This window comes from Sphingobium sufflavum (assembly GCF_021403115.1).
Lineage (GTDB): Bacteria > Pseudomonadota > Alphaproteobacteria > Sphingomonadales > Sphingomonadaceae > Sphingobium > Sphingobium sufflavum.
Genome location: NZ_JAJSSH010000002.1, coordinates 454,269 through 510,638 on the forward strand (window position 1 = coordinate 454,269; position 56,370 = coordinate 510,638).

The 56,370-nt window shown below is 64.1% G+C and carries 53 protein-coding genes, 1 tRNA gene and 1 pseudogene; 20 read left to right on the plus strand and 35 right to left on the minus strand.

Features of this window, described 5'->3' with window-relative positions; translation table 11 throughout:
* Positions 1–369: 369 nt before the first annotated feature.
* The 12 genes from LWE61_RS05375 to LWE61_RS05430 form a co-directional block, all read right to left on the minus strand.
* The gene (locus LWE61_RS05375) at positions 370–2,190 is read right to left on the minus strand and encodes a phosphoenolpyruvate carboxykinase (GTP) (protein WP_326490604.1); all 1,821 of its coding nucleotides are present in this window, start codon (positions 2,188–2,190) and stop codon (positions 370–372) included.
* Positions 2,191–2,699: 509 nt separating this feature from the next.
* Complete coding sequence (locus LWE61_RS05380) at positions 2,700–3,365, minus strand: sigma-70 family RNA polymerase sigma factor (RefSeq protein ID WP_234148995.1); 666 nt, start codon at positions 3,363–3,365, stop codon at positions 2,700–2,702.
* 144 nt (positions 3,366–3,509) lie between these two features.
* Complete coding sequence (locus LWE61_RS05385) at positions 3,510–4,658, minus strand: ThuA domain-containing protein (protein ID WP_234148996.1); 1,149 nt, start codon at positions 4,656–4,658, stop codon at positions 3,510–3,512.
* Positions 4,658–6,352 carry a GMC oxidoreductase gene (locus LWE61_RS05390; protein ID WP_234148997.1) on the minus strand — a complete coding sequence of 565 codons (1,695 nt, stop codon included), beginning with the start codon at positions 6,350–6,352 and terminating at the stop codon, positions 4,658–4,660. Before LWE61_RS05390 ends, LWE61_RS05385 begins: the two co-directional genes overlap by 1 nt.
* Positions 6,353–6,367: 15 nt before the next feature.
* The gene (locus tag LWE61_RS05395) at positions 6,368–6,994 is read right to left on the minus strand and encodes a gluconate 2-dehydrogenase subunit 3 family protein (protein ID WP_234148998.1); all 627 of its coding nucleotides are present in this window, start codon (positions 6,992–6,994) and stop codon (positions 6,368–6,370) included.
* Between the two features lie 73 nt (positions 6,995–7,067).
* On the minus strand, positions 7,068–7,928 hold the full coding sequence (locus LWE61_RS05400) for a sugar phosphate isomerase/epimerase family protein (protein ID WP_234148999.1): 861 nt from the start codon (positions 7,926–7,928) through the stop codon (positions 7,068–7,070).
* Positions 7,929–7,933: 5 nt separating this feature from the next.
* Positions 7,934–9,223 (minus strand): MFS transporter, encoded by a 1,290-nt coding sequence (locus tag LWE61_RS05405; RefSeq protein WP_234149000.1) that lies wholly within the window; start codon positions 9,221–9,223, stop codon positions 7,934–7,936.
* Between the two features lie 17 nt (positions 9,224–9,240).
* Positions 9,241–10,287 (minus strand): sugar phosphate isomerase/epimerase family protein, encoded by a 1,047-nt coding sequence (locus LWE61_RS05410; protein ID WP_234149001.1) that lies wholly within the window; start codon positions 10,285–10,287, stop codon positions 9,241–9,243.
* An 11-nt stretch (positions 10,288–10,298) separates the two neighbouring features.
* Positions 10,299–11,450, minus strand: a complete 1,152-nt coding sequence (locus LWE61_RS05415) for a Gfo/Idh/MocA family protein (RefSeq protein ID WP_234149002.1) — start codon at positions 11,448–11,450, stop codon at positions 10,299–10,301.
* A 453-nt stretch (positions 11,451–11,903) separates the two neighbouring features.
* Positions 11,904–12,509, minus strand: coding sequence for a TetR/AcrR family transcriptional regulator (locus LWE61_RS05420; protein ID WP_234149003.1), 606 nt, complete (start codon positions 12,507–12,509; stop codon positions 11,904–11,906).
* Between the two features lie 322 nt (positions 12,510–12,831).
* Positions 12,832–15,231, minus strand: a complete 2,400-nt coding sequence (locus LWE61_RS05425; protein WP_234149004.1) for a TonB-dependent receptor — start codon at positions 15,229–15,231, stop codon at positions 12,832–12,834.
* A gap of 764 nt (positions 15,232–15,995) precedes the next feature.
* Complete coding sequence (locus LWE61_RS05430; protein WP_234149005.1) at positions 15,996–16,409, minus strand: thioredoxin domain-containing protein; 414 nt, start codon at positions 16,407–16,409, stop codon at positions 15,996–15,998.
* A gap of 56 nt (positions 16,410–16,465) precedes the next feature.
* On the opposite strand from LWE61_RS05430, the gene LWE61_RS05435 reads away from it, so the two are divergent.
* Entirely contained in the window at positions 16,466–18,430 is a 1,965-nt protein-coding gene (locus tag LWE61_RS05435) for an energy transducer TonB (protein WP_234149006.1), read from the plus strand.
* 88 nt (positions 18,431–18,518) lie between these two features.
* Here LWE61_RS05435 and LWE61_RS05440 read toward each other — a convergent pair whose 3' ends face one another.
* The 5 genes from LWE61_RS05440 to LWE61_RS05460 form a co-directional block, all read right to left on the minus strand.
* The gene (locus tag LWE61_RS05440) at positions 18,519–18,845 is read right to left on the minus strand and encodes a YnfA family protein (protein ID WP_234149007.1); all 327 of its coding nucleotides are present in this window, start codon (positions 18,843–18,845) and stop codon (positions 18,519–18,521) included.
* A gap of 164 nt (positions 18,846–19,009) precedes the next feature.
* Positions 19,010–19,231, minus strand: coding sequence for an aminotransferase class V-fold PLP-dependent enzyme (locus LWE61_RS20760; RefSeq protein ID WP_407696192.1), 222 nt, complete (start codon positions 19,229–19,231; stop codon positions 19,010–19,012).
* Positions 19,232–19,257: 26 nt separating this feature from the next.
* A complete protein-coding gene (locus LWE61_RS20765; RefSeq protein WP_234149008.1) occupies positions 19,258–19,686 on the minus strand; it encodes an aminotransferase class V-fold PLP-dependent enzyme in 429 nt (142 codons plus the stop codon).
* A gap of 83 nt (positions 19,687–19,769) precedes the next feature.
* Complete coding sequence (locus tag LWE61_RS05455; protein WP_234149009.1) at positions 19,770–20,027, minus strand: hypothetical protein; 258 nt, start codon at positions 20,025–20,027, stop codon at positions 19,770–19,772.
* Positions 20,028–20,089: 62 nt separating this feature from the next.
* Positions 20,090–20,827: a DUF1223 domain-containing protein gene (locus LWE61_RS05460; RefSeq protein ID WP_234149010.1), complete on the minus strand. Its 738-nt coding sequence runs from the start codon at positions 20,825–20,827 to the stop codon at positions 20,090–20,092.
* Between the two features lie 221 nt (positions 20,828–21,048).
* Between LWE61_RS05460 and LWE61_RS05465 the strand changes: the two genes are divergently transcribed.
* Together LWE61_RS05465 and LWE61_RS05470 are read left to right on the plus strand one after the other, a co-directional pair.
* Positions 21,049–21,585 (plus strand): sigma-70 family RNA polymerase sigma factor, encoded by a 537-nt coding sequence (locus LWE61_RS05465; protein ID WP_234149011.1) that lies wholly within the window; start codon positions 21,049–21,051, stop codon positions 21,583–21,585.
* Positions 21,582–22,223 carry a DUF1109 domain-containing protein gene (locus tag LWE61_RS05470; protein WP_234149012.1) on the plus strand — a complete coding sequence of 214 codons (642 nt, stop codon included), beginning with the start codon at positions 21,582–21,584 and terminating at the stop codon, positions 22,221–22,223. Before LWE61_RS05465 ends, LWE61_RS05470 begins: the two co-directional genes overlap by 4 nt.
* Positions 22,224–22,571: 348 nt before the next feature.
* On the opposite strand, the gene nhaA is transcribed toward LWE61_RS05470, so the two are convergent.
* The 5 genes from nhaA to LWE61_RS05495 all read right to left on the minus strand — a co-directional run bounded on the left by nhaA (position 22,572) and on the right by LWE61_RS05495 (position 29,915).
* The gene (gene nhaA / locus LWE61_RS05475; RefSeq protein WP_234149013.1) at positions 22,572–23,786 is read right to left on the minus strand and encodes a Na+/H+ antiporter NhaA; all 1,215 of its coding nucleotides are present in this window, start codon (positions 23,784–23,786) and stop codon (positions 22,572–22,574) included.
* A 207-nt stretch (positions 23,787–23,993) separates the two neighbouring features.
* The gene (locus LWE61_RS05480) at positions 23,994–25,328 is read right to left on the minus strand and encodes a chloride channel protein (protein ID WP_234149014.1); all 1,335 of its coding nucleotides are present in this window, start codon (positions 25,326–25,328) and stop codon (positions 23,994–23,996) included.
* Between the two features lie 2 nt (positions 25,329–25,330).
* Entirely contained in the window at positions 25,331–26,542 is a 1,212-nt protein-coding gene (locus LWE61_RS05485) for a hypothetical protein (RefSeq protein WP_234149015.1), read from the minus strand.
* A 240-nt stretch (positions 26,543–26,782) separates the two neighbouring features.
* On the minus strand, positions 26,783–28,330 hold the full coding sequence (locus LWE61_RS05490; RefSeq protein ID WP_234149016.1) for an SLC13 family permease: 1,548 nt from the start codon (positions 28,328–28,330) through the stop codon (positions 26,783–26,785).
* Between the two features lie 16 nt (positions 28,331–28,346).
* A complete protein-coding gene (locus tag LWE61_RS05495) occupies positions 28,347–29,915 on the minus strand; it encodes a DUF389 domain-containing protein (protein ID WP_234149017.1) in 1,569 nt (522 codons plus the stop codon).
* A gap of 354 nt (positions 29,916–30,269) precedes the next feature.
* On the opposite strand from LWE61_RS05495, the gene LWE61_RS05500 reads away from it, so the two are divergent.
* The 14 genes and pseudogenes from LWE61_RS05500 (at position 30,270) to LWE61_RS05560 (ending at position 40,106) form a co-directional block, all read left to right on the plus strand.
* On the plus strand, positions 30,270–30,536 hold the full coding sequence (locus LWE61_RS05500; RefSeq protein WP_326490605.1) for a TrbI/VirB10 family protein: 267 nt from the start codon (positions 30,270–30,272) through the stop codon (positions 30,534–30,536).
* Between the two features lies 1 nt (position 30,537).
* A complete protein-coding gene (locus LWE61_RS05505; protein WP_234149018.1) occupies positions 30,538–30,756 on the plus strand; it encodes a DUF2274 domain-containing protein in 219 nt (72 codons plus the stop codon).
* Positions 30,757–30,760: 4 nt separating this feature from the next.
* Positions 30,761–30,901: pseudogene (locus LWE61_RS20905) on the plus strand (helix-turn-helix domain-containing protein); the annotation flags it as partial.
* Positions 30,902–30,978: 77 nt separating this feature from the next.
* Positions 30,979–31,233: a hypothetical protein gene (locus LWE61_RS05510; RefSeq protein ID WP_234149019.1), complete on the plus strand. Its 255-nt coding sequence runs from the start codon at positions 30,979–30,981 to the stop codon at positions 31,231–31,233.
* Between the two features lie 108 nt (positions 31,234–31,341).
* A complete protein-coding gene (locus LWE61_RS05515; protein ID WP_234149020.1) occupies positions 31,342–32,046 on the plus strand; it encodes a site-specific integrase in 705 nt (234 codons plus the stop codon).
* A 256-nt stretch (positions 32,047–32,302) separates the two neighbouring features.
* Positions 32,303–33,490 (plus strand): integrase arm-type DNA-binding domain-containing protein, encoded by a 1,188-nt coding sequence (locus LWE61_RS05520; RefSeq protein ID WP_234149021.1) that lies wholly within the window; start codon positions 32,303–32,305, stop codon positions 33,488–33,490.
* 228 nt (positions 33,491–33,718) lie between these two features.
* Complete coding sequence (locus LWE61_RS05525) at positions 33,719–33,991, plus strand: helix-turn-helix transcriptional regulator (protein ID WP_234149022.1); 273 nt, start codon at positions 33,719–33,721, stop codon at positions 33,989–33,991.
* Positions 33,984–34,304, plus strand: a complete 321-nt coding sequence (locus tag LWE61_RS05530) for a hypothetical protein (protein ID WP_234149023.1) — start codon at positions 33,984–33,986, stop codon at positions 34,302–34,304. Before LWE61_RS05525 ends, LWE61_RS05530 begins: the two co-directional genes overlap by 8 nt.
* A gap of 22 nt (positions 34,305–34,326) precedes the next feature.
* Complete coding sequence (locus tag LWE61_RS05535; RefSeq protein ID WP_234149024.1) at positions 34,327–36,696, plus strand: bifunctional DNA primase/polymerase; 2,370 nt, start codon at positions 34,327–34,329, stop codon at positions 36,694–36,696.
* Between the two features lie 335 nt (positions 36,697–37,031).
* On the plus strand, positions 37,032–37,484 hold the full coding sequence (locus LWE61_RS05540) for a hypothetical protein (RefSeq protein WP_234149025.1): 453 nt from the start codon (positions 37,032–37,034) through the stop codon (positions 37,482–37,484).
* The gene (locus LWE61_RS05545) at positions 37,471–38,856 is read left to right on the plus strand and encodes a phage terminase large subunit (RefSeq protein ID WP_234149026.1); all 1,386 of its coding nucleotides are present in this window, start codon (positions 37,471–37,473) and stop codon (positions 38,854–38,856) included. The genes LWE61_RS05540 and LWE61_RS05545 overlap by 14 nt, the downstream gene beginning before the upstream one ends.
* A gap of 12 nt (positions 38,857–38,868) precedes the next feature.
* Positions 38,869–39,681: a hypothetical protein gene (locus LWE61_RS05550; protein ID WP_234149027.1), complete on the plus strand. Its 813-nt coding sequence runs from the start codon at positions 38,869–38,871 to the stop codon at positions 39,679–39,681.
* A 3-nt stretch (positions 39,682–39,684) separates the two neighbouring features.
* Positions 39,685–39,915, plus strand: a complete 231-nt coding sequence (locus LWE61_RS05555; protein WP_234149028.1) for a hypothetical protein — start codon at positions 39,685–39,687, stop codon at positions 39,913–39,915.
* Positions 39,912–40,106, plus strand: a complete 195-nt coding sequence (locus LWE61_RS05560; RefSeq protein ID WP_234149029.1) for a hypothetical protein — start codon at positions 39,912–39,914, stop codon at positions 40,104–40,106. The genes LWE61_RS05555 and LWE61_RS05560 overlap by 4 nt, the downstream gene beginning before the upstream one ends.
* Positions 40,107–40,278: 172 nt before the next feature.
* Here LWE61_RS05560 and LWE61_RS05565 read toward each other — a convergent pair whose 3' ends face one another.
* The 3 genes from LWE61_RS05565 to LWE61_RS05575 form a co-directional block, all read right to left on the minus strand.
* Positions 40,279–40,476, minus strand: coding sequence for a hypothetical protein (locus LWE61_RS05565; RefSeq protein WP_234149030.1), 198 nt, complete (start codon positions 40,474–40,476; stop codon positions 40,279–40,281).
* Positions 40,473–40,751, minus strand: coding sequence for a hypothetical protein (locus LWE61_RS05570; RefSeq protein WP_234149031.1), 279 nt, complete (start codon positions 40,749–40,751; stop codon positions 40,473–40,475). Before LWE61_RS05570 ends, LWE61_RS05565 begins: the two co-directional genes overlap by 4 nt.
* A 269-nt stretch (positions 40,752–41,020) precedes the next feature.
* Positions 41,021–42,106, minus strand: coding sequence for a restriction endonuclease, SacI family (locus LWE61_RS05575; protein WP_234149032.1), 1,086 nt, complete (start codon positions 42,104–42,106; stop codon positions 41,021–41,023).
* Positions 42,107–42,119: 13 nt separating this feature from the next.
* Between LWE61_RS05575 and LWE61_RS05580 the strand changes: the two genes are divergently transcribed.
* Both LWE61_RS05580 and LWE61_RS05585 read left to right on the plus strand, forming a co-directional pair.
* Entirely contained in the window at positions 42,120–43,271 is a 1,152-nt protein-coding gene (locus tag LWE61_RS05580; protein ID WP_234149033.1) for a DNA cytosine methyltransferase, read from the plus strand.
* Between the two features lie 9 nt (positions 43,272–43,280).
* Complete coding sequence (locus LWE61_RS05585; RefSeq protein WP_234149034.1) at positions 43,281–43,844, plus strand: GIY-YIG nuclease family protein; 564 nt, start codon at positions 43,281–43,283, stop codon at positions 43,842–43,844.
* A gap of 73 nt (positions 43,845–43,917) precedes the next feature.
* On the opposite strand, the gene LWE61_RS05590 is transcribed toward LWE61_RS05585, so the two are convergent.
* From LWE61_RS05590 to LWE61_RS05615, 6 genes are all read right to left on the minus strand, one after another.
* A tRNA-Lys gene (locus LWE61_RS05590) sits at positions 43,918–43,993 on the minus strand.
* 166 nt (positions 43,994–44,159) lie between these two features.
* A complete protein-coding gene (rodA, locus tag LWE61_RS05595) occupies positions 44,160–45,269 on the minus strand; it encodes a rod shape-determining protein RodA (protein ID WP_234149035.1) in 1,110 nt (369 codons plus the stop codon).
* Entirely contained in the window at positions 45,266–47,494 is a 2,229-nt protein-coding gene (mrdA, locus tag LWE61_RS05600; RefSeq protein ID WP_234149036.1) for a penicillin-binding protein 2, read from the minus strand. The genes rodA and mrdA overlap by 4 nt, the downstream gene beginning before the upstream one ends.
* Entirely contained in the window at positions 47,410–47,928 is a 519-nt protein-coding gene (gene mreD / locus LWE61_RS05605) for a rod shape-determining protein MreD (protein ID WP_234149037.1), read from the minus strand. Before mreD ends, mrdA begins: the two co-directional genes overlap by 85 nt.
* Positions 47,925–48,896, minus strand: coding sequence for a rod shape-determining protein MreC (gene mreC / locus LWE61_RS05610; protein ID WP_234149038.1), 972 nt, complete (start codon positions 48,894–48,896; stop codon positions 47,925–47,927). Before mreC ends, mreD begins: the two co-directional genes overlap by 4 nt.
* 22 nt (positions 48,897–48,918) lie before the next feature.
* Positions 48,919–49,962 (minus strand): rod shape-determining protein, encoded by a 1,044-nt coding sequence (locus tag LWE61_RS05615; protein ID WP_234149039.1) that lies wholly within the window; start codon positions 49,960–49,962, stop codon positions 48,919–48,921.
* Positions 49,963–50,107: 145 nt separating this feature from the next.
* Between LWE61_RS05615 and mutL the strand changes: the two genes are divergently transcribed.
* Positions 50,108–51,970, plus strand: coding sequence for a DNA mismatch repair endonuclease MutL (gene mutL / locus LWE61_RS05620; RefSeq protein WP_234149040.1), 1,863 nt, complete (start codon positions 50,108–50,110; stop codon positions 51,968–51,970).
* Between the two features lie 276 nt (positions 51,971–52,246).
* Here mutL and LWE61_RS05625 read toward each other — a convergent pair whose 3' ends face one another.
* The 4 genes from LWE61_RS05625 to LWE61_RS05640 form a co-directional block, all read right to left on the minus strand.
* On the minus strand, positions 52,247–52,726 hold the full coding sequence (locus LWE61_RS05625; RefSeq protein ID WP_234149041.1) for a hypothetical protein: 480 nt from the start codon (positions 52,724–52,726) through the stop codon (positions 52,247–52,249).
* An 8-nt stretch (positions 52,727–52,734) separates the two neighbouring features.
* Positions 52,735–53,556, minus strand: coding sequence for a hypothetical protein (locus tag LWE61_RS05630; RefSeq protein WP_234149042.1), 822 nt, complete (start codon positions 53,554–53,556; stop codon positions 52,735–52,737).
* 240 nt (positions 53,557–53,796) lie between these two features.
* Positions 53,797–54,894 (minus strand): redox-regulated ATPase YchF, encoded by a 1,098-nt coding sequence (ychF, locus tag LWE61_RS05635; RefSeq protein WP_234149043.1) that lies wholly within the window; start codon positions 54,892–54,894, stop codon positions 53,797–53,799.
* A gap of 117 nt (positions 54,895–55,011) precedes the next feature.
* Positions 55,012–56,124, minus strand: coding sequence for an MlaA family lipoprotein (locus LWE61_RS05640; RefSeq protein WP_234149044.1), 1,113 nt, complete (start codon positions 56,122–56,124; stop codon positions 55,012–55,014).
* Between the last annotated feature and the right edge of the window lie 246 nt (positions 56,125–56,370).

Consider the following 56,370-nt stretch of genomic DNA (forward strand, 5'->3'; position numbering starts at 1 on the left):
TGCGGAAGTCGATGGTTGCCGCCATAATGATCTAAGCTGATAAGTAGGTGCTTTATGGTACATACTAAGTTCTGGCTTACGATCTTAATCATTGGTGTGATCGCATCAACAATAGCCGCAGTTGGACAATGGCGTGCTGCTAAAAATTCTGGTCGTCGGGAACTTTTGTGCGGAGCTGGCGCATCATTCGCGTCTGCTCTGATCTTTGCTTCTCATCTCATAACTCTCAGTTAGCAGCAGTTGACCGTAATTGTTTCAGACAAGCCGACGGTCCCCTTACCATCAAAATCCGCCACCCACAGACAAAACCGCCCGCCGGGCGCAAGTGGCACGGCGGGCGGTTCCTATCTCAAAATCCGGGCGGGCGGATCAGACCGTAAGGCGCTCTTCCAGCCTGGCCTGCTGTTCGGCCAGTTCCGCCGGGATCGTGCCGAGGGCGGCGAGGTCGCGGGCGTTGCCGGCGGCTTCTTCCTTCCACAGTTCGACATCGACGCCCAGCAGTTCGGTGAGCGCCGCCTCGTCCAGGTCCAGTCCGCCAAGGTCCAGTGCGCCGGGGGCGGGCAGGCGGCCGATCGGGCTGTCGATGGCGTCGGTCTGGCCGGTGGACCGCTCCACCACCCACTTCAGCACGCGGGCGTTGTCGCCGAAACCGGGCCACAGGAACTTGCCATTGGCATCCTTGCGGAACCAGTTGACCAGAAAGATCTTGGGCAGGTTCGCGCCGCCATTCGGGGCCTTGCGCGCCGTCTCGATCCAGTGCGCGAAATATTGGCACATGTCATAGCCGCAGAAGGGCAGCATGGCGAAGGGATCGCGACGCAGCGCGCCGACCTTGCCCTCTGCCGCCGCCGTGCCTTCTGACGCGATGTTGGCGGCAAGGTAGACGCCATGGTTCCAGTCATAGGCTTCGGTGACGAGCGGCACAGCCGTCGCGCGGCGACCGCCGAACAGGATGGCGGTGATCGGCACGCCGGCCGGATCGTCCCACTCCGCCGCGATGGACGGGCACTGGCTGGCGGGCACGGCGAAGCGCGCATTGGGGTGCGCGGCGGGCGTGCCATTGGCAGGGTCGAACGGCTTGCCCTGCCAGTCGGTCAGCCCCTCCGGCGCGGTCTTGGTCAGCCCCTCCCACCACACGTCGCCGTCGGCGGTGAGCGCCGTGTTGGTGAAGATGGCGTTGGCGTGCAGCGTGTCGACCGCGTTGCGGTTGGTGGACGGGCCGGTGCCCGGCGCCACGCCAAAGAAGCCCGCTTCCGGGTTGACGGCATAGAGGCGGCCATCCTGCCCGACGCGCATCCACGCGATGTCGTCGCCGATCGTCTCGACCGTCCAGCCGGGCAGCGCACATTCCAGCATCGCCATGTTGGTCTTGCCGCAGGCGGAGGGGAAGGCGGCGGCGATATTGTGCGATGCGCCGTCGGGACCGGTGATCTTGAGGATCAGCATATGCTCGGCCAGCCAGCCGTCGTCGCGCGCCATCACGCTGGCGATGCGCAGCGCCAGACATTTCTTGCCGAGCAGCGCATTGCCGCCATAGCCGGAGCCATAGGACCAGATTTCGCGCGTTTCGGGATAGTGGACGATCCACTTCTCGTCATTGCATGGCCATGCCACATCGGCGACGCCTTCGGTCAGCGGCATGCCCACCGAATGGATGCAGGGCACGAAGAAGCCGTCATTGCCCAGCATGTCGAGCGCGGGCTTGCCCATGCGCGCCATGATCCGCATCGACAGGACGACATAGGGGCTGTCGGTCAGCTCCACGCCGATCACGCTGTTGGGCGAACCCAGCGGACCCATGCAAAAGGGCACGACATACATGGTGCGGCCGGTCATGCTGCCCGCGAACAGGCGGTTCATATCGGCGCGGGTTTCTGCAGGGTCGCGCCAGTTGTTGGTCGCGCCCGCATCCTCAGCCTTTTCGGAGCAGATGAAGGTGCGGCTCTCGACGCGGGCCACATCGCGCGGGTCGGAACGGGCGTAGAAACTGTTGGGACGCTTGTCCGCGGCCAGCCGGACCAGCGTGCCGGCATCGACCAGTTGCTGCGACAGGCGGTGCCATTCGGCTTCCGATCCATCGCACCACTGGATGTCACGCGGCGTGGTGAGGGTGGCAATATCGTCTACCCAGGCGAGCAAAGCTGCGTGTCGTGTCGGATGTGCCGTTTCGGATGGGTGCATATCTGCCATGGGAACGGTCCTTCGATCTGTCTTTTAGCATGGCGCTGTGCGCGCCCGACCGCCCGCGGATCGCAGGGGACAGGAGCACCTAGGCCGATTGCGCGCTTCTGGCGTGAGCCAAGCCGCTTTTCAATGGCGCTAAGAGTCTTTCTTGCAACTTTTGCAATCGTTACGGCGTGTTGCGTCGGTATTTGGGACAGGTTGGACATGGGTTCATCATGACTTTCCGCCCGCGACTCCGTCGCAATTCCAAGAAATACAATGTTCTGGAGAGGGTCGAAAGACCATTGGCGGGAATGGCGGCACCTTGAGGGTCAGCGGCTCTCCAAAAGGTTACGCGCAGGTCATGGTAGCGCCCAACAGGTAAAGTGATGGGTGATAAACCGAATCACCTGTATCTGGTCAATCAGATAGGTATGACCAATATCGTACAGCTATTGGTCCAATATTCGCGATACGAAAAAGACTTCGCCTGATGAAGGCGAAGTCTTTTCAGATAGCTATAGTCTGGTGGCTGGTCAGGCGGCGATGGCCGTCAGCTCCTGATGACCGATCCGGGCCATGGCAGCGCGGCTGGCCTGAATCCGGTCGAGATAGGCAAAGATGCTGACCACCGGATCGCCGTCGTCGGCAAAATCGCTGCGCGCGGTGTCGAGCTGGCCGCTGTCCATGATCGCCTCCAGCGCCATGCGGGCGCGGGCCACGCGGCTCTTGACCGTGCCGACAGCGACGCCGGTGATCTCGGCGGTTTCCTCATAGGAGATGCCGCCCGCGCCGACGAGGATCAGCGCCTCGCGCTGGGGGGCGGGAAGCTGTTGCAGGGCGCGCATTAGGTCGCGCATCTCCACCGTCTTGTCCTGACTGGCGGGGGCGGCAAGGATGCGGTCGGCGGTCAGCTCGTCCCATTCGCCGACGAAGCGCAGGCGGCGGGTCTGGCTGAAATAATGGTTGCGCAGGATGGTGAAGGCCCATGCCTTGAAATTCGTGCCCGCCTCGAATCGTTCGCGCGCGGCCCATGCCTTCAGCATGGTGTCCTGCACGAGGTCGTCGGCGGTGTCCCGGTTGCCGCACAGGCTGCGGGCGAAGGCGCGCAGTTGCGGGATGACCGAAGCCAGCTTTGCCTTGAACTCCTTGTCCGACAGGATGGCGGGCTGAAGTGCGGGCGGGTTGCTGTCGTCGCTCATGCTGGTCCCCTTGCTGTAGCGTTTGGGGATAGAACATGTCGGGACGGTATCGGTTCCCCGGACGCAGGGTTTACAATGGAAAAGCCCTTCGCCGGGGGATGTCGGCGAAGGGCTTTCTGTCCACGCGATTCTGCAAGGGACGGATTATCGCGCGGCGGGCGCCGGGCAGGGCTGGCGCTTGTCCGCCGCCCATGTGATCGCCGATTCCAGCAGCGCCAGATGTTGCGGCTGGGCGTAGGATTCGGCGCGGTGGCCGATGGCGGAGTAGAAGATGCGGCCCTTGCCCGCGCATTTGGTCCACGCCAGCGGATGGTCGCCCATCGTCAGCGCGGTGCCGGGCTTGTAGCTCTTTTCGTCCAGCGTCAGGAGGACCGTGGCGCCCGATGTGCGGGGGTTATCGCTGAACGAATACCATTCGTCGGTCATCGTCCATTCGGCGGGCAATCCCTTTGCGACGGGATGGGTGGGGGCCTCCACGACGACGCGGGCGTCCTGGAACTGCGGAGCCATCGGATGGCCCTTGAACTGCGCGCCCAGCACGTCATGGGCGTACCAGTCCCAGAAATAGCTGCTGTCCCCGCCCGCGCCATGGATGGCGACGAAGCCGCCGCCGCGCTCGACGAAGTCGCGCACAGCCTTGCGCTGGCTGACCGTCAGCACGTCGCCGCTGTTGTTGTTCCAGATGACGGCATCGAACCGGCGCAGGTTCTGCGCGGTGATCGCCCCGCCCTTGTCCGTGGCGGCGATGGCCCAGCCCTTGCGCTTTGCCATGGCGATGAAGGCGTCGTGCGCGGCGGGGATCGCCTCCTTGTGATAGAAGCCGTTGACCTTCTCGAACAGCAGGATGCGGGGTTTGCCCTGTGTGATGAGGGGCAGCGGCGTCGCGTCATTGTCGTAGCGGGTGCAGCGGGCCACCTTGTCCGCCTCCGTCACCGGCAGCGCGCGCAGTTGCGGGTCGAGCGCGGCAACGGCGTCCGGTGTCAGGCCGGTGAAGGCCGACGCCTGACGCAGGGTCATCAGCGCCGCAAAGGTCGGCGCCTGCGTGCCCGCGAACTGCGGCGGCAGCTTGGCGAGCCGTCCGTTCGCCGCCTTGTCCACGATGGCGCGGGCGGCGGGGCTGAGCAATATGTCGACCAGCGGGCTTTCGACGGAGAAGGGCGCGTCGCGCAGGGCGCAGTCCACCGGCTTGGCCGCCGCCCTGGGAGCGGCGAGGGCGGGTGAGGCCACCGCCAGCGCCAGCACCGCCGGCACCAGCGTTCGCAGTGCACGGGTCATCAGGGGGGCAACCCGCATCACAACTGGCCCTCCTTCAGCAGCTTGGCCGCATGGTCCGCCGCGCGAGCGGAGAGGGCCATATAGGTGAGCGACGGGTTCTGGCAGCCGCTCGACGCCATGGCCGACCCGTCGGTGATGAACAGGTTGGGCACATCGTGCGTCTGGTTCCACTTGTTGAGCACGGACGTCTTGGGATCCTTGCCCATGCGCGCGGTGCCCATTTCGTGGATGCCGAGACCGGGCACGCCGGGTTCGGCGCTCACGTTCATCACCATGCCGCCGACGGCCTGCACCATCGCCTTGCCATCCTCGATGATGCGAGCGGCCATCTTATATTCGTTGTCGCCCAGCGCACAGTCGATATGCGGCGTCGCGATGCCCCATTTGTCCTTCTGATTGGCGTTCAGCGTCACGCGGTTGTTGGGATTGGGCAGCATCTCGCCAAAGCCGGAGATGTACACCATCCACGGGCCGAGCTTGCGCGCACGATCCTTCAGCTCCGCGCCGACGCCGGGCAGGCCCAGCGCGGTGGAGCGCCAGCCCATGCGGGATACGCCGCCCTGATACCCGAAGCCCCGCACGAAGTCGTTGCCCTCGCCCGCGGGGTTCAGGTTGCGATAGCGCGGGATGTAGAGGCCGGTCGGCCGCCGTCCATGATAATAGGTGTCCGGTCCCTTGGGCAGCAGGCCGACGACCGACAGGGCATAGAGATGGTCCATCAGGTTGCGACCGACCATGTCGGAACTGTTGGCCAGGCCGTTGGGCATCGCGTCGGTCGCGCTGTTGAGCAGCAGCTGCGTGGTGCCGATGGTGGACGCGCAGGAGAAGATGATCTTCGCCTCATAGGTGCGGCCGACCTTGCTGTTGGCGTCGATGATCCGCACGCCGGTCGCCCGGCCCGTCTTGGGGTCGTGGACGATGCTGTGCACGATGGCGTCGGTCACGATGGTCAGGTTGCCGGTGCGCTCGGCGGCGGGCAGGGAGGAGCTGAGGCTGGAGTGATAAGCGCCATAGCTGCACCCGCGCTCGCAGAAGGAGCGGTTCTGGCAGCTGTTGCGGCCCAGTTCCTCATGATGCGGCTGCGCCTTGGACAGGTTGGCGACGCGACCGGGGATCACCTTGCGGCCGGGGAACTTGCCCTCCACCGCGCTCTTGAACTGAAGCTCCGCATCGTTGAGGCCGAACGGCGGCAGGAATTCGCCGTCGGGCAACTGGGGCAGGCCCTCCTTCGACCCGGCCACGCCGATGAACTTCTCGATATGGTCGTACCAGGGGGCGATGTCTTCGTACCGGATCGGCCAGTCGGCGCCATGGCCGTCGCGCGCGTTCGCCTCGAAATCCATGGCGGACAGGCGATAGGACTGGCGGCCCCACATGATCGAGCGGCCACCCAGATGATTGCCGCGAATCCAGGAGAAAGGCTTGTCCGCCGGGGTGGTGTAGGGGCTTTCCGAGTCCTTCACCCAATATTGCTGCGTGGCGGAGGTCATGGCGTAGCACTGGCTCTGGATCGGATAGTCGCGCGCCAGCTCCTCCTCCGGCACCATGCCTGCATTGGGCAGCTCCCACGGCTGCATCCAGTCGGTGTAGGACGCGCCATGCTCCAGCTTGCGGCCGCGCTCGATGACGAGCGTCTTGAGGCCACGCTCGCACAGTTCCTTTGCGGCAATGCCGCCGCTCATCCCTGAGCCGATTACGATTGCATCAAACATTGCTGGTTCCTCGGATCAGAAGGCGCCGCCGGCGGCGGGACGGGTGTCGGGCGTGACGGGGATGGAGGGCTTCCATTCGCCGGGGGCGTGTTCATAGCTCAGCTCCTGCGTCAGGGCTGGCTCGGACAGATAATAGAGTGTGACGAGCAACTGCTTGAGCTTGCTGTAACTGGGGTTGGCGGTCGGCGGCCCGGACATCAGCGCCGACAGGGCGTTTTTCGTTGCCCCGGTCACCGGCACGACCTTCGATGCGGCGGCGTCATAGGGTGTCAGGAAGGCCAGCCGCGCCTCCGGCGACAGGGCGGCAAAGCCCTTGCCCTGTTGGGTGCGCGCCTGCTGGTCGATGTCCAGCAGCGCCCCCTTCAACAAGGTGCGGGTGGCGGGCGATGCCCAGTTGAGGAGCAGCGCGTCGAACGTGGCCGGAACGCCCGCGTCCACCGCTCCGGCGGTCTTGGTGCGCGGTACGATGGTGTCCGCCACCGCGCTCAGCACGGTGAAGTTGGGGGCGTCGAGGAACCGCTTCGGACCCGCCGCGACCTTGGCAAGGGCGGAGCCGCTGAGCCCGGCGGTGGCGGTCGCGCCGACCAGCAGCAGCGCCTGGCTCAGCAGCGACCGGCGATCAAGATGCAATAGTTCTGACATGGGCATCAATCCTTGGAGGGGATCGCTGGATGCGATCCGTTCGGGGATGGGGTGGATGGGTAAGACAGGGCGGTCATGCGGCTGCGTCCCAGCAGTCGCGGATATAGGCATGGCCCTCGGTGTAGACTTCCTCCGGACTGGTGAAGAAATCGCGCCAGACGCGGGTGGCGGCGGCCAGTTCGGGCAGGCCGCGTCCGAACGCCTCGATGGTCATCCAGCCGTCATAGCCCAGCGCCCGGAGCGCCGCGATCGTCTCCCGGATCTGCGCATGGCCGCGCCCCGGCGTGCCGCGATCATTCTCCGAGATATGGACATGGCCGAGCCAGCCCGACGCATGCAGGGCGCGCAGCGCGGCGATCGGATCCTTCTCCTCGATATTCGCGTGGAACGTGTCGTAGAGGATGCCGAAGCCCGGCTGGCCGACGCGGTCGCCATAGGCAATCGCCTGCTCACAGGTGTTGAGCAGATAGGCCTCGAAACGGTTGAGCGGCTCCAGCCCGCAGGTCAGGCCCGCCGCCAGCGCGATGGGCACGATCTGGCGATGGACTTCGGCGCAACGCTCCAGCTCCGTCTCGGTCGGGTTCGCGCCGCTGAACACGCCCAGCGGCTGGAACCATGGCCCCGCCAATATCTGGCCGCCGACCGCGTGGGAGCAGTCGATCACGCGCTGGAGATGCTCGACCGCCCCGGCGCGGTGCGCGGCGTCGGGCGAGATGGGGGAATGGGCTTCGTCGGGGATCAGCGCGACGATGGTCCGCTCCAGCCCGATGTCGTCCAGAACGCCGCCCAGCCAGCGATAATGAGCCGGGTCGCTGGTGTCGAACACGGGCACTTCGATCCCGTCGAAACCGGTGTCCTTCAGCGCGCGCAGCACGGGGATATGGTCGGCCGTCAGATGGCCGGTCCATAGCAGCATGTTCATGCCGATCTTCATGCGGTTCAGCCCTTGCGCTTGCGTTCGACCAGCCAGACGCCGCCGAAGATGAAGAAGAGGATGATCGGGATCACCGCAATCGCCTGGAACGACTGTTCAGCGGCGAAGGACAGGACCGATTTCAGTTCGGGACCGGGCTGGAGCGCGGCAAAGGCTGCCTCGCCGCCGGCCTTCTCCAGCTTGGCCGCGTCATAGATCTTGCCCATTTGCGGCAGGACGAAATAGATCGCCATCGCACCGGCAAAGCCGACGATGCCGATAGACCATGGCCCGCCGCGCGGATAGCGCCGCGCCGATGCGGCCAGCATGGTGGGCCACATGAAGCACACGCCGAACGCCCAGAGCGTCGCCGCGACCAGCGCGGTGACCGGCGAGGAGGCGAGGCTGAGACCATAGAGGCCGATGCCCGCCGGGATGGTGCAGAACCACAGCAACCCCATGTCGGAGAAGCGATGCTCCAGCGCGCCCGCGAAATGGCGCATGACGAACATGATGGCGGAGACATAGACGAGGACGAGGATGCCCGGCATGCCCGCCGTCTGGGTCAGCGCCACATCGACCCACGAACCGGGGGCCAGTTCCGCCGAGGTCGTCAGGAACATGATGATCGGGAAGATCCAGAAGCCGGGCCGCTTGAACGGTTCCGCGATCATCTCGCCAAAGGGCACGCCCAGCGTGGCGCTTTCCGTCTTGGGAAAGGTCTGCGTCATGGCCCACAGGCCGAAGATCGCGCCCGGCACCGCGATCAGCGCGACCAGCACCTGCCAGCCGAGATGCAGTTGCTCGAAGAACAGGATGCTGGTGAGTCCGCCGACGACGATGCCCATCGGCCACCATGCGTGGAGGAGGTTGAGCCGCCCCGTCTTGTCATTGGGATAGAGGGCGGTGGTGACGGGATTGATCGACGCCTCCGTCGCGCCCCAGCCCAGCCCGCAGACCACCATGCCGATGGTCAGCAGGCGGTACACCGCGTCGATCCCGGTCACGGAGGGGGAGAGCAGGATCAGCACGGGGCCGACGATGAAGCAGGCGGAGGCGAACAGTATCGCCCGCTTGGCCCCGATGATGTCGAGCAGGGGGCTGACAATCAGCAGACTGATCGCAAAGCCCAGGAAGCTGTTGCCCAGCGCGGCCGCGATCATCTCGCCCGAATGGAGGGGCACGGTGGAATCGAGCAGCGCCGCCTTGATCGCCCCCGACGCGCCGGTGCGGATCGAGAAGGACAGGGCGGCGGTGAACAGCGCCAGCACGCAGATCCAGAAGATCGCGCGCCGATTATGGGTTTCGTTTTGCATTGCCTCTCCCTCCGCGCTCAATCGAGGCCCAGCACGGACCGAAGCAGCGCCGTGTCCGCGCCCGTCCCGGCAAAATCGTCGAAGGCTTTCTCCGCCCGGCGGATCATGTGCCGCGCGATGAAGGGCGCACCCTCGGCCGCGCCCTGTTCGGGATGCTTGAGGGCGCACTCCCATTCGAGAACCGCCCAGCCGTCATAGCCATATTGGGTCAGCTTGGAGAAGATCGCGCCAAAGTCGATCTGGCCATCGCCCAGCGAGCGGAAACGGCCCGGCCGGTCCACCCATCCCGAATAGGAGCCATAGACGCCCGCACGGCCATTGGGGCGGAACTCCGCATCCTTGACGTGGAACGCCTTGATCCGTTCATGATAGATGTCGATGAACGCCAGATAGTCGAGCTGTTGCAACAGGAAATGCGACGGGTCGTAGAGGATGTTGGCGCGCGGATGGCCGTCCACCGCATCCAGAAACCGTTCGAAGGTCACGCCGTCGTGCAGGTCTTCGCCCGGATGCAGTTCGTAGCAGGCGTTGACGCCATTATCCTCGAACACGTCGAGGATCGGCTTCCACCGGCGGCCCAGTTCGGCAAAGCCCTCCTCGACCAGCCCCGCGGGCCGCTGCGGCCAGGGATAGACCATGTGCCACAGCAGCGCGCCGGAGAAAGTGGCGTGCGCGGTGAGGCCGAAGCGGCGGCTGGCGCGGGCGGCCAGCTTCACCTGCTCCACGGCCCATGCCTGTCGCGCGGCGGGGTTGCCATGCAGTTCGGCGGGCGCAAAGCCGTCGAAGGCCGCATCATAGGCGGGGTGGGCGGCGACAAGCTGGCCCTGCAAATGGGTCGACAATTCGGTGATCGCGATGCCGTTCGCGGCGCAGATGCCCTGCACCTCGTCCACATAATCCTGGCTCTCGGCCGCGCGTTTCAGGTCGAACAGGCGCGCATCCCATGTCGGGATCTGAACGCCCTTATAGCCAAGGCTGGCCGCCCAGCGGGTGATGCTGTCCAGGGAGTTGAACGGCGCCTCGTCGCTGGCGAACTGGGCGAGGAAGATGGCGGGGCCCTTCATGGGAAACTCCTTCAGGCGATCTGGCTAAGGTCGATCCAGGCAGCGTTCTGGCTGCTGGATTGCAGGCTGGCGCGGATGAAGCGCATGCCGGACAGGGCATCCTCCATCGTCGCGTAACCGGGTTCGTCACCCGCTTGCGCCTCGCCTCGGATGGCGGCGCCGAACGCGGCGTAGATGTTGGCGAAGGCTTCCAGATAGCCCTCCGGGTGGCCGCCGGGCGTGCGCTGGATCGCCAATATGTCGCTGGCCAGATAGGCGCGGTTGGCGCCCGCGTGCCAGATTTCGGTCGGCCGGTCGCGATAGCCGACGCGCAGGCTGTTCGGCTCCTCCTGCCGCCAGTGCAGCCCGGCTTCCGCGCAATAGACGGAGATGGCGAGGTCGTTGATGTCACCGACGCAAATCTGGCTGGCGGTCAGCGTGCCCTTGCCACCGCCCGCGAGGCGGAACATGGCCGCGCCGTCATCGTCGATGCGCCGTCCGTCCAGCATGGTCAGTTCCGCGCTGATCGACGCGATGCGCTCGCCCGTGATGAACTCGACCAGATTGGCGGCATGGGTGCCGATGTCGCCGAACGCGCCCGCATCGCCTGACTGGGCGGGGTCGACGCGCCATGCGGCCTGCTTGTTATTTTCCAGGTCGGCGGCGCGCGACAGCCAGTCCTGCGTATATTTCACCATCACCCGGCGGACGGGACCATAGTCGCCCGCGGCGATCAGGCGGCGGGCCTGCTTCACCAGCGGATAACCGGTGTAGGTGTGGGTGACCGCGATGCGGCGACCGGTGCGCGCGGCGGCTTCCGCGATGGCGTGGGCGTTGGCCAGGCTGTCGGCCAGCGGCTTGTCGATGATGACGTCGAATCCGGCCTCCAGCGCGGCGATGGCGGGCGGTGCATGCTGGTGGTTGGGTGTGACGATGGCCACCGCCTCGATCCGCTCGTCGGCGGGCAGGGCGCTTTCCCGCTCCAGCATTTCAGCCCAGCTGCCATAGATGCGGTCGGCGGGCAGGCCGAGCGCCTCACCGGATTCGCGCGCCCGCTCCGGGGTGGAGGACAGTGCGCCGGCAACCAGTCGCCAATTGCCGGCAATCGCCGCAGCCGTACGATGGACGCCGCCGATGAAGGCGCCCTTGCCGCCGCCGATCATGCCATAGCGTATGGGTTTCATTGCAATATCGGTCCTTGGTTTCGCACAAAAGGAGAAGGGAGAGGGGCCGGGAAACGGCGAGCCATGCAGCGGATGGACACAGGCCGGGTATCACGGCCGGGATATGAGGCTGAGCGGTAGCGTTACCAGTTCAGCGCGGACCCACGCATCGGGAGCGGCTTTGGGTCGCGGAACAATCTCGTCTCAGCATAGACCTTCCTCTCCTACATGCCCGTGCGCCCTTTTCTCGTGGAGGGGTTGTGAGCCGGTTTGCCGTTCATTTATTTGTATGAGTAAAATATTTCAAGGGCAGGGTCAATGCGCCAAAAAGCGGAAAATCGAACCTTTGCCGTCAACTATTCCTCTCTCTTTTCATTAGTTCATAAAATCAACTTTCTAAATGGCGAAATCGCGGGATGGGTTGCGGATGGTCGATGCCGCGGCCGTCTCGCCAAGCGGAGTTTCCCTGCGCCATCAGGATGGGGGTGGCAGAATCTTGCTGATCGCGCTGTCCCATTCGGCCACCAGGTCGAAGATGCGGCTTTCCCGGAGCCATTGCATTTCCAGCCCGCCGATCAGGGCCAATATCTGGCGCGCGGTCGACAGCGGGTCGGGCACGAGGTCCGACACCATGTCCCGAAACACGTTGAGGACAGCCATCTCGCGCGTGCGAAAGAAGGTGAAGGCGGGATGGTCCGGCACCACCGCCTCTGTCCGCAATATCGCATAGAGACGGATGATTTCCGGTTGTTCGGCGTTGCGCGCCATGATGGCGCGCAGGGTCGTCAGGCAACTGTCCCGCGTGGAGGGGACACGACGGTCCTCCGGCGCCAGCAAGGGGAGGATGGCCTGCTGGTCGAGCCGGTCGCGCATGTCGAGCAGGGCGATCAGCAAGCCCTGCTTGGACCCGAAATGGTGCAGGATGCCCGCCGTCGTCAGCCCGCATCGCCGCGCCAGCTCGTTGATGCTGAAGCCATGATAGCCCTTTTCGCTCAGCGCGCGGATGGCCTCCGTCAATATGGCCTCGCGCCGCAGATCCTTGTTCATGCGGGAGCGGGGGGCGGTCTCGACGTCTAGCAAGCGGTTTCGCCTCCCGGCAATATAGGGGTTGGCGCTGGGCCGGATGATCTGGGCGTCATGATAGGGGTGAGGGGGGCGTCGCCGTCAAGGGCGAAGCGGGCTGTACCTCTGACCGGCGGATAGGAATGTTCGGCAGGCAGGGAGATTCGGGACATAAGAAAATGGCCGGTCGGGATTACCGACCGGCCAGTGTGACGCTAGCTCAGGGAGACCAAGTTAGCGTTATAGACTATTCGGACCGGTCCGTTCGCCGCCAATGGCGCGCAAGCGGGGGCCGGGAGATGGGAGCGTTCCCCGATGCGAAAACGCTCCCGTGCCCGATTTACCGCGAACCGAAGGCGTAGCGGAGGCTGACGCCGAACTCGCGCGGGGCGGTGTAGGTGATGCCGCGATAGTTGGACGTGCCGGTCACGCCGGTCGCACCGATGTTGTAACCGGTGGTGTTGGCGCTGGCGTTGCGGCTCAGGACGCGCTTCGTCTCGGTGATGTTCTTGCCGTAGAAGCTGAGTTCCCATGCCCCGCTGGGGTCGCGGACACCGGCATAGAGGTTGAGAAGAGCGTAGTTCTTCACATCGTCGATGCTGTTGGCCGGGTCGTTCTGCGAATTGCCATAGAGGTTCAGCAGGCCGCGCAGATAGCCATCCGCCTTGTCGCTCAGCGGAACGCTATATTCCGAGGAGACGGTGGCGGACACCAGCGGGGCGAAGCTGGAGCGATAGCTCACGCGGCAGCCGGCAACCACATCGCCATTGGGCAGGCGCCCGTTGGTGACGGTGGGCACGGTCGCATTGGCGTCGGGGATGCCGTCGACATTGGCGTCGTTGCACGGGATCAGGCCGTTTTGCACCTTGCCCAGCGCATAGCTGCCCGAAGCGTTGATGCTCCAGTGCGGGGTCACACGGAACGATGTCTCCACCTCGACGCCATCCACCTTGACCGGCACCGCGCCGACGAAGTTGAACACGTCGGCAAAGGCCGCGCCACGGCTGGTGTTGACGTAGAACACGCCGCTGCCGCCGACACGATAGGGATAATTCTCGAAGTCCTGATGGAAGGCGGAGACGTTGAACGTCACGCGCTTGTTCAGCCAGTTGGACTTCACGCCGATTTCATAGGATTTTGATTCTTCCGGGGCGAGGCGGATGAAGCTCTGCTCCAGCGCGGTGCGCGTGGGGTTGAAGTCACCCACCACGTTGATGCCCGGACGCCAGGACGAACCGAAGCTCGCATAGACCATCAGATTGTCGCTGAAACGATATTTCGCGTTCGCCGAGTAGATCCAGGCGTTGAAATTATCATTCTCGTTGGCGGCCGCGACGGTTGCGCCGCTGACGACCAGCGAACCGATCGCCTTGTAGTTGATGTAGCGTACGCCGCCGGAAATTTCAGCCGCGTCGCCCAGATGCAGGGTGACGTTGCCGAACAGCGAACGCTCGATGCTGCGACCACGGCGGGAAATTGGCGTGGTGACGGCGGTGCTGCCGGTGGTGGGCGACGGCAGGCCGAAGAACACCAGCGTCTGACGGGTCAGGTCGCTGGGCGACTCCAGCCGGTTGACGAACGCGCCGCCGACATAGTCCAGAACACCGAACAGCGGCGTTTCGGACGACAGGCGCAGTTCATGCGATTCCTGATGCGCTTCGGTGTAGGTGTTGCTGCCGGTCGTGCTGGGCGCGGCGGTCGTGCCGAAAGCAGGACCGAAGAAGTCGCCGCCGTCGAGCATGTTGCTTACGCGCAGCGTCTGGTCGCTCTTGGACCCGACATAGTTCAGCTTCTGGCCCGCGAAATGATATTCGCCGGCCCAGTTGTAGATGTTGAACAGCTGGCGAATGGCGGTCGGCGTTTCCGCCACGGCGCGGCGGTCGGCGGCGGTGATCGGCGTGGTGGTGCCGAGCGGTGCGGTGATGACGCCGGTCGATTCCACCTGATCGAACTGGCGCGAGCGGCTGATCATATGCTGGTAGGTCGCGCTGAACGACAGGTTGTCGGTCGCCTGGAGCAGGGCGGACACGCGCAGGCCGCCGGTGCGGGAATAGGGCTTGGTCGTCGGGTTGTTGACGCTGCGGACCCGGTTGCCCTCATTCTCTTCCAGGATGCCGGCGACGCGGATGGCGAACACATCCTTGATGACCGGCAGGTTGAACGCGCCGTTGACGTTGCCGCCCTGGAGGGTGGTGGCGGTGCCCTGTGCATAGCCGCCAATCTCGTGCAGGTTGGGGCGACGGCTGGTGATGGTGATCGAGCCGGACGGCGATGCGCGACCGCGCAGCGTGCCCTGCGGCCCGCGCAACACTTCGATCTGGCCGACGTCATACATGTTCTGGAACAGGAAGCCCGACGAGATCGGGGCGTCGTTCATGTAGAATTCGATGGTGCCGTTGTTGCCGCTCGACTTCACGTCATAGTTGACGCCGCGCATGGACGACGAGGTGCCGATACCGTCGGCGTTCGACGACAGGGTCAGGCCGGGCACGACGGACGTGATGTCCTCGAACTTGCGGATGTTGAGCTTGGCGATGCTCTCGGACGTCACGGCGTTCACGACGAGCGGAACGTCCTGCGATGTTTCGTCCTTGCGGCGAGCCTGCACGATGATGTCGGCTTCGGCATTGGCGACGGTGCTGTTGTCGGAAGCGGTCTGCGCCTGAACGCTGGCGCCCGACAGGATGAGCGCGGCAAAGCTGACGCCCTTGAGGAAATTCCCTGACTGCAATGTTTTCATTGTGATGACTCCCCTTGAGTTTGAACGATGTTCCGGGTGCCCCAGCCGAACGCGGCTTATGTTCTTCACGCGGTTCCAGGGAATGGCCTCCCGGTCGCCGCATGATCTGCCGATGGTCGTGATGGGGAATGGGCTGTTGGCGACGGTCGTCCGTAAATTAACCGCCTATGCCCGCGCAGATCAGTGCCAGCCTCTCCCATTGAGCCGATCTCATTCCCGTCGGCTTGTTAGGGAAATAGTAGGAGTTTAAATGGTGAGTCAAGTGGCCCATAAAATTGGTCAGGCCATATGATGTATTTATGTGACGGTTTGGCAAGAGTGGGATTCGGATGAAACTTTGCTCTGTATCATGAAATATAAGGATATTTTTTTGGATTCCGGTGCGCCTCCGCAATATGGCCGACCGAGTGATATTTGAAGGCGGAGCCGAGTGGCAATTTTACTTACTGATGGGTTGGTTGGTAAATTGTCGGATCAACGGGTAAATACGCCCTCATCCGCGATCATGCGGTGGCCTGTCAGATTATGTGCAGTCGGGCAGGGAGGGTTGGCGACCGCCCATGATCGGGGCGATATCCCATGGGATCGGTCGTCGCGGCGTTTGGCCGCGCCAGCGTGGCGTGCTTTTGTCTCTGGATTTGGCGGGATGGCCCCTGCGCGGTGGGCGATGTGGCGCGCACCTCATGCCCAGATCGGCGGCACCGGCGGCGCATCGCCTAGTCCGCTACCGATCAGTTAGTGGCAGAGGATGGGGGTAAGTCGGTTTAGCGGCACAGGGCGCGAAAGCGGGACACGTCCGGCGGCATCAAGGGCGCGCGCCATTCGGCACAACGTTTTCCGCGCCCGTCGAGCATCACCGCATAGGGTAGTCCCGCGGCATCGCCCGCCATCTCCTCCAGCAACTGTTGCGCGCGGTCCTGCTCGACCAGTTCGACATTGGCCGGGTGCACAGACACCAGCCGCCGGGCCGCACCGTCGGTCCAGGCGATGACCAGCCGGTCGGGTGCCGCCGCCGCCGCCAGCTTGGGCAGGTTGCGCAGTTCGACCAGGCAGGGCGCGCACCAGCTTGCGCCAAAGAGGATGATGGTGCGATTATCCGCCGATGACTGGGGCGTTACTGCAAATGCTCCATATCCACTCAATATCGCGCCGAAAAGCGCCAGTGGAATCATGGACAAGCGTGGCATGTCTTCATAATAGTCCGTGCAACGGGAATGGACAGGGGAATAGAGGCATGGCCGCAGCATTGATCTTCCTGCTGGCAGCGGCAGTTCCCGGCGCGGTGGCGGCGTCACCGGAAACACTACCTTCCCAACAACTGTTCGATCAGGCCAGTGCTGCCGCCGAAAAGGGGGATTGCCGGACGGCGGCCAGCCTGTTCGACGCGCTGGAAAAACGCAAGGTGCTGAAGCCCGATTCAATCCCGGAGGCGGTCGTTTCCGTGCGCAGGGGTGGCTGCCTTGTCCGCGTCCGTCGCATCGCGGAGGGAGAGCGGGCGATCCAGAAGGGCCTGCCCGTGCTGGAGAAAGCCGGGCCCGACTATGTCAACGACGTGGTGAACGCGACCGAGGCGCTGGGCGATGTGGCCATCCGCTATCATGACCATGACCGGGGGATCGCGCAGTATCAGCGCGTCCTGGGCATGGTCAAAGGTCTCTCCCGCCTGCGCGTGCTGGCGGAACTGGCGAAGGCGACGGCGTTCGACGGGGGCACGACCTCCCTCGCCTATTCGGAGGAGGGTATCGCCCTGATCTCCGCCCTGCCGCCGAAGGACCAGAATAAGGACAGCCTTGCCGTCTTCCATTCCCTCCACGCGCGCACCCTGCTCAATCAGGGTAAGACGCAGGAAGGCTATGCGGAACTGAAGCAGGCGCTCAAGCTGAGCGGCGGCCTGACCGCCCGCACGACGACGAACGAAGTGTCGATGCGGTCGGACCTTGGCATGGCGGCGGCGCTGGTCGGGCGCAAGGAGGATGCGCGGCTGTACCTCGCCTATACCGGGGCCGGTCGGATCGCGGGCGGCGCCCGTTTCACGCGCGGCATGTCGATGGACCCGCCCCTGTGCGGGGAGGAAACCGGCCTGCGTCCCGACGATGTCGCCGTGGTGGAATTCAGCATCAACGAGGATGGATCGGTCGCGGGTGCGAATACGGTCTATTCGCGCGGCAATCGCGCGGTTGCGACCGCCTTTGCCCGTGCGGTGGACGATTGGTACTGGTCGCCCGACAGCATCAAGGCGATCCCGCTCTTCTATCGCACCGGCATGCGGGTGGAGATGCGGTGCAGCACGGCGGGCGGGGATGCGCCGTCCATCCTGTCGCCGGCGAATGCGCGTTTCTGGACATGGGCTAGCAGTCGCCTGCCTGCCCTGCGTACCGAGGAGTCGGGGCAGAAGAAGGTGGAGGCGGTGCGTCTGGCGCTGGCGCAGGATCGGTTTGCGGCGGGGTCGGCCGAGCGGGCGGCGGCGCTGGGCGTTGTGGCGGCGTTGAGCGTCTCTTCTTCTGAGGCGCGCAGTGAGGATACCGTGCGCGCGATGGCCGCCGCGACGGAGGCAAAGGCCCCGCCGGAGGTGGTCAACTGGCTGCGGATCAATTCGGTTCTGAGCGGGGAAACGGGGAAGGATCGCAAGGCGCGCCTGGCGTTGCAGGCCATGGCCGCTGAACCATCCTTTGCCGCCGATCCCTTGTCTTCGGCGACCGCGCTCCTCCTCGCATCCGCCAAATATCGCGGTAGCCGCCTGCCGGAAGCGCCCGCCATGCTCCAGCAGGTGGCGGACGATGGCCGCCTGCCCGACCGTCACCCCCTGCGTCAGGCCGCGCGCATAACGCTGGCCAACCTCGCGGCGGCGGCGGGCGATGGTGCGGCGGCGCAGCGGTTCTTCGCCAGCACGGGCCTGACCGAGCAGCAATGCGCGCTGATCGGCGTGCGACCAGCCTTGCGGAGCAGCGGCGCGGACAGCAACGACTATCCGATGGAAGCTATGCGGATGGGGTTCGAGGGGTGGGTCAACCTGGAATTCGACGTGACCGCCGATGGCCGCACCGCGACCGCGCGCCCCATCGTCGCCTATCCGCCGCTGATCTTCGTCGATGCCGCCGCAGGTATGGCGAAAGGCTTCCGCTACGAGGCGAGCTATCGCCCCGGTGGCGGCGCGGCCTGCACGGCGAACCGGGAGACGGTCAGCTTCATCCTGCCCTGACGGTTTTGTCCCCGGTGGCTGGCGGTGTGAGGGGTTGCCCCTCCTCGGCGATGAGGCATGTGCCGGATTTCGGCGCGGATGGCCTGCGTCAGCCGATGATGCGCGGTTGAAACATAATCAGCCCCATGCCCGCCAGCGCCACCGCTACTCCGGCGATGTCCCATGCTGTCGGGCGAATCCCGTCGACCGCCCACAGCCACAGGATGGCGGCGCCGATATAGACGCCCCCATAGGCGGCATAGACACGGCCCGCCGCAGTTCCATGCAGGGTGAGAAGCCATGCGAACAGCGCGAGCGATACGGCAGCCGGGACGAGCAGCCAGACCGACCGGCCCTCCCGCAGCCAGAGATAGGGCAGGTAGCAACCGATGATCTCGGCCAGTGCGGTTGCCACATAGAGCAGGAAGCTTTTCATCGGCCCGCCATAGCAGATGCCGGGTCGGGCGTGCCAGTGGAGGGGTGGATGGCGGAGAGGTCGGACGGCAGGGTCCGACCAACCCGGATCGAACCCTGCCCTTCTGATTCTGTATTGTCGCATTTTCCGGGCCGGCAGATGACGCCATCTGCTCCGAAAATGCGTTACAGCGCCCTGACCACCCGGATCAGCGCATCCACATCCTCCATGACATTATAAAGGCCGAAGGACGGGCGCACCGTCGCCTCCACGCCCATGCGCCGCAGGATCGGCTGGGCGCAATGATGCCCGGCCCGCACGGCGATGCCTTCCCGTGCCAGGGCCTGACCGATGGCGGGGACGGTGCATTTGTCCATAACGAAGGACACGACGCCCGCCCGCTCCATGGGATCGCCGATGATGCGGACACCGGCTATCTGGCGAAGCGGATGCTCCGTATAGCTGATGAGCTGATGAGCATATGCTCATGCGCGCAGATCGCGGGGCGTCCGATTGCCTCCACATAGTCGAGCGCGGCGCCAAGGCCCACGGCGTCGGCGATGTTACCGGTGCCCGCCTCGAACTTCATGGGCGCACCATGGTAACGGATATGCTCGAAGGTCACGTCCTCGATCATGTTGCCGCCGCCCTGCCATGGCTCCATCGCGTCCAGCACCGACTGCCGACCATAGAGCACGCCGATGCCGGTGGGGCCGTAGATCTTGTGCCCGGAGAAGACGAAGAAGTCGGGGTCCAGCGCCCGCATGTCCACCGGCATGTGCGACACGCTCTGTGCGCCGTCCAAGAGGACGAGGGCACCGGCCGCATGGGCGAGTTCGATCATCAGCTTGACGGGCGTCACCGTGCGGATCGGGAACCGACATGGGCGTACGTCCTGATGGAATGAGAAGGGAATGGGCGCGGCATGGCGCCGCGCCCATCGGCTCAGTGACTGGGCTTCATCATGCCGTCGCCCTTCATCATGTCGGGGTGCATCTTCGACATCTTCATGCAGCCGGCATTCTTCATCATCTTTTCGTGTGGCATCGCCTGGCACTTCTTCATCATCTTCATATCGGCCGTCGACATTTTCATCATCTTGTCGGACTTCATGCCGCCTTGCATCATGGCGTCCTGCGCGAGGGCAGGTGTGGCGGCAGTGATCGATAAAGCCGAGATGGCGACGAGGGTGAGGATACGCATGATGTTCTCCTTGATGGCATCGTTTGAAGGGGTAGCGGGCCGCGATGCCACGGCCGGAAATGTCAAAGTTTGCGCGCCGCGATGATCGGCCCGCCAACCCCGCGCTGGACGAGGATGGCAGATGACAATCCCCGCTCGTTCGCCTGAGGGAGGGCGTAGGATGTCGATGGCCCAGTCCATTCGCCGAGCTTGACCAACTCGCGCACAATGTCGCGATGCGGGAGGGTGTGACCGCCATTCTCGCCAGCGCGGATCGGAACATTGCGCGATCGGGGATCATAGCGAACCAGCCAAACCGTCGAGGGCTTACCTGCCATTGCGCTGCCCAGCCGAAGGGAGGTGCCATCGAGCATGATCGCCGGGCCGCCGCGCGGGGGGCCCGCCTTCGCAATCGTCATGTCGAACGCGCGCTTGTCGCTGCCGACCACGGCGTGGCTGCCGTTGACGATCACCTCGGGCGTTGCGACCTGTCCCTGGCCGGCGGCGGCATAGTCCTGCTGCCGTTCGGTGAAACGAGGGGAGCCGAATATATCCTTCCATCCGAGCCGGTCCCAATAGGTGACGGCAAATGAGAGCGCGAGGATGCCGGGACGGTCGGCTATCGCGTTCACATAAGCGTTAGCCGGCGGGCATGACGAGCATCCCTGGCTCTGGAACAGTTCGACAACGATCGGATTTTGAGCGGAATCGGCCACAGTGCGGTCGTTCTGTGCCGTCCGCGCCTGCGCGATGCCACAGCCAGCCAACAGCGCGGCGGCTGAGGCCGTGAAAAACGCCAGTGCTGATCGTTGGCTGGGCATGGGGGTCTGCCTCTCGCTTGGGACCCGGCAGAACCGCCAGGCTGACAATCCCCATACGTTGGCGCCCACAGGTTGGTTACAGGCCCAGAAATATAAAATCCGTGTGGGTGCCACGACGGCTATTGAACGGTTGTGGATCGAGTTGCTCGCCGACGTCGGAAAAACGACTGCGGTTTGTAACGATCTCGCTGTTTCACGCGAATGGACTTGCAGGAGCGTGCATGCGGGTAACCGAAGACCAGCTCAAGAAATGGATGTTGGAGGGGCTCGACGGTGATGCGTCGTCGCACGCCAGGCTGTTGCGCGAGCTCGTCCCGATATTGCGGGGATTTTACAAACGAACCATGACCGACGGCCACGCCATCGAAGACCTTGTGCAGGAAACGCTGATCGCCGTGCATACGCGCCGTATGAGCTTCGATCGGACCCGGCTGTTCAAGGCGTGGCTCTTTGCCGTCGCGCGCTACAAGATGATCGATCACTTCCGACGGGAGCGGCAGACCTGCCCCATTGATGATCTGGAAGACCTACTGGCCTCGGAATCTTTCGAGGATGCCGCAAACGCGCGCATGGATGTCGACCGGCTCCTGGCAGACCTACCCGACAAGCAGTCCTTGCTGATCCGCAAGACTCGCATGGAAGGACAGAGCGTCGCTGAGGTTGCCGGGGAGACAGGGTTCGGAGAATCCGATGTGAAGGTTTCGGTCCACCTTGGCCTGAAAGCGCTGGCCGCGCGTATCCTGGGGGAACGGCGATGAACTTCGATACGCTCATCGATTCCCTGGCCAGCGACTTGAAGCCCGTCCCGCGTCATGCGGTCGGACGACGATTGTTGTTGGGCATGGCCGGCGGTGGGGCCGTCACGCTCCTGCTGATTTCCATCATCCTGGGGGTCCGCAGCGATCTCGGACTTGCCATGCGCGGTTTCGCCTTCTGGATGAAGTGGGCCTATACGATCTCGCTCGGCATCGGTGCAGTCGCACTTGTGGCGCGTCTCGCAAGACCCGAACCCATAAGGCTGATCGGCTTCTGGCCGGTCACGATTCCGTTCGCTTTACTGGCGGCTCTCGCCGTCACTGAATTGGCGCATGTCCCGTCCAGCGACTGGTTTGCAATGTGGCTGGGCGCTAGCTGGAAGAAGTGCCCATGGCTGGTGCTGATGCTGTCGGCCCCGATCTTCGCTGGATTGCTGTGGTCTTTCAGGCGTCTTGCTCCGACGCGTTTACGGGTGGCTGGCGCCGCTGCAGGACTGTCGGCGGGCGCCTGGGCCGCTACCCTCTATTGCCTGCACTGCCCTGAGGTGTCCGCGCTGTTCGTGTTGACCTGGTATACGCTGGGAATACTCCTTGCGGCAGGAGCAGGGGCATGGATCGGCCCGCGGCTGCTTCGCTGGTGACGCGTCTCGCCAATTATTTTCCATTTCAACCGTCCCGCAGATCGCGGCGGGGAAAAAAGCGGACGGACCGCTGCTGAGAACCCAGTGAATGTCGTGAAAAGGTCGGCGGCGGTCGGGCAGGGGTTGGGACAAACCCGACATTCCCGCGCTGGCCGGCAGGCGTCAGCTAATACCTAAACCTGCCAATCCGAGACGGGCGTGAGAAAAGCTTCCTTGCTTTCCGACCCGAGTTAACAGCCTGCAGCCTCGTGCGGGTGACGATCCTATCCCAGCGAGAAACCGTCGGCCCAATATACCAGAGCAAGGAGTGAGGCGGCAAATGCAAGCCAGCTGATGATATCTCCGTAATCAATGGGCTTTTTCAATCGCTGCCTTTAGGTCCAGATTATCCCGGTTAGGCGTGGTAAAGAGTATGACGTATCCCGCAGCAGCCGAAATGATCGAGGCCAGCAGAACGCCCAACTTAGCGGCATCATTCTGGTGCGAGCCCTCTCCGAATGCTAGGCCGCCAATGAAAAGGCTCATCGTGAACCCGATGCCGCACAAGAGTGCGACCCCGTAAATCTGCCGCCATCCAGCGTCTCGCGGCCGCTCCGCCCAGCCTGCACGGACGAGCAGCCAGACGGCGGTAAAAATCCCGATCTGCTTACCAAGGAAAAGGCCGAGCGAAACACCGAGTGGTACGGATGCAAGGGCGTCGGTCGGTGCGAAGCCTGCCAGTGACACACCGGCATTAGCAAAGCCAAAGATGGGTACGATAAGGAAAGCGACCCACGGGTGCAGGCCATGCTCCAGTCTGTAGAGAGGTGAATTCTGATCGTCAGGCTTTCCCGGTGTTCGGGTAAGTGGCACGGTCATGGCAACCGCGACGCCGGCCAGCGTCGCGTGGATGCCCGACTGGAGAACACACAGCCAGATTGCACTACCGATAATCAGGTAGGGCCAGAGCGACCGCACGCCAAAACGATTGCACAGAACCAGGATGCCGAGCCCCATCCCGGCGCCTGCGAGTGGGACGAGATTGAGATCGGCGGTATAGAAAAACGCGATGATCAGGACGGCGATCAGATCATCGATGATCGCGACCGCCGTTAAGAAGATTTTGAGCGACGATGGTACACGGCTCCCTAGCAGCGCCAGCACACCAAGGGCAAAGGCGATATCCGTAGCGGCGGGTATCGCCCATCCGCGAAGGCCGGCTGCATCGTTTCGGTTGACCAGCACATAGATCAATGCCGGAGCCACGACGCCCGCCGCTGCTGCAGCACCGGGGAGCACCCGATCGGACCATCGGGAAAGCTGCCCGTCCAACACCTCCCGCTTTATCTCCAACCCTACGACAAGGAAAAACAAGGCCATCAGACCATCATTGATCCAGTGCAGCAGACTGAGGCCGCCCAAATGGTAGTGGAGCGCCTCAACATATATCTGCGACAAGGCAGAGTTTGCCACGATCATCGCAAAGACGGCTGAGACGATCAGGATCATGCCCCCCGCCGCTTCGGTCGCAAGAAAGGCGCGCATCATAGAAAAGGGGCGCATGGCGATATCGGGAGCGTTCATAAACTGCTGGTACCCGAGCCGGGCAGATGCTTCCACCCCTGCAGCCGTATCGCCGCTCGGCTCGCCGACGAATGGACCATATAGGTCCGACCGTTTCCTTGCATCATTGCTACTGACAGAGGGTATGACCCCGGGAGGTGTTCATGGCAGCGCTCGACGTCTGGTGGCACGGGCGTGAACCGAGGATGCGCCATATCTGTAGCCATCCTAATTTTCCTCACGTGCCCGAGACGGGTTCGGTTGAGGGTTGTCATTAACGATAAAGCGCTTCGAGAGCCCGTGGTACAGCCGCTCCTTGCAAACGAGCTGTGCTGCGAAATCTGCGATCAGTGCTGACGCCAGTAACGGCATCATCAGGCCCCGGCTTGCGGTGGTTTCCGAAATGATGATGACGGCGGTGAGCGGCGCTCTTACGACCCCCGTGAAATAAGCAACCATGCCGAGCAGGACGATGGCCCCGGACGGGTATTCAGGAAATACGCTGCGCAGCATATCGCCTATTCCTGCGCCTACGGAGAGGGAAGGTGCGAAAATGCCGCCAGGCAAACCCGAAACCGCTGTTGCCAAGGTCGTCACGAATTTGGTGGCCCCGAACCAGATCGGGACGTCGGATCCCGCGATGACCGCGTTGGCTGTCTGATAGCCTGTTCCCCATGTCAAACCCGTCGAAACGCCGAGCGCCGCGACGGCCAGCCCGCACAGGGCGGCAAAGCGGACGGGTCGTGCCCGCACCCAGGCCATTGGGGTATAGGCACTCGTGCCAGCAGCCAGCATGAGCCTCGAGAACAGGCCCCCAGCAAGGCCGCCAAGCAGCCCTGCAACCGGCGCGGCGTGAAGGGCCGCACTAAAGCTCAGGGTCTGCCGCATCACGCCAAAATAGACATAGTCACCGGCGAGACCGAGGCTCACCATGCCCGCGATCAGCACTGCCGCCATGACGAGCAGTGTCATGCGCTGCTCATAGGCGGCAGCCAATTCCTCAATCGCGAAGGCAACCCCCGCCAGCGGCGTATTGAATGCGGCCGCCACGCCCGCAGCGCCCCCGGCTATATAAACAGAGGCACTCAGCGGTATCGCCATGAGCCGATGAGCATATCCCATAATCGAGGCGGCGATCTGCACTGTTGGCCCCTCGCGCCCGACCGACGCGCCAAACAGCAGAGCGCCGATGGTGAGGAAGAATTTCGTGGTCACAGTTCGTGCCGAAACAAGCGCCTTCATACCTGCCTCGGGCTCGCGCGATGCGGCTATCACTTGTGGAATGCCAGAACCGCTCGCAAGTGGGGCCAGGCGGCGTGTCAGCCAGACGATACCTGCAAAGCCGGCAGGCGTAGCGAGTAATGGCAACCACCACCAGCGGTGTGCGCCGGACAGGAACACCTCACCGGCCCAGTCGGACAGGCGCGCAAATAGTAAAGCAAGAAGGCCGACAAGGATCGCACCGCCCAGTATCGCGATACGCCGCCGCCAGATGAGAGCTTCGGGGCCGTGGCGGCGCAGCAATGTGCGAATGTGACGGAGAGTGGGGAGACTGCGGCGCATGATCATCCTTCTGCGGGCGCGCCCACAAGGGCGGCAACAATGCAAATGAGACCGACTATTATGAACCCGGCTCGCTGGAGGGGGCTGGCGACACCGGTCTTGCGCGCAACGACGAAAGCGAGGACGCATTGCAGGGCATAAAAAAGTGCGAAGGCCCGTGAAGAGATGGCTACCACCTGAAAGGGGTCGGTCAGCCAGACGACGGCAACAGCCAGAGCGCCAGCAAGGGCAAAGGCGGCCTGAAGGGAAAGCTTGCCGCGTGTGACCTCGTTCATCAGCCCCCCTGAGCCGATGGAATCGGCGACAGCTGCGCTGAGCTGGCTAGACAAGGCTCCCACCAGCACGAATATCCCCAGCGCCGGTGCGACCAGCGTCATGATATCGAGGATTCCGGCGACCCCTTCCGTTTGTGCCGCACGGCCGAGGAATGGAGTCAGCAAGGCCAAAAAGGCCAGATATATAGCCGACGCGATCCATTGAGCGTGACGCATGGTGCGAATCCGGAGCTCTTGACTGTAGCTCTCTCCCAGATAGCGGGAGGTCTCGAAGCCCTGCACAGTAATGACTAGGCCCAGCAGCAGCGGAATGCTTCCCCAGCTTATGCTCGCAGGCGGCAAGGGATAGGCAGCTGCATTGGTGAGCCACCAGCAGGCAAGCCCTGCCAGGAGACCGGCAATGATCCCGATCTTCAGAGATACCGTACCGTGGGCCAGATGCTCCACGCGGCGCAGGCCCTTGCCAAAAGCGAGCGCGATGATTCCGAGGAGGATCAGCGTGACGATCGCGTTGGAGGCAAGGCTGTGCCAGGCCGGATCGGTGGCTAAAGGTTTCAGGAGAAATTCCGCAAGGAGCTTGAGATAATAGGCCACGGAAATGGCGTAGGCGAGTGCCAGAACCCCTTGCGTGATGCGCGCAAGCCACGAGACCGGGTCGTTTACCGCTGCTCGGCCGAGATAATTCTCCACGTGAATGATATTGAAGCGGATCACTGCGCCCGCCGCATAAGCGATCACCAGCAACGCCGCTTCGGCGATGATAGCGGCGCGCCCAAATTCGCGCGCGAGTATGGGGCCGCAAATCAGGAACCCGCTGCCGATAATGGAGGCTAGCGGCGTGACAGTTGCCCGCCAGGCCTCGGAGCGCGCAAACCGTCCGAACGTCAGGAAAGCGGTGACGGCTAGGGCACAGGCAAGTGCTACCAAGGTTATCAGCATGGGTTTCGTCCTGTTCCGTTACAGGCCAGTGACACCGATGCTCGGTGTTTGCCTATCTGTAAGAAGCGCGCCATCATCAGCGATAGAGGAGCGTCAGTGTGACGGCTGTGGTCGCAATGACCAGTACAACCAGCATGCCCCCCATCCGCGCATAGTCGGTGAAACGATAGCCGCCAGGCCCCATCACAAGCAGGTTATTCTGATGACCTATAGGGGTGAGAAAATCCGAGGATGCACCGATCAGGACGGCGAGGAGCGCCGCGTCAGGAGAAACGCCAGCAGCCGCGCGACATCGATAGCAAGCGGCCCCATAATCACGGCCGTCGCCACGTTGTTGAGGAATATCGACAGCAGCATGGTGACAGCGCAGAGCGCCGCGAGGACTATGCCTAGCGGCAATCCTTGAAGCGCTTGGCCCAGCCATTGTGCCACTATCGCCGCCGCCCCGCTTTCGTCGAAGCTTTGGCCCACCGGGATCATGGCTGCGAGCAGTACGACCACTGTCCAGTCGATCGAACGATAGATTTCGTCTGCAGGAAGGAGGCGCAGAGCTGCCAAGGCTGCGGCGGAACCCAGAAATGCGATGGCCGGGGATAGTCCCGCCAGCACGATTGACGCGATGGATGTGCCGAAAATAGCCAGGATCATTAAAGCTCGGCTATGGGCAACCGGCATCGGATCGAGCCGATCAATCTCAAGAAGGCGTGCGCGAGCAATGAAGCGGGCCAGATCAGGTGTAGCGTCGCGCAGATAGAGCTGGTCGCCCGCCCGAACGCGCATCCTGACAAGGGGCTGCCTCTCCCGCGCAACACGCGGACCAACCGCAACCACTTCGAGGCGGTCCTCGCTTTGTGTTCGCACCTCGTCATAGCCAAGCCCGATCAAGATCGAGCCATGCGCGACCGCGACCCGGGCCGTGACCGCGTCCGCCGAAGCAGCCAGATGGGCGGCGGTCTCCAGACCAGTCTTTTCCGCTATCGTCCATTGGTTAGCGCGTGAGAGCACCAGCAAGCGATCACCAGTCCTGATGCTATCGAAGACCTGTCGCCCTTCCCTGAAACGGGCAAGCAGCCTGGCTTTTGCGCTGCGCAATCCCTGAAGGAGATCGTCGCCATCGCACGTCTGTGGCACGTCCAGTTCGAATACCCGCCAGGGCGGCCGCTTCTGCTGTTCAGCGCTCTGTCTGACGGGAAGAAATCGCCAACCGAACGCAGCCAAATAGACCAGCCCTAGCAGCGCGACAGCAACGCCGACCGGCGTCATGGTGAAGAAGCCAAAGGGCTCCCCGAGTTCGGTTTCGCGGACGGAGGACAGGATGAGATTGGCTGGCGTGCCAATGAGCGTGGTCATCCCACCAAGGATCGTCGCAAATGCCAGTGGCATCAGCGTCGCTGTTGGCGGACGCCGTGAGTCGCGCGCGATCTCCGTTGCGATCGGCATGGTGATGACCAGAGCCGCAATATTGTTCATGAAGGCCGACAGGAGCATGGCGACGGCAAGAAGTGTCGTCAGTCGGAACAGGAAGCCGGCGCGCTCGGGGATGAGCCATTTCGCAATGACCGAGGCAATTCCTGACAATTCCACCGCACGTCCGACGACAAGGATTGCCGCCACGGCAAGGACCGCGGGATCGGCAAACCCAAGAAACGCTCTGGCTGGCGTGACGAGTCCGAGGGCGATACAAGCAAAAAGGGCAATGAGCGCCACGAGGTCGTGCCGAACCTTCTCGCTGACGAACAGGATCAAGGCCCCGCCAAGAATGATGCCGCTGAGCGCCGCCGGACTCATGCTAAGTCCCGACTGCTCATCGAGTGCTTATCTCCGCAGATGGTGAGAGGCGGAAGGACTGACCGGCGGCGGGTGCCGTTACAGCCTCCATGCCGACGCCGCGCAGGATTGCGGCAATACCAAGTGCGCGGCGCTGGGTCAGATTTGGCTTTTCGGGTGGAATTGCGGGCAAACCCGGAACCTCAAGCGTGCGCACATTCCAGCGTCGCGCTGCCCAGGCTGATGTGAGAACCGCCTCGCGTGCCGCGCTATCCAGCGTGTCTCTATTATCTCCGAAACTGACGAGCGGTAGCGGGGCTTGGGGGGGTATAAGGGTGACGTCCCAGTCGCCCACATCCTGATGCGTCCGCTGTTCAAGCGCGCGATAGGTGGACAGTGTTGCGCCGGGCAGAGGAGCAGCGGCCGCGCTCGCGCGGCGATGATCCCGGTCAATCGTGACGGCATCAGGCGAAATACCGGCAGTGAGGGCCAGCATCCTGGAAAGCGCCGCGATGCGGGCGGTCTCGGCGGCGGCGGCGTCACCGGCCTGTCGCAACTCTTCGCGCTGCGCGTCCAGCGGACCTGCGCCCGCTTCAAGAAGCACTTGGTCAAGCTGCAGCCTGATGGGTTCCCCAAGCTTTTGCTCCAGCTCTGCTTGAAGGGACGTCGAACGCTGCATGCGTCGGCGCGGGGTGATCACGACTGAACGTACTGCAACAGGCGAGGCATCGAAATCGACATCGAGCTGCGTCACTCGGGAGTCGGCCCCGAAGCGCTCGGACAGCAGCGAACGAACCTTGGTGACGGTGACCGCTTCTGTCGCGATGCGCTTCAATGAAAAACCAAGCGGAATGGCCATTGCCACGAAAACGAACAGCAGGATGATTGTCTGAGTCCAGCTTTGCTGGCTGGAAAGGAAGTGGCCGAACCCGTAGAAACGCGCCATGACTGTCGCAGAGAGGGCGATCGTGACGAAATTGGTGACGAAAAGCGCAAATGCGCCTCCAAGCACGGCAAGGTTCCACGTGGCAAGGCCATAGCCGACGACGGCGAGTGGCGGCATCAACGCCGTTGCGATCGCGACACCCACGACTGTGTCGCCGCGGCCCCGGATGATCGCAAAGGTTCCGGCTAGCGCGGCAAAAAGGGCGACAGCCAGATCGAACAAATTGGGGCGCGTGCGGGCAATGATTTCCGCTGTGGGCGCCTGCAAGGGCGACAAGGTGACGATCAGGGCGGTGAACATAACGGCGCAGGCTGATCCTGCCCCAAGTGCAATCAAGGCGCGGCGCATCTCGGAGAAATCGAATAGCGCAAGGCTGAAACCCAGACCGAGGATCGGATTCATAAGGGGAGAAATCAGCATCGCACCGATCACCACCGCAGGCGAGGACAATAGCAGGCCCAGAACGGCGATACCTGCTGACATCATGGTCATGAACAGGTAGCGGGGTGACCATCCGCTTTCACCAATGATCTTCTCGATCACCTCCCCATGGTCGACGCTACCCGCGACCTTGCTGCGCCACCATCGATAGAGCGCCACGCGATCCAGTTGGTCGTGGACCGCGGTACTTAGGCCATATAATTGTGTTTGCTCCGCCATACGGCCTCCTTGACCGCGAAGCGGTAATTTCTGGTGTCGGTTCGGCGGTACTCGCCCCTGTGACTTGCCGACCAAGATGCGTCTCATCCGCTGCAAGTCGCACCATTACGATAGGCGAGGTCGTCGCGCAGAGAAAGTGGATTGCAGCGTCGCGTGCCTCACCCACGCCTTCGACGTGCGGGAGGCCGGGCCGTGGGTCTTTGCCCATTTATCGTGCGGTGTTTGCGCCGAAGCCGCCCTGAGGCGCTTCTAAACGCTGCGGCATCCTCCGGGGGAATGGTCGGAGATCGATCGACCGTCGTTTGCCTTTCACATGCCTTGCGGGCGTGCCACCATATCGAGACAAGCAAAACGATGGCTGCGCTTACATGGGCGCTCATCAAGGGCGTCGGTATCGCAACGCTTCTGGGCGTCGGGGCTGAACTCCAGTTCACCAGCGGCAACGACCTCGTGCAGGCGATCCGTCAGTCGACCCAGACCAATGTCGCGCGGGCCGGTGATCAGATCACCGCCCGCAATCTTGACGTCCAGCCGAGCATCACGGTGCGTCCTGGCGCGCCCGTTCGCCTGCTGGTGCAGAAGGATATCAGCCTCCCGCCCTGGACTGTGGAAAGGGAATGACATGACGGATATCAAGCTTGCGCGGTTGCCCGACCGCACACCCGTCAAACTGACGATCGCCATTTCCCCAGACCTCGCCGATGCCCTGGGCGTCTATGCCGCGCTCTATCGGGACGCCTATGGTCGCGACGAGCCGGTAACCGAGCTCGTTCCCGCGATGCTGACGAGCTTTCTCGAAAGCGACCGCGCCTTCCAGAAGGCACGGCGGGAGCGGACATGACCGCGTGGAGGAGCGCGAGCCTTTCCTGAGCCTCAAAGAGGCGGCTGACCTCCTCGGGGTCCATCCCAACACCCTGCGTGCCTATGTGCGGCAGGGCATCGTTCGCGGCGCCAAGCTGGGGCGATCCTGGCGCTTCCGACATGTCGACCTTGTTGCGGACGTCCGCGAGCGGTATTCTACCCTCGCACGGATGCAGATGAGTGCCGACGGACAGGAGGCAATATGGCACTCTGGAAACGTGCAGGTATCTACACTGTTGACATCACAGCCCCGGACGGAAGCCGAATTAGACGATCTACTGGCACCACCGACCGGGAAAAAGCGAAGGAATACCACGACAGGCTGAAGGCCGAATTGTGGGATCAGGCGCGATTGAAGCTGAAGCCCAAGCGTAGCTGGGACGAGGCGGCAGTCCGCTGGCTCAAGGAGAAGGCGGACAAGAATTCTTATAGGGACGATGTCCAACGGATCCGATAGTGGACTGGTCATTTGCGGGGCAAGACCCTCGACCAGATCGACCGGAGCCTGATCGACGGGTTGGTGACGAAGCATGTCCATGCCTCGGATCGCACGAAGGATCTCTATGTGGCGCTCATCCGCGCCATGTTCCGGCGGGCGATGCGGGAATGGGAATGGATCGATCATGTGCCCGCGTTCAAGACCTACAATAAAGGTGGGCAGGTCCGCGTACGCTGGATCACCGAGGAGCAGGCCGAAAAGCTGCTTCGCGAACTGCCCGACCATCAGCGTGAGGTGGTCGTGTTTGCGCTTTCCACTGGTCTGCGCCAGGGAAATGTCCTTGACCTCACATGGGACCGGGTCCAGTTGGCCCGGCGCATGACCAGGATCGAGCATGGCGATACGAAGAACGGGAATGCCTTAGGGGTTCCCCTCAACGATCTCGCCATGGCCGTCTTGCAGCGGCAAAAGGGCAAACACGAAACGCATGTGTTCACCTACAGGGGCGAACCGCTCCGGTCGGCGAACACAAGGGCGTGGCGCAAGGCACTGGCGAGATGCGGGATCACCAATTTTCGCTGGCATGATTTGCGGCACACCTGGGCGAGTTGGCTCAGGCAGAACGACGTGCCCACCTGGGTGCTTCAGGAACTGGGCGGCTGGAAATCGGAAACGATGGTGCGGCGTTATGCCCATCTGTCGGTGAAGCATTTGCAGCCCTATGCCGACCAGCTGATTTTTGCGCCGAAAATCCGGCCCCCGGAGAGGCGCAGGAAACTGCGGAAGGCGATGACACAAAATCACCCACACAGGCGCCCGAAAAGGGCCTGAGGGTGGTCACTCGCAACGGCGTAAGATGTTGAATATAAAAGGAAGTTTTTGGTGGACGCACTTGGGCTCGAACCAAGGACCCGCTGATTAAGAGTCAGCCAAAGCAGTCCACGGCCAGACCCCGCCTGACCACGAAACCGATTGTCTTGCAACGATTTATTGGGCACTACGAGGCGTGGCCGGGGTTGGCCACGCTGACCTCGGGACCGTCTTAACCGTCTTAATTCCCGTCCTTGACGGGTGAGGGAGCCGACCGATGCCCGAAGTGACTGAGCTGACCGACAAGTATGTGAAGGGCCTACCGCCTGCGACCGGCGGGCAATATGTGGTGCGCGACACGCTCGCCGGTTTCTTCGTCGTGGTGGGCAAGCGCACCAAGACGTTCACCGTGCAGTGCGACGTGAAGGACGACCTTGAACGCCGCCGGACCAAGAAGGTGGCGCTGGGGCAGGTTGGCGAGCTTTCCGTCGCACAGGCCCGCGCCAAGGCGAAGGCTACGCTGGGCGCATTGCAGGTCGCCGGCAAGTTCGAGGAGCGCCGGAAGGAATGGACGCTGGGGGAGGCATGGGACCACATGCGCGACTTCGACCTCCCGGCGAAGGGATCGCGCCCGCGCACGGTGGACGGCTACGAAAAGACCATCCGCCGCCTCATGGGCGATTGGCTGACCGTCCCGCTGCACAAGTTCGCGGACAAGCCACACCTCGTTACGGAGCGCCACCGGACCATCACCCGCGAAAACGGACCCTATGCCGCCAACCACTTCGGGCGCGCCTTCCGGCGGCTCTACAATTACGCTCAGGCCAAGCTGGACCGGACCTTGCCCGTCACGGCATGGTCAAAGGTCATCAGCTTCAACCGGGAACATCGCCGCAATACGGGCATGGGCGATAACGACCTTGGGCAATGGTTCGCCCAGCTTGCGGCCATCCCGAACGGAGTGCGTCGCGAGTTCCACCTCCTCACGTTGCTATCTGGGTCACGCCCCGACGCGCTGAGCAAGGCCGAATGGAAGCACCTCAACGTGAAGCGCCGGGCGCTGCATATTCCCGCGCCTAAGGGTGGCGAAGATCGCGCGTTCGACATCCCGCTTTCCCGGCCCATGCTCGCGTCGCTCGCCCGCGCCCGTCGGGCGGGATGCAAGCTCGCCCCGCGCCAGAGCGAGACGTTCATCTTCCCCGCCGCCAAGAGCAAGAGCGGCCACATTGTCGAATGGAAGGAGGATCGGGCCGAGCTTTGCAAGTGGGGCGTCGATCTTCGCCAGTCCTACGCCATCGCCGCTGAAACGCTGGACGTGTCGGAGCGCACCGTGAAGCGGTTGCTGAACCATGCGACGCAGGACGTGACGATGGGCTATGGTGATCGTGACCGTATGTGGCCCCGGCTTATTGCCGAACAGGAACGCATTTCCGCGCATTTCATGTCGCAGGCGAAGCGCAGTTAGTCAGTTTTCACACTGCACGACGTCTGACCTCGTTAAACTGCTTGCCGTGCTTGGCGTGGGTCCGTAAATGTTGAGTTGTCGCTGGCGCTCTGCGTCGCACACGGTTGCCGGATAGAATTGCCTGCGGGGGTTCGTTTCGTACCGACAGAAAAGGAGACCGGTAGAGCTTCGCTCCCGGATGTCTGCACGGACGAACAGGGTCCGGGCGTCTGTCGGGTTAGAAGCGCCGTGTCTGAATTAGATCAATCTTGGAGCCAGCTTGCCGAGCGTGTCGCGGGTATCGTGACGCGCCACTTGGCTGACCTCCCGCCCCGCCGCGTATCGCCGTGGTTTACTCCCGATGACGCCGCCGATTACCTCCGGCTGACGCGCCGGGGCCTTGAGGACATGCGGGCGAAGGCCAGCGGTCCCCGCTATCACAAGGTCAACGACCGGGTTGTGCGCTACCATGTGCGCGACCTCGACGCTTGGCTTCTGAGCGAGGGAGGCGAGCGTGGATAACGCAAATACGCCCGCCCCGTGCAGGGGGGCGGGCGAGGGCGCTACTTACCGAGCCGCAGCCCTCTCTACTTCCCCGGAAATGGGCCAGCGCGAAATCAGCGAATTGCCTTTCGCTGTCGAATACTACGCCGAACGCGCGGTGCAGTTCGCCAATACCGTGTTCGATCTCGACCGGGAAGCTGAGGGCCTGGACTGGGCAAGCCGGGTGCAGGCTCGATGCGACGTTGCTCCGGCAGACCTTTTTCCTTGTTTGCCGCCGGGCATGATCGACGTTCTTCGGAGCCGAGCCGAAAGGATGCTCGTGCATGGCTGACGCGGACCCGCGCCCGGCGCAGATGATCGACGCCGCGATGGCATACATTCGCGGCGGCTTCCGCCTTGTGCAGCTAAAGCCGGGCGGCAAGCAGCCTGTCAGTGAGAAGGGCTGGCAGAACGCCAGCCCGGCGGGCCGCGACTTTGAGGGAGGGAAGAATATCGGGGTGCAGCTTGGCGCAAAGTCGGGCCACCTTGTCGATATTGATCTCGATTGCGAGGAAGCGCGGCATCTGGCGGGGCTGGAATGCTTCTTCGGGCATCTCCCGGCCTTCCGCCGCGCCAGCCTCCCGGCCCATGCCCCCGGCCATCGCCTCGTGGTTTGCCGCGATGCGCCAGACGAGTTTGTGCAATTCGGCTTCAAGGGGAAAGGCGAGGAAGAAGCCATCGCCGGACTGGGCTTGGCCAAGACGATGATTTTGGAGGTGCGGGCGGGCAAGTGCTACACCGTGTTTCCGCCGTCCGTAATCGCGGGCGACCCGCTAATCTGGAACGCCCGCGCCAACCCCGATGTGCCGTCGATGGATTGGGACGAGCTACGGTTGAAGGCGGGCCTGTTGGCATTCGCGTCGTTCGCCGCCGCCAACTACCCGGCGGAAGGCGGACGCGACAATTTCTGTATGCACCTTGCCGGGGCGCTGGTGCATCTTGGCGTAGATCCCGAAACCGCCGAGGACATTATCGCGGCAATCGTCGCCATGAAGGGCGACAATCCGCGTGACCGCCGGGGGAAGGCCATTGCATCGGCGGCGAAGCGCGAAGCAGGTGAGGCTGTAACAGGCGTCCCGGCCTTCCTTGACCATATCGGTATGAAGGCCTGCGAGAAGCGGGTGCGTGATTGGCTGGGGCAGGTTGCGCCCGACGCTGGCGACCCTGTGCCGCCCGACGCCATCATGCTTGGTCGTCCCGACCTCCACGCGGTCCTCGGCGAGATTGAGGCCATGCTTATTGCGAATAGTGGGCGGGTGTTCCGGCGGCACTCCGAACTTGCCCGTGTCAGCACCCTCGAAGAAGTGACCCTTGAGGACGGTATTGCACGCAAGGCCGGGCTGGTTGAATTGCGCGTTGCTTCCCCGGCATGGCTCGCAGTCGAGGCGAGCCGCGTCGGCACCTTTGCACAGCGCAACGGCGCAAAGGTGTCGCTGGTGCAGCCGCCGACCGCGCTGATGGGGATGCTTGGGGCGGTTGCCGACGAAAGCCGCTTCCCGCCAATTCGCGGCTTGTCGATGACGCCGACGCTGTTGTGCGAACGACCCGGCTACGACCCCGAAAGCAAGCTGTTCCTCGCCTTCCCAGAAGGGATGTTCCCGCCTGGCAATATGTCACCAACGCGCACGGATGCGGAAGCTGCCCTTGCACGGCTGGCGCATCCGCTGCGCGCCTTCCCGTTCGTGGACGAAGCATCCCGGTCGGTGATGCTCTCCGGGATGATTGCCGCCGTGATCCGGGGGGAGCTTCGCACCTGCCCCATGCACATCTTTGACGCCCCGGCGGCAGGGACGGGCAAGACAATGCTGGCTGACATTATCGGCATTATGGGCACGGGTGTTTCGCCTTCGGGCGTGACGCACAGCGCGGACAGCGACGAAAACGAAAAGCGGTTGGTCTCCATCCTGCGGACTGGCGACCCGGTCGTGCTGTTGGACAACGTGACGACCGAGCTTGAGGGCGACTTCCTTTGCGGGATGCTCACCGCAGAAACCGTGCAGGCGCGCATTCTCGGACAGAGCGAACGGGTTAGGCTGAGCACTCGCGTCCTGATGCTGGCGACGGGTAACAACATCCGGGCGCGGGGGGACATGGCGCGGCGCGTCGTGAAGTGCCGACTTGATGCTCGGATGGCCAACCCCGACGAACGGGATTTCGACTTCAACGCCGCCGATGATGTGCGCGCGGATCGGCCCGCCTTGGTCATCGACGCGCTGACCGTCGTGCGCGCCTATATCGGGGCGGGAAAGCCCATCGCCCTCTCTCCATTCGGCAGTTTCGGTGATTGGGATTTGGTGCGTGGCGCGTTGGTATGGCTCGGCCATGCTGATCCCGCCGATACCCGCGCGGCGGTGAAGGACGACAACGCTGAGACTGAGGAGAAGGTCGAGCTTCTCCGGCTGCTATACGAGCATGTCGGTGTTGGCCGCCGCTTCACGACCTCTGAAGTCGGTTCGCGGGCCAACCTTGAACCATTGCGTATCGCCCTTGGTCGTATGCTGCATCGGGGCGAGTGGGACGGGCGGAGCGCCGGGCACCTCCTGCGGAGCAGCAAGGATTTCCCGCTACTGGGCCTTACGCTGCGGTCGAAGCTGAATGCCGCGAAGGCGCAGGCATGGTGGCTGGAAGGCGAGCCGGATGCGGCGTTGCTCGATGACCGGGAGGATGACTCATGCCCCTTCTAGACCTGCTGCACGCATTCTTGATCTTACAGGGTTTCCCGGGTTTTCCGGGTTCTCTCCTAGCCCCAATCCGGTTTGGGTATGTTTCTGTTGTTGTTAACAACAACAAGAATAGGCGCGCGGGAGTAGAGGGTGGCGAGCCTCCCCGGGAAACCCGCGAAACCCTGCCTCCAGCGGCGGTAGCTCCGCCGATCGCGCCCTCGTGCGCGCTAAAAAAGGCACCTGCTGACCATCAATCAGCATCCCCACGCGCGCAAAGCTCCGTGCTGCCAGCGCTTCTTGGGCGGTGGCCACAATTAAGACGGCGAAACGGACGGTGATGACGCATGGAAACGGCTATGGAACATAACATGAACAATGATGCAGCCTCTCCCGGCAACCTCCCTACGACGCGCGGCCATGACGGCGCGGTGACGGTCCACGCGCCCGGCCTCGCGATCATCACTGACATGGCGCGGGGCGGGCATCCCACCAGCAGCATTGCCGCCGCGCTGGGCATGTCGGCCCGCGTCTTCCGCGAGTGCCGCAAGCGCCAGCCCGAGGTCGAGGAAGCCTTCGCCGTAGGGTTGGGGGGCCTCGAACACGAGCTTGTCCATACCCTGCTAGCGCAGGCCCGGAAGGGCAACGTCGTCGCCGCCATGTTCCTGCTCAAGTGCCGCCACGGCTACCGCGAGACGGGCCAGACCGACAGCGCCCCGAAGATCGCGGTGCAGATCAACCTCCCCGGCGCGCTGGACGAACGCGCCTACGCCAACCTCATCGCCTCGGAGGCCCGCCATGACGACGCCTAAGCTCAGCCACCCTACGCCTTGGCAGGAACGGGTGCTGGCAGTGCCCGAAGACCTCAACCTTGCCCTGTTGGGCGGGCGCGGGTCGGGCAAGACGACGGCCCTCGCGCTGTTGGTCCTGCGCCACTGCGTCCAGTATGAGGACAAGGCCCGCGTCCTGATCCTTCGCGCGACCTACAAGTCCCTCGCCAACCTGTGGGATGAGCTTGAGGCGCTGTTCCGCGACGCCTTCCCCGGCGGCATCACCTCCAACCGGGCCGACTTCGTAATCCGCTGCCCCAACGGAGCGGTCGTCACGCTGGGCAACCTGTCCGGGCAGAAGGACGTGGCGAAGTGGCAGGGGCAGGAAGCGAACCTGTTGGCGGTCGATGAGATCACCAACTTCACGACCTTGCGCCATATCAACATGCTCCGCGCCAACCTTCGCGGCCCGGCTGGCATCCCGACGCGCATGATCGTGCTAGGCAACCCCGGCGGGCCGCTTCATGCGACCATCGCACGGATGCACGTCACGGGGCGCATCCCTTGGCGGCCCTATGAATTGGCCGATGGCTCGCGCTGGGTATATGGCCCGTCGACCTACATCGACAATCCGACCATCGACACCGAGCGCTATGCCCGGTCGATCATCGCATCGTCCGGTGGCGACCGCGCGCTGGCGGAAGCATGGCTGAACAACAACTGGTCGGACCTTGCGGGAGCGTTTTTTGCCGATGTGTTCGGCGATCATTGCATCATCCCGGACGATCCCGGTTTCCGGGTGCCGAGGGGCAAGGGGCATGGCTGGTATAGCTGTGTTGCGCTCGATTGGGGCTGGTCCGCGCCAACCGCCGCCGTGCTTGCCGTTCATGCTCGCAGGCCCGGTCTGATTGGTCCCGCCGGGCGGGCTTATCCGCAGGGATCGTGGATCATCGTGGACGAGGTGCATAGCGCTCGCACCGACGACCCTTCGCTGGGCAAGGGCTGGCCTCCCCAGATGGTTGCCGAGGAGGTGCTTGCCGCCTGCGAGCGGTGGGGCGTTCGTCCGCAGGGCGTTGGCGACGATGCGCGTGGATTGCAGAACGATACGCTGCTGGAACAGCTTGGCCGTCACGGCCTGCACCTCGTCAAGCCGCGCAAGGATCGCATCAGCGGCTGGGTGAAGGTGAAGTCCCTCATGGCCGCCGCCCGCGATGGCGACCCCGAAACCCCCGGCCTTTGGCTTTCCGAACGCTGCAAGTTCGGCCTCGAAACGCTCCCCCTTCTGCCGCGTGACGACGTGCGGATGGAGGACGTGGACACGTCTGCGAACGACCACTTCGCGGATGCCGTCCGATACCTCGTCAACTCTGACCCCCGCATCGTCACCTACGGCCGAACGGTCGGCCATTACTGAGAAGGACCACCCATGCTTGACGAAATGACCCCTGTTCGCGCGGATGTCCCGCTCGATTATCACCCGGACAGCCTCTTGGGCGTCGCATCGGCACTCAACCAGCCCGATACGCTGGGCTTGTCCGCACTGTCGTCCGCCCGTGAGGCGCTGCGCCTTTGTTATGACAATTTCGGACGGCTGAACGATGCCGAGCGGGATTTGCAGGCGGCGGCGGAACCTGCCGTCCGTCGCCAGCATCCCGTCGCAGGATCGGCGCATACCGACGTCACTGACAATGTCCGCATGGTGCGCGGCAAGCCGACGCGGATCGTGGACGCCGAAGAGTTCATCGACGCCGCTGACCGGGCATTCCAGCGCATTGCCCCGGCGGTGGATCGGCGCGTTACCGAGTTGAAGGGCTACCGCACGACGCTGGAAGGCCGCGTAGCGGCGGCCATCGACAACCCTTCCCGGAAGTCCCCGGAAGGACTGTCGCTGGCGAGTGAGGTCCGCGCACACCTCAAGGCCATGAAGCGCCCGGATCAGCGGACGCAGTTCGTGGCGGCGGCGCTGGCGCAGGGCGACAAGGCAACTGTGGCGGCAGTCATTCATGCCCCCGCGTTCCTCTCCGGCATGACCGACGAAACTCACGCCGCAATCCGCAAGGCTGCGACGGAAAAGTTCGCGCCGGTCGATAGTGCCCAGCTTGCCGCGACCGACGCCGCACTGGTGAAGGTCATGGCGGCGGGCAGTGCGGTGACGCGCCGCTTTGCGGATGTGCTGGCCATGCGGCAGTCACCGCTGATCCGCGCGGGCCGCAGTCTCAACGCATTGCGGGAGGGCTGACCGATGGCATGGCCATACACCTACACCAAGATCAACACGTTCCGGCGGGGCGTCCTGATCGCCTACACCGTCAAGGACGGCGTCCCCACCAAGGGCGAGGTCGAGCAGTATATCGACCGGACGTGGATTGGCAGCTTCCTCCGCAAGAAGAAGTATTGGCGGGCGAAGCGCCCCAGCGGGAAGGTCGTCGCTATCCGCGCGTGGACCAAGGAAAGCGCGGCGAGGAAGCTATGAGCGCGACCTATGCCGCCCTCAATCGGGTTGCCCGGAAGCAGGCAGGGGAGCGCCAGCGGGCGGAAGCGCGCCGCCTTGCTGGGCTTGCCGTCCGGGGAGCCTATGAGCCGCCGCGATGGGTTCTCTCGCGGCTGACCCATGCCGACCGCATGGAATACGAGGCGGCGCGGGACGAGGCCCGGCGGCGATGAGCAAGGGCGCGAACCCAAGGCGAGGGCGCTTCGTCAAGGGAGGCCCGCCCGGCTCGATTGTCCGCCCCTGCCTGCGTTGCCGCAGGCCGTTCGCCAGCGAGGGACCGCACAACCGAATGTGCGGCCCCTGCCGGGTTGCGTCGGTCAGTCCGTTTGAGCCGGGGTGAAGCAGCTAGTCGAGGCGGACAGATTCCACGGCGTCGTTCAACATCCGCGCAACGGCCTTCGCTTCCTCAAGGCCGGTGCCTTCGGGCAGGTTGAGCGTTACCCACTTGTCGCGCGGCAAGCCAACATCGCCATGCAATTCAAGAGCGACATAGCACGGCTGACCGACTTCCCGTTCCTTCACGGTTGCGGTGAAATTCCTCATACTTCCTCCTGTTCGCACTCATCTGGGAAGTGCAGGCCTTCGATAAGCTCCGAATAGTCATTCGGGATGCCGAGGATCAGCCCTTCGAGGTTGCCACCATTATGCAGGTCGCATGCTTCCACAACCATTACGATCGCATCTGCAACGTCGCAGGTGTCCCAGTGCTCATAAGTTACAGTTTCCCACAACGCTTCGATTGCATCGCAGGCCCGTTCCCGCCTTGCGTCAATGACGGCAATCTCACGCCGTTCCTGCAAATTTACGACGATACCCATAGCCGCTACCTCCATTTTCAAAGGCGCTGCCCCCGGCGGAACACAAATGACGCAATTATGCCGACGGCCAGCGCACAGGTTGCTGTGGTTTGGTTTCGTCGGCTCGCAGGGGCCACGCGGCACAGAGGGTCGCCCTGGGCCTGCAACGCGAATGAAGGGCTTGTAGTGTCGCCCACCGGCTCAGGTTGCCCCGAACGAATCAATCCTACCGGGGGTGGCACGGTGCGTTCAAGCAGTTTTAACGATACAGCCCGGTTGCGTAAGTCGCCCTAGACGGCGGCCAATGCGGCTCGGCAGTGCGTGATGGTGCCTTCCTTGGCGCGCATCAGGGCTAGATGCTTATTCAGCAATTCCGTGATTTCCGCCCAAGACACGCTGGGAGCAAGAGCAACGATACCGTCCGCGAATGCGGCGGATGAAACAAACGTCAGGTCAAAGCCCTTCGCTTCATACTCAGTGACGATAGACGGCAGGTTTTCAGTCGTCCGTGCGTTCGGGCCATAAATGAACATCATCGTTGAATGGCCACTTTCAGCGACCTTCCCGGCGGCGTGGTCGATATCCGCTCGCGTGAATGGTTTGTCTTTTGCCTCGCAGCAATAGCGCGCCGTTTTGCCATCAGCCTCGAATACGTCGATGTCCGAAATCTCGTTCGAGGACGCGCCGCTCTGGTTGGCGGGATGCGACGCAACATGCAAATCGCCGCCTTGGGTTTTGGCAAGAAGCTCGAAAAGTAGTGCCACGCTCAGGGCAAGGCTTTCTCCTTCGCACGATTGCGCCATGAGGCTTTCCAGCAATGACAAAATTGCGCGCTTGCTGGCGACCGCATCAAACCGGCCTTCCGCGAAGGTGACCACGCGGCTTTCGAGCCGAAGAATGTGCGCCAGAACGGCGACGAGCGCCTCATCCGCATTACCTTGGGCGTTCGCCATTTCACCTACGGCGATAAGGCGTTCCAGCGTCTCGCGATCCTTCCCCCGGCGCACGGCGTTCTCAGTGCTCAAATGTGGGAAGCGGGCGGGCTTGTTTAAGAATGGCTCGTTCGAGCCGCCAAGGCGTTTCTCCAGGACCGTCTGCTCGAACGGGACCACCACCGAATGGCATAGGGACCGGGCATCGAAAGCACCTTCCAACGGCGAACCTGCCTGTAGCACCAATGGGTTGGCCGCCGGGTTGGTCGCCTTGGCAAGCATCCCGTTGAGCAGCACATATTTGTAGGTGAGGTGGGTATGATTAATGATTTGTTCGATCTTTGTTTCCATCGGCGCAGGGACGCGGTATGCGTTCTGCCTAGCGCGTTCGGTGGCTTCCGCTAAGATCGTCCGGGCGCGTGCGCTATCAACGGAAATTGTCACTCAAGGCCCTACTATGAACTCAGTTATCCAGATCGCCGACGCTATGAGCCAATCGCGCAGAGTTCAAGAGGACCTGTCCGCTGTTTCACTGTTCTCCGGCGCTGGCGGGATGGACATAGGGTTTCGCCGTGCTGGGTTTCAAATTGAGTGGGCGAACGATTTCGATAAAGCGGCAGTAGAAACTTACCGCCGTAACATTGGCGATCATATCGTTCATGGAGACGTGAATGATTACATTGACAATCTTCGCCAATTTAGTGGCGTTGATTGCCTTTTTGGTGGACCGCCATGCCAAGGGTTTTCGGTGGCTGGCAAAATGGCACTTGATGATCCCCGCAGCCAGCTCGTGAAATCTTACATGCGGGCCGTCGAAGTCGTCCGCCCCCGTGCCTTCGTCATGGAAAACGTCAAGGCGTTAGGCACCCTCACCAAGTTCAAGCAAGTCCGGGACGAGCTGCGTTCCTATGCCAACAGGATAGGCTACCAAACGGAGTTGGTGATTTTCAACGCCAAGCACTTTGGTGTCCCTCAGGCGCGGGAGCGCGTATTCTTTGTGGGCTTCCAGAAAGCAGGTCGGATCGAATTTGACCAACGCGCCAAGCGGTATTTCCGGCGGGAAGTTTCGACTTTGGAGGCTATCCGCCATTTGGGGGTGCAGGGGACCGACGCAAACCCGAAGACCTGCAACGCTGTGGTCACGATTGCCGAGCGCCCGGTGCTTCGGAAAAGCCCGTATGCCGGGATGATGTTCAACGGCCTTGGTCGTCCGTTGAACCCGAACGTGCCCTGCGCCACTCTCCCGGCATCAATGGGCGGCAACAAGACGCCCATCATCGACGAACGCCACTACTATGGTGACGGTGAGAGTTGGGTTGAGGCGTATCACGCGCATCTGATGCAGGGCGGCAAATCGTATGGGATGAACGACACTCCGCCGCACATCCGACGATTGACGCTGGAAGAGGCGCGTATCCTCCACACTTTCCCAGAGGGGTATGACTTTGCCGGGGGCAAGTCCGCCACCTACCGCCAGATTGGTAATGCCGTCCCATGCGACCTAGCGTTCGCAGTAGCGCAAATAGCAATCGACGTGTTGAGCGACGCGGCGATTGACGACGCGGCCATGCCGCAACTTGCGTTGCAGCTTGCCGCCACTGCCCGCTAACGCGGCCTTGTGACCAAGGCCGACCAAATCCGCAGCCTTGCCGCCGAAGGCCTATCCGTTTCCGACATCGCGGCGAAGGTCGGCATTCGCTACCAGCACGCATACAATGTGTTGAAGCGTAGCGGCACGGTCGCCACCCCGCGCCCAGCCAAGACCCCCATTGCCAGCAAGCCGCCGCTCGACGTGCAGACATTGCTCGACGCGGGCTTTCGCCGTGCATCCGAATGGAGCCTAGACGACGCGGGGTTGCTGGTCCTCACCGAGGCGCTGCCCAAGGAGGTGGGGGTTTATGCGTTCGCGAGGGACGGGATCGTTCTGTATGTGGGCGTGGCGACGATGGGGCTGGCAAAGCGCATCTATTTCTATGCCAAGCCGGGCGTGTCTCAGCGGACGAGCCTGCGGCTTAACGACACCATCCGGCGCGAGCTTCAAGCCGCCGCCCGGATCGAGGTGTTGATCGCCCAACCCGACGACATGGATTGGAATGGCTTGCCTGTGCATGGGGCGGCGGGCTTGGAGCTTGGGTTGATAAAGGCCTACGCCCTGCCCTGGAACATGCGGAGCGCCGGATAGCGGCGCGCCGTCTTAATTCCCGTCTTTCTAAGACGGTGAGGCCCCGAAGGGTAGGCTAAGTATTTGAAAAGTTTGGTGGACGCACTTGGGCTCGAACCAAGGACCCGCTGATTAAGAGTCAGCTGCTCTACCAACTGAGCTATGCGTCCATTTCGGCGTTCAGAACCGGGTTTGGTGTCCGGTTCGCCTCGTCAGGGGTGCGCCTCTAGCGCGGGTTTTCGTCGCTGGCAAACGGAAATTCGCACTTTTTGAAAAAGCTTTGGTCCGGCTGTGGCCGATGAGCCGCACTGGTCCCGATACAGGCCCCGATTTTCCTCATCGCCACCCTGTCGCGGAACTGCGCGAGCGCGTCCGGTCGATGTTCAGGATGATGCCCACGCACATCATGATCGTCATCATCGACGACCCGCCATACGACATGAAGGGCAGGGGGATGCCCACCACCGGCGCCAGGCCCATCACCATCGACATGTTGATGGCAATGTAGAAGAAGATCGTCATGGTCAGGCCCGCCACCACCATGCGCGGAAATTTCTGCTCCGTGCGCTGGGCCACGCGCATGCCCCAGCGCAGCAGCAGCATGAAGCAGACGATCAGGAACACTCCGCCGACCACGCCCCATTCCTCCGCCATGGTGGCGAAGACGAAATCGGTATGGCCTTCGGGCAGATAGTCGAGATGGCTCTGTGTGCCGTTCAGGAAGCCCTTGCCAAAGATGCCGCCGGACCCGATCGCGATCTTGGACTGGCTGATATGGTATCCCGCGCCCAGCGGGTCGCTTTCCGGGTCCATGAAGATCAGGACGCGCTTCTGCTGATAATCGTGCAGCATGGTGAAGGCGATGGGGACGATCGCCGCCACCGCCGCGCCTGCGCCCAGGAACAGGCGCATGGGCAGGCCCGCCAGGAACATCACCGTGATGCCGCCCGCCGTCACCATCAGCGCGGTGCCGAGGTCGGGCTGGATCATGATGAGCGCGGCGGGGATGCCGATCAGCGCCAGCGCGGGCCAGATCGCCGTCCAGCTTCGCACTTGGCGCGCGGGCAGCAGCGTGTAGAATCGCGCCACCGCCAGCACGCAGGCCGGTTTCATGAACTCGGACGGCTGCAACTGCATGAAGCCCAGGTTGATCCACCGCTGGCTGCCCCCCGCGACGCCGCCGATCAGCTCGACCAGCACCAGCGCGGCCAGCACCGCGCCATAGAGGGGGAGGGCGGTCCGTTCGACCAGCGAGAAGGGGATACGCGAAATCGCCTCCGCCATCACGCAGAAGACGAGGAAGCGGGCCGCCTGCATCCCGGCCCATGGCATCAGGTGGCCACCCGCCGCGCTGTACAGCACGACGCAGCCGAACAGGGCCATGAGGGCCAGTAGGCCGTAGACGCGCCAGGGCAGGCGGCGCAGCGGTTCGGGCACCATGCTCATGGGCGCGGTGTCGATGCGTTGGCGGCGGCGCCGGGCAGGGCGGCGGCGGCAGGGGAGGCGGTCGCCGCGGGGGCTGCCGCGCCCGTGGATGCGCCGGCCGCCGCCGGGGTCGGTGCGGGCCGTTCGGCCTCCTGCTCATCCTCGGCGGTGTTGACGGGGGCGCTGTCGTTCGCCGCGCCGGTGCCGGCCGCATTGGCGGTTTCCGTCGCGGCGGCGGCCACGCCCTTTTCGATGCGATAGGCGACGATCTGCTTCTCCAGCCGCTGTTGCGGCGTGCCGCCCCATTCCTTCTCCAGCTTCTCCAGCCGCTCCATCGCGCCCGCCGGGTCGAACAGATAGGACATGATGTCGCTGGAGATGGTGGTCGAATCCATGATCCGCGTCACATGGCCATTATGTTCGAGGATGCAGCCCAGCGCATAGCGCGGCTTGTCGAACGGCGCGAAGCACTGGAGCAGCGCATGGTCGCGCAGCTTGAACGGCAGGGAGCTGTTGCCGCGCACGCCGCGCGACCGTTCCGCCATGGTGATGCGCCGGACCTGCGCGGTGCCGGTCTTGCCCGCCATCAGCACGCCGGGCACGGGCAGGCGCGCCGCGCCGCCGGTGCCGCCGCCGTTGATGACATTGCTCATCGCGGTGTGGATCAGGTCGAGGTTCTCCTGCCGCACGCCCAGCGGCGGGGCGTCGTGTCGCTTGCCGTCCGCCAGGAAATGCGGGACCAGCGCCCGACCGGAGGCGAGGCGCGACGCCATCACCGCCATCTGCGTCGGGTTGACCAGCATATAGCCCTGCCCGATGGTCGCGTTGACCGTGTCGTATATCGCCCAGGGCTGGTTATATTTCTTCTGCTTCCACGCCGGGTCGGGCACCGTGCCATAGCTTTGGCTGGGGAAGGGCAGGTCATATTTCTGGCCGAGGCCGAGGCGGCGGGCCATGTCCGCGATCACGTCCATGCCGAACCGCTGCGCCATGACATAGAAATAAATGTCGCAGCTTTGTGCAATCGCGCGGCCCATGTTGATCGCGCCATGGCCGCCCCGCTTCCAGCAGTGGAACAGCGTGTTGCCGACGCGCACCGCCCCGGTGCAGCCGACATGCTCGTCCGGGTCCAGCCCATGCTCCAGAAAGGACAGGGCGACCATCGGCTTGACCGTCGATCCGGGGGGGTAGAGGCCCTGCAGCGCCTTGTTGCGCAGGGGGACATGGTCGTCCTTGGACAGCATCTCCCATTCCAGATGCGATATGCCGTCGGAAAAACTGTTGGGGTCGAAACTGGGCATGGACGCGCTGGCCAGCACGTCGCCGGTCGAGCAGTCCATCACCACCACCGCGCCGCTCTGCGTCCCCATGCGCCGCCCGGCATAGTCCTGAAGGCCCGCGTCGATGGTCAGCTTCACCGTCTTGCCCGCCACGTCGGGCCGGGTGGCCAGGTCGCGCACGATCCGGCCGCGCGCCGTCACCTCGACCCGGCGCGCGCCCGGCTTGCCGGTCAGCGGCCCGTCGTAAAATTGCTCCAGCCCCTGCTTGCCGACCTTGAACCCCGGCGTGATGAGCAGCGGGTCGCGCGTCTTCTCATATTCCTTGGCGCTGGCCCCGCCGACATAGCCGATCAGGTGCCCGACCGACGGCCCGGCGGGATAGAAGCGGGAAAAGCCCTGCGATGGCGCGACGCCGGGCAGTTCGGACAGGCGCACGCTGACCGCGGCATATTTGGCATAGTCGAGGCCGTCGGCGACCTGCACCGGCTGGAAACCGGCGGCCTTCTCCAGGCTCTCGTTGATTCGGTCGACCTCTTCCGGGCGCAGCGCCAGCAATTGGGTCAGCAGTTCGACGACCCGCCCCCGGTCGCCATCGCGCAGCCGGTCGGGGATGATGTCGACGCGAAAATCGGTGCGGTTGTTGGCGAGGGGGATGCCCTTGCGGTCCACGATCCAACCGCGCCGGGGCGGGATCAGGGTCAGGTTGACCCGGTTGCTCTCCGACAAAAGCGAATATTTTTCATTCTCGGCAATGGCGATCCAGCCCATGCGCGTGGCCAGCAGCGCGCCCATGCCCATCTGCGCCGAACTGACCAGCACCGCCCGGCGGGAGAAGGTCAGGCTCTGCTGCGCCTCGGTCAGTATCTTCTTGCCGAACAGCTTCACGGCAACCGCCAGCGGTCCAGCCGCGCGCACAGCCGTGCGACCAGCGGGAAGGACATGATGCTCAGCAACGCCTGCGGCCATAGCCGGTCCAGCGGGCCGCCGCCGCCACCCGGCGCCAGATGCATCAATAACCAGCTCATCGCGAGGATGGCTATAATCGCGATGCTGGCGATCAGCCAGTCCTGCGCATAGTCGCGCCAGATCAGCCTCACGCTGATGCTGTCGATGACCACCAGCGCCAGCGTCCACAGGCACATGGCGGTGCCGACCGGATGGCCCGTCGCAATATCGTCGAAAAAGCCCAGGGGCAGGCCGATCCACAGCGGCCACAGCTCCGGGCGCAGCAATCGCCACGCCAGCAGCAGCATCAGGCCCAGCGGCGGGGTGGTGGGTGACAGCGACACCACGGGGATCATGGCGGGCAGCAGCGATCCCAGCATGACGGTGATGACGGGCGTGGCGCGAATCCGCAGCGGACTGCGCGATTGCGACATGCGGGCGTAGCGGCTTTTCATTCCGCCGGGGCGCCTGCGGGGGGCTGGGTTGCCGCGTTGCCCGTCGCGGTTCCGGCTCCTCCCGTGCTGGCTCCCGTACCGCCATGGCCCGCCGCATCCGTCGCGGCATCGGGCGCGCGCGCCTCCGCCGACTGGAATGTGCGCTGGACGATGGCCAGTTCGACCCGGCCTGGATTGGCCAGCGGGATGGCGATGGCGCGCTCGCCCACCACCCGCGCGACCACCGCGACCGGGATGTTGGGGCGATAGATGCCGCCGATGCCGGACGTTACAAAGATGTCGCCCGGCCGGAACGGATTGCGCTCCGCATTCAGCGCCCGGATCTCCACCGTGCCATCGTCCAGCCCGCGGGAGATGCCGGGGATATTGTCCTTGGCGCGGCGCACGGGTACCACATTCTCGCTATCGACCAGCAGCAATATGTCGGCGGTGTTGAGGCCGGCCCACAGCACCCGGCCCACCAGCCCCTCCGCCGCGCGCACGGGCATGCCGGTCTGCACGCCGCTGCGCGATCCCACGTCCAGCCGGGCGATGCGGCGGCTGCTGCTGCTGCTGCTGCTGACCAGACGGCCGGACGCCACCACGTCGCCTTCCTCGTCGGCGAGATGGAGCAGGCTCTTCAGGCGGATATTCTCCTGCCGGATCGCGTCCGCCTCGATCAGCTTGGTGCGCGTCGTCTCCACCTGCCGGCGCAGGGTGATGTTCTGCGTGCCCGCGTTGATGTAGGAGCCGACGATCTCATCCAGATTGCCGATGGTCAGCACCATGGAGCGCAGCGTGCCGGAGACGGGGCGGGTCACTTCCGCCACGCCCGCGCGCAGCACCGCAAAGCCCGCCGGGTCCGCCGCGGAGACGACGACCAGCAACAGGGCCGCGAGTGCGCCGGTGATCGCGATCACATAGCTCGCGAACAGTCCATATTGCGCCTTCCGGTCGTAACCGGGGCGCCGTTTGCGCGGCGGCGCCATAACTACCCCTTGGCCGTTCGAATTATGCGGTCTGAAGGACGCCGCGGAACATCGGATCTTCCATCGCGCGCCCGGTGCCGATCGCGACGCAGGTCAGCGGCTCCTCGGCCACGGTCACGGGCAGGCCCGTCTCGTCGCGCAGTTCCTCGTCCAGACCCTTCAGCAGCGCGCCGCCGCCGGTCAGGACGATGCCCTGATCGACGATGTCGGCGGCCAGTTCCGGCGCGGTATTCTCCAGCGCGATGCGGACGCCCTCGACGATGGTGCCGATGGGTTCGGACAGGGCGTCGGCGATCTGGCCCTGGTTGATGCTGATTTCCTTGGGCACGCCGTTCACCAGGTCGCGGCCCTTGATATGGATGATCTGGCCCACGCCATCGGCGGGCTTCTGCGCCACGCCATATTCCTTCTTGATCCGCTCCGCCGTGGCTTCGCCGATCAGCAGGTTATGGTGGCGACGCACGAAGCTGACGATGGCCTCGTCCATCTTGTCGCCGCCCACGCGGACGCTGGTGGTGTAGGCAAGGCCGCGCAGCGACAGCACCGCGACCTCGGTCGTGCCGCCGCCGATGTCCACGACCATGGAGCCGATCGGTTCGGTCACGGGCATGTCCGCGCCGATCGCGGCGGCCATCGGCTCCTCGATCAGGAAGACCTGTGACGCGCCCGCATTGCTGGCCGCGTCACGGATGGCGCGGCGTTCCACGCTGGTCGAACCCGACGGCACGCAGATCACGATTTCGGGGAAGCGCAGGATGCGGCGGCTGCCATGCACCTTGTCGATGAAATGCTTGATCATCTGCTCGGCGATGTCGATGTCCGCGATCACGCCGTCGCGCAGGGGGCGGATCGCCTCGATATTGTCCGGCGTCTTGCCCATCATCAGCTTGGCGTCGTTGCCGACGGCCTTCACGCGCTTCACGCCGTTGATCGTCTCCACGGCGACAACGGAGGGTTCGTTCAGCACGATGCCGCGCCCGCGCACATAAACGACGGTGTTGGCGGTGCCGAGGTCGATGGCCATGTCATGCGAGGAGAATTTGAACAAGCGGGTGAAAAACGACATTCCAGGTCCTGTTCAGCCTAGGCGCAAAAGTCCTGATGCGCGCGGATAAGGGTGTGTTTCCGCAGGTGGTCGTGACCCATCGATTCGAGAATAAATCGTGCGTAACGGCTCGCGGAAGTCGTTCGCTTGGGCTAGTCCCTGACATATGTCAATACGCCGCCTCCCCGAAGCTCTCATCAACCGTATCGCCGCCGGTGAAGTGGTCGAAAGGCCCGCCAGTGCGCTCAAGGAACTGGTCGAAAACAGCATCGACGCGGGGTCCACGCGCATCGCCATCCGCCTCGCCGCAGGGGGGGCGGACCTGATTGAGGTGAGCGACAACGGGCGCGGCATCGCGCGCGACGAAATGCCCGTCGCGCTGGAGCGTCATGCGACCTCCAAATTGCCCGACGATCATATCGAATCCGTGACAAGCCTTGGTTTTCGGGGGGAGGCGCTGCCCTCCATCGCCAGCGTCGCCCGGCTGACGCTGGACAGCCGACCGGCGGGGGAGGATGGCTGGTCCATCGCGGTGGACAATGGCGTGATCGTGTCGGAAGGCCCCGCCGCCATCCCGCCCGGCACGCGGGTTCGCGTCGAGCAGCTCTTCGGGCAGGTGCCCGCGCGCCGCAAATTCCTTCGTTCGGCCCGGTCCGAATATGCCGCCTGTCTCGATATTGTACGCCGCCTGGCGATGGCGCGGCCCGATATTGGCTTCGCGCTGGACCATGACGGTCGCCGCGTCCTCTCCCTGCCGCCGGAGGAGCGGGAGGATCGGGTCGCCGCGCTGATCGACCGCGACCTCGCCGCCAACCATGTGATCGTGTCTGTCGCGCGGGAAGGCGTCACCCTGACCGGGGTCGCGTCGCTGCCCACCTTCCATCGCGGCGTGGCGGATCATCAATATCTGTTCGTCAACGGCCGCCCGGTGCGCGACAAGCTGCTGATCGGGGCGGTGCGCGGCGCCTATGCCGATTTGCTGGCGCGCGACCGGCATCCGGTGCTGGCGCTGTTCGTCACCCTGCCGACGGAGAGCGTGGACATCAACTGCCACCCGGCCAAGACGGAGGTGCGCTTCCACGAACCCAGCATGATCCGCGGCATGATCGTCGGCGGCCTGCGGCAGGCGCTGCACGAGGCGGGCGCGCGCTCCGTCGAGCGGCCCGCCGTGACCGACATGAGCCTGTGGCAGCGCGAAGCGATCGGCGGCGCGGGGATGCCCCCGCAACAGATGCCGATGGCGGGCCTGGGCGGGTCGGCGGGTGGTTTCAGCGGTGGCGGCTTCGGCAGCGATGCGTTCGGCGGCGGTTTCGATCCCGTCACGGGGGAACTGCCGGCTTTCGCCCCCGCCGTGGTGGCGGAGGGTGCGTCGATGTTCTCCGCCTTCGCACCGGCGGGCCGGGCGGAGCCTGCCGCGCCCATCGGCGATGCCGCCCGCTACCCGCTGGGCATCGCGCGTGGGCAGGTGGCGCGCACCTATATCATTGCGGAGGCGGAGGACGGCCTTGTCGTCGTGGACCAGCATGCCGCGCATGAACGGCTGGTGCTGGAGCGGATGCGGCGCGCGCTGGGGGCGGGGAACGGTGGCGGCCGTGTCGCCCCGCAGGCGCTGCTGTTGCCCGAAGTGGTCGATCTGGAGGAGACCGCCTGCGACCGGATGGAGGCGCGGCTGGCCGAACTGGCCGAACTGGGGCTGGAACTGGAGCGGTTCGGTCCCGCCGCGATGCTGGTCCGCGCCACGCCCGCGCTGTTGGGGGCGGGGGATGTGCACGGTCTGGTGCGTGACATCGCCGACGATCTCGCCGCCTTTGACGAGGCGATCAGCCTGAAGGCCCGGCTGGATCATGTCGCCGCCACCATGGCCTGCCATGGATCGGTGCGCGCGGGCCGGACGCTATCGGTGGCGGAAATGAACGCCCTGCTGCGCGAGATGGAGGTGACGCCCCACAGCGGCCAGTGCAACCATGGCCGCCCGACATGGATCAAGCTGGCCCATGGCGACATCGAGAAATTGTTCGGACGCCGCTGATGGTCGGCTTCGCTGTCCGTTCATTCTGAGCGTGTCGCAGGACCAGTGGGCATGTTCTGCGGCCGGGCCTCTCGACACTCAGTAAGATGACGTGCTCCTGGATCGTCATTGCGAGCGTAGCGAAGCAATCCAGGGGACGGCGCAATGGATTGCTTCGCCACGCTCGCAATGACGCGGCAGGTCAATCTGGCCAACCGCCGCCCTGTAGCGGGTGAGCGCCGAAAGCGCGGGCCGTGAACCGGGTTCACCCCGCCAGCACCGAAGCGCGATACGGCGTCAGGGCTTGGAGGCGATCTGCGCGCAGCGTTGGCCGGTGATCGCCGGTTCGGGCACCAGCGCGGAGGCATATTTGTCCAGCACCTCGTCGTTCGATCCCGACCGGGCGAGTTCCGTCGCTACCGCCGCGAACAGGGCGCAGCGGGCGCTGTCCGTCTTGGCCGCGCCATAGCGGTTGCCGATCTGGGTGTAGAACTGGTGATAGCTTTTCTCACCGCCCGCGCCATCATCCTTGAAATGGCGCTTCAGCCGGTCGTCCGCGCTTTGCAGGCGGTTCTTGTAGTTGACGATGAAGCTTTCGTAGCTGGACTTGATGTCCACGCTGATGAGGTCGCATTGCAGGGTCGTGACCATCATCGCCGCGTTGAATTCCGCGATGCGCGCTGCCGCCACCCGCTCCATGTTCCAGCAGTTGGCCGCCGGGCTGGCGGTTGCGGTGGTCAGGGCGATGACGCCTGCGACGATCATTTTCAGGGTCATGCTGTTCCTCAACATCCAGAGAGGGGCGCGGCCATGATCCGCGCGAAAAGGTCGGTCATGGCGATGCGGGCGGTATAGGCCTGATCGGCGACGGGCTTGAACTCGGTGGCTTCGCGGGCCAGCGCATTGGCCCCCGCGATATTGTTCGCGGCGATCGCCTGCGCGTGCAGCGCCTGCACATTTTGCAGATGGGCGATGGTCGCCGTATTATTCTGGTCCGCCTGCGCCACGGCGGGCACATAGACGCTGTCGTGGAAGCGGTTGCGCTCCACCGCCGAGCAGAAGCTGGCGGGGATGGTGACGGCGGCGACCGGGGCGAAGGCGGGGCGCGCCGGCACTGGCCCGGTCACGGTGAACAGCGCGGGCGTTTCCGACCGGCCGCCCTTGCCCACGGCGGTCAGCTGGTCGAGCAGCGAGGCAGGGGCCACGGGTGCGGCAGCAGCAGGGGCGGCGGCGACAGGCGCTGCGGACGCGGACGTCGCCGTCATGCCCGACAGGATCGCCGCCGTGGCGGACAGCGGTGCCGCTACCGGCACGGGCGCAACCGACGCAGGCGCGACGGGCAGGGCCGCAACCGGGGCAGGGGGCACCGGCGCGCTTGCCACGGGCGCAGCGGCTGCCGGGACGGGCGCGACCGGCGGGGCCAGCGCGGCAATCTTGGCCCGCGCCAGCCCGCTGAACGTGCCATTGGGATATTGGGTCAGATAGGCTTCGAGCTGGGCGCGGTCGTTGCTCTCCGTCACCGCCTGCCAGAAGGTCAGTTCGAACGGCGTGCCGACGCCATTGCCCGTCGCGGCCGCACGGCCCGCGCCATCGGCCTGATTCGCCACAGCCGCGCCGTCCCATGTCGGGAAGCTCAGGAAAACGCAGAATAAAGACGCCAGACCCGAAGTCCGGCGCAAAGCCCCTGAAATTGCCATGCCCCACCCTGTCGACCTGTTCGGCCGAGTCCCGATTATAAAAGCGGGACTATACTGGCAAGGTGTTATTATCCTGTTCGCAGATTAACCTTGCGAGGATTTTGGCGGCAAGTCGCTGTGCTGCCGCCAAAAGCTGTCGCCAAGGTCCGGTCAGCTATGCAGGAAATGCATTACGTCCCCGTCCTGAACGACATAGGCCTTGCCTTCGGCGCGCAGCTTGCCCGCTTCACGCGCTTTGCTTTCGCCGCCCAGCGCGACAAAGTCTTCATAGGCCACCGTCTCCGCGCGGATGAAGCCCTTCTCGAAATCCGAGTGGATCTCGCCCGCTGCATTGGGGGCGGTCGCGCCCTTGTGCACGGTCCAGGCGCGCGCTTCCTTCGGCCCCACGGTGAAGAAGGTGATGAGGTGCAGCAGTTCGTATCCGGCGCGGATGACGCGGGCGAGGCCGGTCTCGGTCAGTCCCAGTTCGGTCAGGAACTCGGTCCGGTCCTCCGGCGCCATGGTCACGATGTCCGCCTCGATGGCGGCGGAGACGACGACGGCCTGCGCGCCCTCGGCGGCGGCTTTCTCGAACACGCGGGCGGAGAAGGCGTTGCCGTCGGCGGCATTGTCCTCGTCCACGTTGCAGACATAGAGAACGGGCTTGCCGGTCAGCAACTGCGCCTGCTTCAGGACGCGGGCTTCCTCTTCATCCTTTGGCACGGTCAGGCGCGCGGGCTTGCCCTCGCGCAGCAGGTCGAGCGCCTGGCCCAGCACGGACGCGGCGATCTTGCTCTCCTTGTCGCCCTGCGCCGCCTTCTTCTGCGCGGCGGGCACCCGCTTTTCCAGCGACTCCAGATCGGACAGCATCAGCTCCGTCTCGACCGTCTCCGCATCCGCGATGGGATCGACCTTGTTGTCGACATGCTGGATGTCGTCATTCTCGAAACAGCGCAGGACATGGACGATGGCGTCCACCTCGCGGATGTTGCCCAGGAACTGGTTGCCCAACCCTTCGCCCTTGGACGCGCCGCGGACCAGCCCGGCGATGTCCACGAACCCTAGCTGGGTCGCGATGATCTTCTGGCTGCCCGCGATCCCGGCCAGCGCGTCCAGCCGCGTATCCGGCACGGCGACATTGCCGACGTTCGGCTCGATGGTGCAGAAGGGATAATTGGCCGCCTGCGCCGCCTGCGTCTCCGTCAGCGCGTTGAACAGCGTGGACTTGCCCACATTGGGCAGCCCGACAATCCCGCATTTGAAACCCATTGATCCATCCGTCTGGTCTGTGTTGGCCGATCTGTACGGCACGCCCTTTAGCGCCGGGCGCGCCGGATTGCCAGCCGTGGCGGATGACCCGTTGAGCAGGGCGGCGGCGGGCGAAAGTCACGGCGCGGGGGAGGGCGCTCCGCCCGCCGGGGCCACCGGGTCCGCTGCACCGGTGACGGGCGCGACCGTGACGGGTGCGGGGACGTTAGCGGCGGGGCTGACGGGCACCGGGGGCGGGGCGGCGCGCCTGCCACGCAGTGCGTCGATGGCGGCTTGCCGGCTGCGCAGATAATCCGCGCGCGTCTGGGCATAGGGGTCGCTGCCCCGATGCAGCTCCTCCAGCTTCTCGTCGAATTCGGCCCGCTGGTCCAGCGAACTGGCCGACCCGATGCCCAGCACATAGGCGGGCTTGTCGAACGGCGTCCCGACCGCCGCGGGCAACACCCCGCGATCCAGATTGTCGCCGATCAGGTCGCGCAATGTGGTGGGGCCAAAGATGGGCAGGTAGAAGAACGGCCCCGGTCCCACCCCATAATAGCCCAATGTATTGCCCAGCCCGTTGGGGCGGCGGGGCAGGTGGAAGGGTTTGCGTCTGGCGATGTCGAACAGGCCCGCGCCGCCGATCGTGCTGTTGATCGCGAAGCGGCCCACCGTCTCGAACGCCTTGCCCGGCTTGAGCTGGAGCAGGAAGTTCAGAAAGACCACGGGTTCGCGCAGGTTGTTGATGACGTTGCGGATGCCGCTGCGTAGCGGATCGGGCAGGATGCGTTGATAGGCCTTGGACGCCGGGCGGACCAATATCTTGTCCAGCCCCTGCACGACCGCAAAGGTCTTCATGTTGACCGCCTCCAGCGGATCGCCCGGCGGCGCATGATGGCGCGCCTTGACGACAATGTCGGTTTCATCGGCGGCTGCCCCCGTTGCGGCGGAGGTGGAGGTTGGCGTGGGCGTGGCGGTTGAGGGTGGCACTGGCGTAGGGGCAGGCGCGGGAGCGGTGGCCTGAACCGGAGCCTGATCGCCCGTCGCCTCCGATCTCGCCCCCTCCGGCGTCTCCGCCTGCACACTTCCCACCCCCGGCGCGATGGCGTCTGGCGTCGCTGCGGATGCCGCAGGGACGGGGGGTGCGGACGATGGCGTCGGCGCGGGAGCGGGCAGGGGCGATGTCGGTGCGGCTTCGTCGGCCAGTGCGCCTGTCAGGAGGAGAGCGGCGATCCATGCCGAAACCGTCATTGCCTTGCCATTTCCGCCAGCCGTCCGGCCTGGCCCTGCGATTACCGAACGGGGAAATGCTTGACCCCCATGGCCATGACGACACGGCCGGGCAGGGACCGCACATGATGGCCGACGAAATATCCTGCGCCGTACCCGGATGGTCAGCAAGTGGCCAGGAACGGACAACCCAACTCCGTTCGTCCTGAGCGTGTCGAAGGGCTGTTTTTCTTCAAGAGCCACAGCGAAGAAGGGCAATATAGTCGT

What these genes read in the sequence shown, in the direction of transcription:
- LWE61_RS05490 (WP_234149016.1), bottom strand. Translation starts at nt 28,330, where the DNA reads ATGAGTCCGGCGGCGCTCAGCGGCATCATTCTTGGCGGGGCCTTGATC.
- LWE61_RS05415 (WP_234149002.1), bottom strand. Translation starts at nt 11,450, where the DNA reads ATGAAACCCATACGCTATGGCATGATCGGCGGCGGCAAGGGCGCCTTC.
- LWE61_RS05470 (WP_234149012.1), top strand. Translation starts at nt 21,582, where the DNA reads ATGAACTTCGATACGCTCATCGATTCCCTGGCCAGCGACTTGAAGCCC.
- LWE61_RS05390 (WP_234148997.1), bottom strand. Translation starts at nt 6,352, where the DNA reads ATGTTTGATGCAATCGTAATCGGCTCAGGGATGAGCGGCGGCATTGCC.
- rodA (WP_234149035.1), bottom strand. Translation starts at nt 45,269, where the DNA reads ATGAGCATGGTGCCCGAACCGCTGCGCCGCCTGCCCTGGCGCGTCTAC.
- LWE61_RS05570 (WP_234149031.1), bottom strand. Translation starts at nt 40,751, where the DNA reads ATGGGTATCGTCGTAAATTTGCAGGAACGGCGTGAGATTGCCGTCATT.
- LWE61_RS05410 (WP_234149001.1), bottom strand. Translation starts at nt 10,287, where the DNA reads ATGAAGGGCCCCGCCATCTTCCTCGCCCAGTTCGCCAGCGACGAGGCG.
- LWE61_RS05510 (WP_234149019.1), top strand. Translation starts at nt 30,979, where the DNA reads ATGGCACTCTGGAAACGTGCAGGTATCTACACTGTTGACATCACAGCC.
- LWE61_RS05615 (WP_234149039.1), bottom strand. Translation starts at nt 49,962, where the DNA reads ATGTCGTTTTTCACCCGCTTGTTCAAATTCTCCTCGCATGACATGGCC.
- LWE61_RS05520 (WP_234149021.1), top strand. Translation starts at nt 32,303, where the DNA reads ATGCCCGAAGTGACTGAGCTGACCGACAAGTATGTGAAGGGCCTACCG.
- LWE61_RS05640 (WP_234149044.1), bottom strand. Translation starts at nt 56,124, where the DNA reads ATGACGGTTTCGGCATGGATCGCCGCTCTCCTCCTGACAGGCGCACTG.
- LWE61_RS05440 (WP_234149007.1), bottom strand. Translation starts at nt 18,845, where the DNA reads ATGAAAAGCTTCCTGCTCTATGTGGCAACCGCACTGGCCGAGATCATC.
- LWE61_RS05485 (WP_234149015.1), bottom strand. Translation starts at nt 26,542, where the DNA reads ATGCTGATAACCTTGGTAGCACTTGCCTGTGCCCTAGCCGTCACCGCT.
- nhaA (WP_234149013.1), bottom strand. Translation starts at nt 23,786, where the DNA reads ATGAACGCTCCCGATATCGCCATGCGCCCCTTTTCTATGATGCGCGCC.
- mreC (WP_234149038.1), bottom strand. Translation starts at nt 48,896, where the DNA reads ATGGCGCCGCCGCGCAAACGGCGCCCCGGTTACGACCGGAAGGCGCAA.
- LWE61_RS05425 (WP_234149004.1), bottom strand. Translation starts at nt 15,231, where the DNA reads ATGAAAACATTGCAGTCAGGGAATTTCCTCAAGGGCGTCAGCTTTGCC.
- LWE61_RS20760 (WP_407696192.1), bottom strand. Translation starts at nt 19,231, where the DNA reads ATGGAGCGGGCGGGCGTCGTGTCCTTCGTTATGGACAAATGCACCGTC.
- LWE61_RS05495 (WP_234149017.1), bottom strand. Translation starts at nt 29,915, where the DNA reads ATGGCGGAGCAAACACAATTATATGGCCTAAGTACCGCGGTCCACGAC.
- LWE61_RS05480 (WP_234149014.1), bottom strand. Translation starts at nt 25,328, where the DNA reads ATGCGCCGCAGTCTCCCCACTCTCCGTCACATTCGCACATTGCTGCGC.
- LWE61_RS05580 (WP_234149033.1), top strand. Translation starts at nt 42,120, where the DNA reads ATGAACTCAGTTATCCAGATCGCCGACGCTATGAGCCAATCGCGCAGA.
- ychF (WP_234149043.1), bottom strand. Translation starts at nt 54,894, where the DNA reads ATGGGTTTCAAATGCGGGATTGTCGGGCTGCCCAATGTGGGCAAGTCC.
- mrdA (WP_234149036.1), bottom strand. Translation starts at nt 47,494, where the DNA reads ATGGCCGCAGGCGTTGCTGAGCATCATGTCCTTCCCGCTGGTCGCACG.
- LWE61_RS05465 (WP_234149011.1), top strand. Translation starts at nt 21,049, where the DNA reads ATGCGGGTAACCGAAGACCAGCTCAAGAAATGGATGTTGGAGGGGCTC.
- mutL (WP_234149040.1), top strand. Translation starts at nt 50,108, where the DNA reads ATGTCAATACGCCGCCTCCCCGAAGCTCTCATCAACCGTATCGCCGCC.
- LWE61_RS05380 (WP_234148995.1), bottom strand. Translation starts at nt 3,365, where the DNA reads ATGAGCGACGACAGCAACCCGCCCGCACTTCAGCCCGCCATCCTGTCG.
- LWE61_RS05455 (WP_234149009.1), bottom strand. Translation starts at nt 20,027, where the DNA reads ATGCGTATCCTCACCCTCGTCGCCATCTCGGCTTTATCGATCACTGCC.
- LWE61_RS05405 (WP_234149000.1), bottom strand. Translation starts at nt 9,223, where the DNA reads ATGCAAAACGAAACCCATAATCGGCGCGCGATCTTCTGGATCTGCGTG.
- LWE61_RS05535 (WP_234149024.1), top strand. Translation starts at nt 34,327, where the DNA reads ATGATCGACGCCGCGATGGCATACATTCGCGGCGGCTTCCGCCTTGTG.
- LWE61_RS05395 (WP_234148998.1), bottom strand. Translation starts at nt 6,994, where the DNA reads ATGTCAGAACTATTGCATCTTGATCGCCGGTCGCTGCTGAGCCAGGCG.
- LWE61_RS05560 (WP_234149029.1), top strand. Translation starts at nt 39,912, where the DNA reads ATGAGCGCGACCTATGCCGCCCTCAATCGGGTTGCCCGGAAGCAGGCA.
- LWE61_RS05550 (WP_234149027.1), top strand. Translation starts at nt 38,869, where the DNA reads ATGCTTGACGAAATGACCCCTGTTCGCGCGGATGTCCCGCTCGATTAT.
- LWE61_RS05375 (WP_326490604.1), bottom strand. Translation starts at nt 2,190, where the DNA reads ATGGCAGATATGCACCCATCCGAAACGGCACATCCGACACGACACGCA.
- LWE61_RS05565 (WP_234149030.1), bottom strand. Translation starts at nt 40,476, where the DNA reads ATGAGGAATTTCACCGCAACCGTGAAGGAACGGGAAGTCGGTCAGCCG.
- LWE61_RS05385 (WP_234148996.1), bottom strand. Translation starts at nt 4,658, where the DNA reads ATGCGGGTTGCCCCCCTGATGACCCGTGCACTGCGAACGCTGGTGCCG.
- LWE61_RS05400 (WP_234148999.1), bottom strand. Translation starts at nt 7,928, where the DNA reads ATGAAGATCGGCATGAACATGCTGCTATGGACCGGCCATCTGACGGCC.
- LWE61_RS05555 (WP_234149028.1), top strand. Translation starts at nt 39,685, where the DNA reads ATGGCATGGCCATACACCTACACCAAGATCAACACGTTCCGGCGGGGC.
- LWE61_RS05625 (WP_234149041.1), bottom strand. Translation starts at nt 52,726, where the DNA reads ATGACCCTGAAAATGATCGTCGCAGGCGTCATCGCCCTGACCACCGCA.
- LWE61_RS05505 (WP_234149018.1), top strand. Translation starts at nt 30,538, where the DNA reads ATGACGGATATCAAGCTTGCGCGGTTGCCCGACCGCACACCCGTCAAA.
- mreD (WP_234149037.1), bottom strand. Translation starts at nt 47,928, where the DNA reads ATGAAAAGCCGCTACGCCCGCATGTCGCAATCGCGCAGTCCGCTGCGG.
- LWE61_RS05545 (WP_234149026.1), top strand. Translation starts at nt 37,471, where the DNA reads ATGACGACGCCTAAGCTCAGCCACCCTACGCCTTGGCAGGAACGGGTG.
- LWE61_RS05540 (WP_234149025.1), top strand. Translation starts at nt 37,032, where the DNA reads ATGGAACATAACATGAACAATGATGCAGCCTCTCCCGGCAACCTCCCT.
- LWE61_RS05500 (WP_326490605.1), top strand. Translation starts at nt 30,270, where the DNA reads ATGGCTGCGCTTACATGGGCGCTCATCAAGGGCGTCGGTATCGCAACG.
- LWE61_RS05460 (WP_234149010.1), bottom strand. Translation starts at nt 20,827, where the DNA reads ATGCCCAGCCAACGATCAGCACTGGCGTTTTTCACGGCCTCAGCCGCC.
- LWE61_RS05435 (WP_234149006.1), top strand. Translation starts at nt 16,466, where the DNA reads ATGGCCGCAGCATTGATCTTCCTGCTGGCAGCGGCAGTTCCCGGCGCG.